This window comes from Streptomyces lacaronensis, assembly GCF_047337785.1.
In the GTDB taxonomy this organism is placed as follows: domain Bacteria; phylum Actinomycetota; class Actinomycetes; order Streptomycetales; family Streptomycetaceae; genus Streptomyces; species Streptomyces lycopersici.
On sequence record NZ_JBLHDK010000003.1, the window covers coordinates 3,584,177 to 3,641,847 of the forward strand.

Annotated in this window: 43 protein-coding genes and 7 pseudogenes (2 of these 50 running past the window's edge); 18 read left to right on the forward strand and 32 right to left on the reverse strand. The window is 71.8% G+C overall.

The window, feature by feature from the left end; all coding sequences use genetic code 11:
- From ACMTAK_RS15055 to ACMTAK_RS15105, 11 genes are all read left to right on the forward strand, one after another.
- Positions 1-719, forward strand: the 3' portion of a protein-coding gene (locus ACMTAK_RS15055; protein WP_413806718.1) for a carbohydrate ABC transporter permease. The gene continues 217 nt to the left of window position 1, outside the view; 719 of the gene's 936 nt are visible here — the last part of the coding sequence; the start codon falls outside the window, past its left edge; the stop codon is at positions 717-719.
- Positions 719-1,573 (forward strand): carbohydrate ABC transporter permease, encoded by an 855-nt coding sequence (locus ACMTAK_RS15060; protein ID WP_413806719.1) that lies wholly within the window; start codon positions 719-721, stop codon positions 1,571-1,573. Before ACMTAK_RS15055 ends, ACMTAK_RS15060 begins: the two co-directional genes overlap by 1 nt.
- A complete protein-coding gene (locus ACMTAK_RS15065; protein ID WP_413806720.1) occupies positions 1,570-3,660 on the forward strand; it encodes an alpha-galactosidase in 2,091 nt (696 codons plus the stop codon). Before ACMTAK_RS15060 ends, ACMTAK_RS15065 begins: the two co-directional genes overlap by 4 nt.
- Before the next feature lie 45 nt (positions 3,661-3,705).
- Positions 3,706-4,476, forward strand: coding sequence for an SDR family NAD(P)-dependent oxidoreductase (locus ACMTAK_RS15070; protein WP_413806721.1), 771 nt, complete (start codon positions 3,706-3,708; stop codon positions 4,474-4,476).
- A gap of 37 nt (positions 4,477-4,513) precedes the next feature.
- Entirely contained in the window at positions 4,514-5,308 is a 795-nt protein-coding gene (locus ACMTAK_RS15075; RefSeq protein ID WP_413806722.1) for a FadR/GntR family transcriptional regulator, read from the forward strand.
- Entirely contained in the window at positions 5,305-6,450 is a 1,146-nt protein-coding gene (gene dgoD, locus ACMTAK_RS15080) for a galactonate dehydratase (protein ID WP_413806723.1), read from the forward strand. Before ACMTAK_RS15075 ends, dgoD begins: the two co-directional genes overlap by 4 nt.
- Positions 6,451-6,454: 4 nt before the next feature.
- On the forward strand, positions 6,455-7,264 hold the full coding sequence (locus ACMTAK_RS15085; RefSeq protein WP_413806724.1) for a hypothetical protein: 810 nt from the start codon (positions 6,455-6,457) through the stop codon (positions 7,262-7,264).
- A 32-nt stretch (positions 7,265-7,296) separates the two neighbouring features.
- Positions 7,297-7,929 (forward strand): bifunctional 4-hydroxy-2-oxoglutarate aldolase/2-dehydro-3-deoxy-phosphogluconate aldolase, encoded by a 633-nt coding sequence (locus ACMTAK_RS15090; protein WP_413806725.1) that lies wholly within the window; start codon positions 7,297-7,299, stop codon positions 7,927-7,929.
- Positions 7,926-8,075: a hypothetical protein gene (locus tag ACMTAK_RS15095; RefSeq protein ID WP_413806726.1), complete on the forward strand. Its 150-nt coding sequence runs from the start codon at positions 7,926-7,928 to the stop codon at positions 8,073-8,075. The genes ACMTAK_RS15090 and ACMTAK_RS15095 overlap by 4 nt, the downstream gene beginning before the upstream one ends.
- A gap of 173 nt (positions 8,076-8,248) precedes the next feature.
- Positions 8,249-9,196, forward strand: a complete 948-nt coding sequence (locus ACMTAK_RS15100; protein ID WP_413812899.1) for a sugar kinase — start codon at positions 8,249-8,251, stop codon at positions 9,194-9,196.
- Between the two features lie 253 nt (positions 9,197-9,449).
- Entirely contained in the window at positions 9,450-9,884 is a 435-nt protein-coding gene (locus tag ACMTAK_RS15105) for an ATP-binding protein (RefSeq protein WP_413806727.1), read from the forward strand.
- A gap of 60 nt (positions 9,885-9,944) precedes the next feature.
- Here ACMTAK_RS15105 and argF read toward each other — a convergent pair whose 3' ends face one another.
- From argF to ACMTAK_RS15135, 6 genes are all read right to left on the reverse strand, one after another.
- Entirely contained in the window at positions 9,945-10,949 is a 1,005-nt protein-coding gene (argF, locus tag ACMTAK_RS15110; protein ID WP_413806728.1) for an ornithine carbamoyltransferase, read from the reverse strand.
- Positions 10,950-11,130: 181 nt separating this feature from the next.
- Positions 11,131-12,360, reverse strand: coding sequence for an arginine deiminase (locus tag ACMTAK_RS15115; RefSeq protein WP_413806729.1), 1,230 nt, complete (start codon positions 12,358-12,360; stop codon positions 11,131-11,133).
- Positions 12,361-12,717: 357 nt separating this feature from the next.
- The gene (locus tag ACMTAK_RS15120; protein WP_413806730.1) at positions 12,718-13,512 is read right to left on the reverse strand and encodes a hypothetical protein; all 795 of its coding nucleotides are present in this window, start codon (positions 13,510-13,512) and stop codon (positions 12,718-12,720) included.
- Positions 13,513-13,523: 11 nt separating this feature from the next.
- On the reverse strand, positions 13,524-15,608 hold the full coding sequence (locus ACMTAK_RS15125) for a hypothetical protein (protein ID WP_413806731.1): 2,085 nt from the start codon (positions 15,606-15,608) through the stop codon (positions 13,524-13,526).
- 325 nt (positions 15,609-15,933) lie between these two features.
- Positions 15,934-16,653, reverse strand: coding sequence for a Crp/Fnr family transcriptional regulator (locus ACMTAK_RS15130; protein WP_413806732.1), 720 nt, complete (start codon positions 16,651-16,653; stop codon positions 15,934-15,936).
- Positions 16,654-16,739: 86 nt separating this feature from the next.
- Positions 16,740-18,287, reverse strand: coding sequence for an MFS transporter (locus ACMTAK_RS15135; RefSeq protein ID WP_413806733.1), 1,548 nt, complete (start codon positions 18,285-18,287; stop codon positions 16,740-16,742).
- 54 nt (positions 18,288-18,341) lie between these two features.
- Here ACMTAK_RS15135 and ACMTAK_RS15140 point away from each other — a divergent pair, with 54 nt between their 5' ends.
- Complete coding sequence (locus ACMTAK_RS15140) at positions 18,342-19,346, forward strand: GlxA family transcriptional regulator (RefSeq protein WP_413806734.1); 1,005 nt, start codon at positions 18,342-18,344, stop codon at positions 19,344-19,346.
- A 142-nt stretch (positions 19,347-19,488) separates the two neighbouring features.
- Here the strand turns inward: ACMTAK_RS15140 and ACMTAK_RS15145 are convergent, their stop codons facing one another.
- The 7 genes from ACMTAK_RS15145 to ACMTAK_RS15175 all read right to left on the reverse strand — a co-directional run bounded on the left by ACMTAK_RS15145 (position 19,489) and on the right by ACMTAK_RS15175 (position 27,922).
- Positions 19,489-22,107: a polynucleotide kinase-phosphatase gene (locus ACMTAK_RS15145; protein ID WP_413806735.1), complete on the reverse strand. Its 2,619-nt coding sequence runs from the start codon at positions 22,105-22,107 to the stop codon at positions 19,489-19,491.
- Positions 22,104-23,648, reverse strand: a complete 1,545-nt coding sequence (locus ACMTAK_RS15150; RefSeq protein WP_413806736.1) for a 3' terminal RNA ribose 2'-O-methyltransferase Hen1 — start codon at positions 23,646-23,648, stop codon at positions 22,104-22,106. The genes ACMTAK_RS15145 and ACMTAK_RS15150 overlap by 4 nt, the downstream gene beginning before the upstream one ends.
- A 33-nt stretch (positions 23,649-23,681) precedes the next feature.
- On the reverse strand, positions 23,682-24,623 hold the full coding sequence (gene mmuM, locus ACMTAK_RS15155; protein ID WP_413806737.1) for a homocysteine S-methyltransferase: 942 nt from the start codon (positions 24,621-24,623) through the stop codon (positions 23,682-23,684).
- 23 nt (positions 24,624-24,646) lie between these two features.
- Positions 24,647-25,570: an LLM class F420-dependent oxidoreductase gene (locus tag ACMTAK_RS15160; protein WP_413806738.1), complete on the reverse strand. Its 924-nt coding sequence runs from the start codon at positions 25,568-25,570 to the stop codon at positions 24,647-24,649.
- An 18-nt stretch (positions 25,571-25,588) separates the two neighbouring features.
- Entirely contained in the window at positions 25,589-26,074 is a 486-nt protein-coding gene (locus ACMTAK_RS15165) for a DUF6099 family protein (RefSeq protein ID WP_044569264.1), read from the reverse strand.
- Positions 26,075-26,418: 344 nt separating this feature from the next.
- Entirely contained in the window at positions 26,419-26,781 is a 363-nt protein-coding gene (locus ACMTAK_RS15170) for a nucleotide pyrophosphohydrolase (protein WP_413806739.1), read from the reverse strand.
- Positions 26,774-27,922: an AAA family ATPase gene (locus ACMTAK_RS15175; protein WP_413806740.1), complete on the reverse strand. Its 1,149-nt coding sequence runs from the start codon at positions 27,920-27,922 to the stop codon at positions 26,774-26,776. Before ACMTAK_RS15175 ends, ACMTAK_RS15170 begins: the two co-directional genes overlap by 8 nt.
- Positions 27,923-28,068: 146 nt before the next feature.
- Here ACMTAK_RS15175 and ACMTAK_RS15180 point away from each other — a divergent pair, with 146 nt between their 5' ends.
- Positions 28,069-28,593 (forward strand): hypothetical protein, encoded by a 525-nt coding sequence (locus tag ACMTAK_RS15180; RefSeq protein ID WP_413806741.1) that lies wholly within the window; start codon positions 28,069-28,071, stop codon positions 28,591-28,593.
- Positions 28,594-28,944: 351 nt separating this feature from the next.
- On the forward strand, positions 28,945-31,110 hold the full coding sequence (locus ACMTAK_RS15185; RefSeq protein WP_413806742.1) for an MMPL family transporter: 2,166 nt from the start codon (positions 28,945-28,947) through the stop codon (positions 31,108-31,110).
- 1,117 nt (positions 31,111-32,227) lie between these two features.
- Here the strand turns inward: ACMTAK_RS15185 and ACMTAK_RS15190 are convergent.
- The 11 genes and pseudogenes from ACMTAK_RS15190 to ACMTAK_RS15240 all read right to left on the reverse strand — a co-directional run.
- Positions 32,228-32,529, reverse strand: a pseudogene (locus ACMTAK_RS15190) (XdhC family protein); the annotation flags it as partial.
- Between the two features lie 81 nt (positions 32,530-32,610).
- A pseudogene (locus ACMTAK_RS15195) lies at positions 32,611-33,689 on the reverse strand (xanthine dehydrogenase family protein molybdopterin-binding subunit); the annotation flags it as partial.
- Positions 33,690-33,691: 2 nt separating this feature from the next.
- Positions 33,692-34,535: pseudogene (locus tag ACMTAK_RS15200) on the reverse strand (FAD binding domain-containing protein); the annotation flags it as partial.
- A gap of 60 nt (positions 34,536-34,595) precedes the next feature.
- Positions 34,596-35,196, reverse strand: a pseudogene (locus ACMTAK_RS15205) ((2Fe-2S)-binding protein).
- 336 nt (positions 35,197-35,532) lie between these two features.
- Positions 35,533-35,622 (reverse strand): annotated as a pseudogene (locus tag ACMTAK_RS15210) (cupin domain-containing protein); the annotation flags it as partial.
- A gap of 65 nt (positions 35,623-35,687) precedes the next feature.
- Positions 35,688-36,440, reverse strand: coding sequence for an HAD family hydrolase (locus ACMTAK_RS15215; RefSeq protein WP_413806743.1), 753 nt, complete (start codon positions 36,438-36,440; stop codon positions 35,688-35,690).
- Entirely contained in the window at positions 36,437-37,246 is an 810-nt protein-coding gene (locus tag ACMTAK_RS15220; protein ID WP_413806744.1) for a DeoR/GlpR family DNA-binding transcription regulator, read from the reverse strand. The genes ACMTAK_RS15215 and ACMTAK_RS15220 overlap by 4 nt, the downstream gene beginning before the upstream one ends.
- Before the next feature lie 167 nt (positions 37,247-37,413).
- Positions 37,414-38,448, reverse strand: a complete 1,035-nt coding sequence (locus ACMTAK_RS15225) for a zinc-dependent alcohol dehydrogenase (protein WP_413806745.1) — start codon at positions 38,446-38,448, stop codon at positions 37,414-37,416.
- Positions 38,449-38,681: 233 nt separating this feature from the next.
- Complete coding sequence (locus ACMTAK_RS15230; protein WP_413806746.1) at positions 38,682-39,566, reverse strand: carbohydrate ABC transporter permease; 885 nt, start codon at positions 39,564-39,566, stop codon at positions 38,682-38,684.
- Positions 39,563-40,522: a carbohydrate ABC transporter permease gene (locus ACMTAK_RS15235; RefSeq protein WP_413806747.1), complete on the reverse strand. Its 960-nt coding sequence runs from the start codon at positions 40,520-40,522 to the stop codon at positions 39,563-39,565. Before ACMTAK_RS15235 ends, ACMTAK_RS15230 begins: the two co-directional genes overlap by 4 nt.
- A 76-nt stretch (positions 40,523-40,598) precedes the next feature.
- A complete protein-coding gene (locus ACMTAK_RS15240; protein WP_413806748.1) occupies positions 40,599-41,951 on the reverse strand; it encodes an ABC transporter substrate-binding protein in 1,353 nt (450 codons plus the stop codon).
- A gap of 454 nt (positions 41,952-42,405) precedes the next feature.
- Here ACMTAK_RS15240 and ACMTAK_RS15245 point away from each other — a divergent pair.
- Positions 42,406-42,711 (forward strand): annotated as a pseudogene (locus ACMTAK_RS15245) (hypothetical protein); the annotation flags it as partial.
- A gap of 139 nt (positions 42,712-42,850) precedes the next feature.
- Here ACMTAK_RS15245 and ACMTAK_RS15250 read toward each other — a convergent pair.
- The 3 genes from ACMTAK_RS15250 to ACMTAK_RS15260 form a co-directional block, all read right to left on the reverse strand.
- Entirely contained in the window at positions 42,851-43,441 is a 591-nt protein-coding gene (locus tag ACMTAK_RS15250; RefSeq protein ID WP_413806749.1) for a hypothetical protein, read from the reverse strand.
- Positions 43,442-43,754: 313 nt separating this feature from the next.
- A complete protein-coding gene (locus tag ACMTAK_RS15255; RefSeq protein ID WP_413806750.1) occupies positions 43,755-44,048 on the reverse strand; it encodes a hypothetical protein in 294 nt (97 codons plus the stop codon).
- Positions 44,048-44,404, reverse strand: a complete 357-nt coding sequence (locus ACMTAK_RS15260) for a hypothetical protein (protein ID WP_413806751.1) — start codon at positions 44,402-44,404, stop codon at positions 44,048-44,050. Before ACMTAK_RS15260 ends, ACMTAK_RS15255 begins: the two co-directional genes overlap by 1 nt.
- A 492-nt stretch (positions 44,405-44,896) precedes the next feature.
- On the opposite strand from ACMTAK_RS15260, the gene ACMTAK_RS15265 reads away from it, so the two are divergent.
- Together ACMTAK_RS15265 and ACMTAK_RS15270 are read left to right on the forward strand one after the other, a co-directional pair.
- Positions 44,897-46,654, forward strand: coding sequence for a sulfatase family protein (locus ACMTAK_RS15265; protein ID WP_413806752.1), 1,758 nt, complete (start codon positions 44,897-44,899; stop codon positions 46,652-46,654).
- A 730-nt stretch (positions 46,655-47,384) separates the two neighbouring features.
- Positions 47,385-47,549 (forward strand): annotated as a pseudogene (locus ACMTAK_RS15270) (IS110 family transposase); the annotation flags it as partial.
- 1,032 nt (positions 47,550-48,581) lie between these two features.
- Here the strand turns inward: ACMTAK_RS15270 and ACMTAK_RS15275 are convergent.
- Positions 48,582-49,745 (reverse strand): DUF418 domain-containing protein, encoded by a 1,164-nt coding sequence (locus tag ACMTAK_RS15275; RefSeq protein WP_413806753.1) that lies wholly within the window; start codon positions 49,743-49,745, stop codon positions 48,582-48,584.
- Between the two features lie 1,135 nt (positions 49,746-50,880).
- Between ACMTAK_RS15275 and ACMTAK_RS15280 the strand changes: the two genes are divergently transcribed.
- A complete protein-coding gene (locus ACMTAK_RS15280) occupies positions 50,881-51,588 on the forward strand; it encodes a hypothetical protein (RefSeq protein WP_413806754.1) in 708 nt (235 codons plus the stop codon).
- A gap of 50 nt (positions 51,589-51,638) precedes the next feature.
- Here ACMTAK_RS15280 and ACMTAK_RS15285 read toward each other — a convergent pair whose 3' ends face one another.
- The 4 genes from ACMTAK_RS15285 to ACMTAK_RS15300 form a co-directional block, all read right to left on the reverse strand.
- Complete coding sequence (locus ACMTAK_RS15285) at positions 51,639-52,850, reverse strand: hypothetical protein (protein WP_413806755.1); 1,212 nt, start codon at positions 52,848-52,850, stop codon at positions 51,639-51,641.
- A gap of 124 nt (positions 52,851-52,974) precedes the next feature.
- On the reverse strand, positions 52,975-54,318 hold the full coding sequence (locus tag ACMTAK_RS15290) for a class I SAM-dependent RNA methyltransferase (protein WP_413806756.1): 1,344 nt from the start codon (positions 54,316-54,318) through the stop codon (positions 52,975-52,977).
- A gap of 124 nt (positions 54,319-54,442) precedes the next feature.
- The gene (locus ACMTAK_RS15295; RefSeq protein WP_413806757.1) at positions 54,443-56,539 is read right to left on the reverse strand and encodes an APC family permease; all 2,097 of its coding nucleotides are present in this window, start codon (positions 56,537-56,539) and stop codon (positions 54,443-54,445) included.
- Positions 56,540-56,627: 88 nt separating this feature from the next.
- Positions 56,628-57,671, reverse strand: partial view of a cytochrome P450 family protein gene (locus tag ACMTAK_RS15300; RefSeq protein ID WP_413806758.1) — the 3' portion only. The gene runs 75 nt beyond the window's last position; only the last 1,044 of its 1,119 coding nucleotides appear in the window; its start codon lies off the right edge, out of view; it ends in the stop codon at positions 56,628-56,630.

Consider the following 57,671-nt stretch of genomic DNA (forward strand, 5'->3'; position numbering starts at 1 on the left):
TGGGCAACTTCGCCGAGATGGCCCACGACGAGGTCTTCCGCACCGCGGCCGTCGACACCGTGCTGTGGCTGGTGCTGTTCGGCGGCCTGTCCGCGCTCCTCGGCCTCGGCGCCGCGCTGCTCCTCCAGCAGGAGCGCCGGGGCGTGGGCTTCTACCGCGCCGCCCTGTTCCTGCCCGTCGTGTTCTCCCTGGTGGCCACCGCGCTCGTCTGGCAGGCCATCTACCAGCCCGACGGCGTCCTCAACCGGCTCCTGGAGTCGGTCGGCCTGGACAGCCTGCGCCACGCCTGGCTCGCCGACCAGGACACCGCCCTCTACGCGGTCATCGTGCCCGCGCTGTGGCGCCAGGTCGGCTATGTGATGGTGCTGTACCTGGCCGGGCTCAAGGGCATCGACCCGGCGCTGTACGAGGCGGCCAAGGTGGACGGCACCGGACGGTGGCAGCGCTTCCGGCATGTGACGCTGCCCCAGCTGCGCAGCGTCAACGCCGTCGTCCTGTCCGTGATCGTCATCGACTCGCTGCGCTCCTTCGACGTCGTGTGGTCCCTGACCCGGGGCGGCCCCTACCACTCGTCCGAACTGCTGAGCACCTATATGTACTCCACCGCCTTCCAGTCCCTGCGCCTGGGCTACGGCTCCGCCCTGGCCGTCGTGATCTTCGTGCTGGCCTTCGGCGTCATCGCCTCCTACCTCGTCCGCGCCTTCCGGGAGGCCGACTGATGACGGCACTTCGCAGCTCCGCGGCCCTGCGCCGGCGCCGCGCGGCCACCGCCGGCTTCCACCTCGGGGCCGGGGCGCTCGCCGCTCTGTGGCTGCTGCCCATCGCCCTGGTCGTGGTGACGAGCCTGCGCTCCTTCGACGACATCTCCGCCCACGGCCTGGGCAGCCGGCCCCACTCCTTCACCCTCGGCAACTTCCAGCAGGCGTGGAGCGACGGCGGCCAGCAGCGCGCTCTGATCAACAGCCTGATCGTGACCGTCCCGTGCGTGCTGGTGACCCTGGCCCTGGCCGCCATGGCCGCGTTCGCCCTCAGCCGCTACGAGGTGCCCTTCCGCCGCTCCCTGCTGCTGCTGATGCTCGGCGGCAATCTGCTTCCGCCGCAGATCCTGCTCATCCCGGTGTCCAAGCTGAGCGAGCTGATGGGCGTCCACGACACCCTGCCCGCCCTCATCGGCGTGCAGATCGGCTTCGGCGTCGGCTTCTACGTCTTCGTCCTGTACGGCTTCATGCGGGCCATTCCGGTCGAGATCCAGCAGGCCGCCGTCGTCGACGGTGCCGGTCCCTGGCAGATCTTCTGGCGGATCATCCTGCCGCTCAGCCGCCCGGCGCTCGCCGCGCTCAGCGCCCTGTCCTTCACCTGGATCTTCAACGACCTGCTGTGGGCCATCACCGTGCTGCGCAGCGACACCAAGATGCCCATCACCGCCGCCCTCATCGGGCTCCAGGGCCAGTTCGTGTCGATGTGGAACGTGATCGCGGCCGGGTCCGTCATCGCCGCGGCACCCACCGTGGCCGTCTTCCTCCGGTTCCAGCGCCACTTCGTGGCCGGTCTCAACCTCGGAGCGGTCAAGTGACGCCGAACCAGCGCTGGACGCTGCGCACCGACCGGACCAGCTATACGGTGCGGCTGTCCCCGGACGGCCCCTGGGCCGAGCTCGACGCCTGGGGCCCGCTCGGCGTCGAGACCGGCCCCTCCGCGCTGGACTGGTCGCACCGCACCCACTTCATCACCCCCGCCGACGCGGCGCCCGCCGAGTACCTGCCGTACGGGCTGCGGCCGTTCACCGGCGCCGACCTGGTGGCCGCACGCCCCGGTGCGGAGCGCGGCGTGTGGTGGGCGTTCGAGGGGGCCGCGGAGGAGGCGGGGAGTCTGCGGCTCACCTTCACCGACGATGTGCTCGGCCTGCGCACGGCCCTGTGCTACGCCACGGTGCCGGGCACCGACGTCATCCACCGCTGGACCGAGCTCAGCTGCACCGGCGACGAGGAGCTGTGTCTCGAGCGTTTCGACTCGGCCGCCGTGAACGTCCCCGTCACCGCCGGAGCCCGGCTGACGTATCTGGCCGGTCAGTGGTCGCAGGAGTTCCAGCGCACCCAACTCACCCTGTCCAGGGGCACGTTCACCATGGGCAGCCGTCAGGGCGTGCCCGGACACGCCTACGCGCCCTGGCTCGCGGTCCAGGACGCCGCGGACCCGGGCGACGCCCCCGCCTACGGCCTGGCCCTGGAGTGGCCCGGCAACTGGCACCTCACCGTGGAGGCCGAACCCGGCGGCGCGGTGCGGATACGCGCGGGCCGCGTACCCCACGAGGGCCGGGTGCGCCTGGCGCCCGGCGACACCCTCACCACACCACGGCTCGCCTGCGCGTTCAGCGCCGACGGACTGGACGGGCTGTCCCGCGTCTGGCACCGCTACGAACGCCGGCTGACCGGCGAGCGGCTGCGCCGCCCCCGCAAGGTCCTCTACAACTCCTGGGAGGCCACCGCCTTCGACGTCGACGCGGCGGGGCAGCTGGAGCTGGCGAGGGCGGCGGCGGACATCGGGGCCGAGCTGTTCGTGGTCGACGACGGATGGTTCACGGGCCGCGCCGACGACACCGGCGGACTGGGCGACTGGTACCCCGACCCGGTGGCGTTCCCGGAGGGCTTCGGCCGGTTCGTGGCGGACGTCCGCGCCCTGGGCCTCGACTTCGGCCTGTGGATCGAGCCGGAGGCCGTCAGCCCCGGCAGCGCGCTGTACGCCGAACACCCGGACTGGGTGTACCGGATCGACGGCCGTCCGGCCCGGCTGGTGCGCCACCAGCTCCTGCTCGACCTGGGCCGGACCGATGTCCAGGACTTCGTCATCGCGACCCTGGACCGGCTGCTGACCGGCCATGACATCAGCTACCTCAAGTGGGACATGAACCGGCCGCCGACCGAGCGCGGCCGCCCCGGCGCCGGTCCCGCCGACCGCCTCGACCTGGACGCCCAGCACGTCGCGGGCTATCTGCGCGTCCTGGACCGGCTGCGCACCGCCCACCCCCGGGTCACCGTGGAGGGGTGCGCGGGCGGCGGCGCACGCGTCGACCACGCGACGATCGCCCGCACCGACGTCGTCTGGCCCAGCGACAACACCGCGCCGCTGGACCGGCTGGCCGTCCAGTACGGCTTTCTGCACGCCCATGCCCCGCATGTGATGAGCTCCTGGGTCACCGACGCCCCCGGTGTCTTCGACCCCCGTCCGCGCAGCCTCGCCTTCCGCTTCGTCACCGCCATGTGCGGAGTCCTGGGCATCGGCGCCGACCTGCGCCACTGGGACGCCGGGCGGCGCGCCGAGGCCGCTCGCTGGATCGCCCGCTACAAGGAGGTGCGCGATGTCATCCACCTCGGCGAGGCCCGGCTCCTGGGCAGCCCGCTGGACGCCACCTGCGGGGTGCAGTACGACGGTCCCGACGGACGCACCGTCGTCGCCGCGCTCGGCACCGGCCGCCTGGACGGCGCCCCGCTCGTCCCGGGACGTCCGGCCCGGCTCCGGCTGCGCGGCCTCGACGCGGCCGCCCGCTACCGGGACGCCGCGTCGGCGACCACCTACAGCGGCGCCCATCTGCTGCACTACGGGCTGCCGTTCGCCTGGAGCGCCGAGCACGACGCGGAACTGGTGGTCCTGACCCGGCAGTAGAGCCCCCGCCCCCGCCCGAAGTCCAGCGAAGGAGCCCGACCCCCGATGGAACAGCCCCGCCGCCACGGTGACCGCTTCACCGACCGCACGGCCGTGGTCACCGGAGCCGCCTCCGGCATCGGCGCCGCCACCGCCGAACGCCTCGCCCAGGAGGGCGCCGCCGTCGTGCTCGCCGACATCGCCGAGGAGCGCGGCACGGCGGTCGCCGAGCGGATCGCCGAGGACGGCGGCCGCGCCCGCTTCGTGACCGCCGACGTCTCCACGGAGGAGGGCTGGCGGCGGATCGCGGCCACCGCCCGCGGCTTCGGGCCCGTCGACGTGCTCGTCAGCAATGCCTACACCGTCGACGTCACCCCCGCCCACGAAACGTCCCTCGCTTCCTGGCAGCGGCAGCTCGCCGTCAACCTCACCGGCGCCTTCCTCGGCTTCCGGGCCGTCCTGGACGATCTGCGCGCCCGCCGCGGAGCCGTCGTCCTGACCTCGTCCGTCCACGCCCACAAGGGCATCCCCGGCCACCCCGCCTACGCGGCATCCAAGGGGGCGCTGCTGTCCCTGTGCGGTCAGCTCGCCGTCGAGTACGGACCCGAGGTGCGGGTCAACGCGGTCCTGCCCGGCCCGATCCTGACGGCGGCCTGGGACCGGGTCTCCCCCGAGGACCGCGCGCGCAGCGTCGCCGAGACCGCGGCCGGGCGGTTCGGCACCCCCGAGGAGGTGGCCGCGGCCATCGCCTTCCTCGGCTCCCACGAGTCCTCGTACATCACCGGTGCGAGTCTTCTCGTGGACGGCGGCTGGAGCGTCGTCAAGTCCTCCGCATGACCACCGCGATCAGCTCGCACCAGAAAGGCAGTACGACATGACGCCCTACGCCCGCCGCGGCGTGCACGGCCAGACCGTGGAGGCCCTCGCCCGCCGCGTCCTGAGCGGCGACCTCCCCGAGGGGTCCACCCTGGACCTGGTCGCCCTGCAGAGCGAACTGGATGTCAGCCTCACCGCCCTGCGCGAGTCGCTGAAGGTCCTGGCCGCCAAGGGGATGGTCGACGCCCGGCAGAAGCGCGGCACCTTCGTACGGAGCCGTTCGGACTGGAACCTGCTCGACGCCGACGTCCTGCGCTGGCAGTTCGAGAGCGACCGCACCACCGACGCCGACAGCGCGCTGCTGCGCAACCTCGCCGAGGTGCGCGGCATCATCGAGCCCGCGGCCGTACGGCTGGCCGCCGAGCGGCGCACCGAGGCCGACCTCGCCGCCCTGGACGCCGCCGTGGACGCGATGGGGCAGGGCGGCTCCGACGCCGCCCACGCGGTGGAGGCCGACCTCGCCTTCCACCGCGCGCTGCTCGCCGCCACCCACAACGAACTCCTCGAACGCATGGAGATGGTGATCGAGTCGGGCCTCGCCTACCGCGATCGCATCGTGCACAGCTCCCCGCACAGCGAGGATCCGGTCCCCGCCCACCGCGCCGTCCTGGACGCCGTGCGCGAGCGGGACCCGCGGGCCGCCGAGGCCGCCATGCGGGCCCTGCTCGACCAGGCCGGTCGCGACCTGGACCGGATCGGCGGCTCGCCCGAGACCGGCGGCTCCGAGGAGACCGGCGGCTCCCAGGAGATCGGCGGCTCCCACGACGACACGGAAAGGCCCACCCGCCAGTGAAGATCACCCGTATCGAGACCTTCCTCGTGCCACCGCGCTGGCTGTTCTGCCGCGTAGAGACCGACGACGGCGTGATCGGCTGGGGCGAGCCCGTCGTCGAGGGGCGCGCCGAGGTGGTCCGCGCGGCCGTCGACGTCCTCGCCGGCTATCTGATCGGCCAGGATCCGCTGCGTATCCAGGACCACTGGCAGGTGCTCACCAAGGGCGGCTTCTACCGCGGCGGACCCGTGCTGTCCAGCGCCGTCGCCGGTCTCGACCAGGCCCTGTGGGACATCGCGGGCAAGACCTACGGCGCCCCGGTGCACGCCCTGCTGGGCGGCCCGGTGCGCGACCGCGTCCGGGTATACGCCTGGGTCGGCGGCGACGAGCCCGCCGAGCTGTCCGAGCAGATAGCCGCGCAGGTCGAGGCGGGTTTCACGGCGGTGAAGATGAACGGCGCCGGGGCCACCTCCCCGATGCCCACCGCGGCCGAGACCACCGCGGTCGTGGACCGGGTGGCCGCCGCCCGGGAGGCGCTCGGCCCGGACCGCGACGTGGCCGTCGACTTCCACGGCCGCTTCACCGCCGCCGGGGCCCGCCGCGTCCTGCCCGAACTGGCCGCCCTCCACCCGCTGTTCGTGGAGGAGCCCGTCGTACCCGAGCACGGCCATCTGCTCCCCGGCCTGGTCGCCGCGAGCCCGGTACCCCTCGCCACCGGTGAACGGCTGTACGGGCGTACGGAGTTCCTGCCGGTCCTCGCCGCGGGCATCGCCGTCGCACAGCCCGACCTGTCCCACGCGGGCGGCATCTCCGAGGTGCATCGCATCGCCTCGCTCGCCGAGACCTACGGCGCCCAGCTCGCCCCGCACTGCCCGCTCGGCCCCATCGCGCTGGCGGCCAGCCTCCAGGTCGCGTTCGCGACGCCGAACTTCCTGATCCAGGAGCAGAGCCGCGGCATCCACTACAACAAGGACGCCGATCTGCTGTCCTACCTCGTCGACCCCGAGCCGTTCCGCTTCGTGGCCGGCCATGCGCCGCGCGGCGACGCCCCCGGCCTCGGCATCAGCATCGACGAGGCGGCCGTACGCGCGGCCGACCGCACCGGCCACGCCTGGCGCAACCCGGTCTGGCGGCACCCCGACGGCTCCTTCGCGGAGTGGTGACGGCGTGCTGGAGATCGTCACCGATCCCGCGCGCGGCGGTCGCTGGACCTCGCTCCGCGCGGGCGGACACGAATGGCTGTGGCACCGCCCGGCGCCGGAGCGGGAGCGGGTGTCGCCCGGGGACGCCTTCGTGGACGCGGGCGGCGTGGAGGAGTGCGTCCCCACCGTCCGCGGCACCCCCGACCACGGGGACGCCTGGTCGCGCCCGTGGCGGCGCGAAGGGGACGCGGAAACCGTGCGCTGCGACCGGTTCGCGCTGACGCGCACGATCCGCGGCACGGCCGAGGAGGCCGAGGCCGACTACGTCCTCCGCGCCGATCCGGGCTTCCGCTTCATCTGGGCCGCCCACGCCCTGCTCGACCTGACCCCGCGGGCGGCCTTGCGGCTGCGCGAGGGGGCGCGCACGCGGCTCTTCCCGGAGGCCGCGCCGCTGCTGGACCGGCCCTGGCCCGCCGGGGCACCGTGGGCCGAGGGCGACTGGCCCGCACCCCTGGGCCTGGCCCTCGACCGGTTCGGACCGGACGACGGCACCGCGGTCGGCGCGGTCGTGGACACCCCGCGCGCATGCGTCCACGACGGCACGCGGTGCCTGGCCCTCGCGCTCGAGGCCGACGGGCAGCCGCTGTCCGTCGCCGTGTGGCGCAACCTCGGCGGTTTCCCCGCCGAGAACCCGTACCGCAGCACAGGGGTCGAGCCGATGCTCGGCCGCGCCTTCGACGTCGCCGACGCGGGTCCCGGCGACGCCGCGCGGGTCCCCGCCCGGGGCGAGGTCCGCTGGCGGCTCACGCTCTCCGCGACCTGCCACTGCCCCTGAACCCACCCCATTGCCTGCGAGGAGTTCCGCCCGTGGACCTGCGAGCCGCCCTGGCCGCCCATCGGCTGGTCGCCGTCGTGCGCGGCAGCGACCCCGAGGCCGCGCTGCGCACCGTACTGACCCTGGCCGACGAGGGCATCGAACTGATCGAGGTGTCTCTGACCACCGAGCGCGCCCTGACCGTCATCGAGCGGGCCCGCAAGGCCCTCGGCCCCGGCCGTCCGCTCGGCGCGGGCACCGTGCTCACCGCCGACGACGCCCGCGCCGCCCACCGGGCGGGCGCCGACTTCGCCGTCACCCCCGGCCTGGGCGAGGGGATGTCCACCGCACGCGAACTGGGCCTCCCGGTGCTGGCCGGGGTCATGACTCCGACCGAGATCATCGGCGTACGCGCGCTCGGCGCCGAGGGGCTGAAGATCTTCCCGGCCGCCCAGGCGGGCGGGCCCGGCTATCTCAAGGCGCTGCGGGGGCCGTTCCCGCACGAGGTGTTCGTACCGGTCGGCGGCGTCGACGAGACCGCGGCCCGCGCCTACCTGGCCGCCGGGGCGACCGCGGTCGGCATCGGCTCGCCCCTCGTCGGCGACGCCGCGGACGGCGGCAGCGCGGACGCCCTGCGCGCCCGCGCACGCGCCTTCCGCACCGCCGTCCAGGAGGCCACCCGGTGACCGAGGACCCGCGCCCCGCCCACCCCGACCGCCTCGGCCTGGGCGAGGGCATCCGCGGCGCCCTGTTCTCGGGCCGGGTGGGAGTGCCGGGGCCACCGGCGGCGGAGTACCGACCGGTGGCCGGTGCGATCGGGGGCCCGGTGTGAGCGGGTCGGGTTCCACGGGCGATACGGGAGCGGGTGCGGCCGCGCCGGGTGCGGTGGCCGGTGGCGGCGCGGCGACGCGCGCGGCCACGTCCCCGCCGGTGGGCGGCCGTGCCGCGGCCGGTGGTGGCGAGGCATCGCGGACCACCTCGTCCTGGCCTCCCGCCGGCGGCACCGTGGTCTGCGTCGGCGAGACGATGGCCGCGCTCGCCCCCGAACCGCCCGGGTCGCTGGACACCGGCGAGAGCCTGCGGCTCTCCGTCGCGGGCGCGGAGTCCAACGTGGCGATGTACCTCGCGGACCTGGGCGTATCCGCCGTGTGGCTCTCGGCCCTCGGCGACGACCCGTTCGCCCGGCGGGTGCGTGCCGCCGTCGCCGCGGCGAACGTCGATGTCTCGGGCGTACGGACCGACCCCGACCGGCCGACCGGCCTGCTGGTGAAGGACCCCGGCCCCACGGGCACCCGCGTCCACTACTACCGGCGCGGTTCGGCGGCCTCGGCGATGGGACCCGAGCTCCTGGACGATGCGCGACTCGGGTCGGCGGCCCTCGTGCACCTCACGGGGGTGACGCCCGCACTCTCCCCGTCCTGCGGCGCCCTGGTGGAACGGGCGCTCGCGACCCCTCCGGCCGACCGCGCCCACGCCATCAGTTTCGACGTCAACCACCGCCCGGCGCTGTGGCCGGACGGCACGGCCGCCACGGTCCTGCGCGATCTGGCCGACCGCGCCGACATCGTCTTCGTCGGCCTCGACGAGGCACAGCACCTGTGGGGCGCGGAGCTCGACGCGAGCGGCGTACGCGAGCTGCTGCCGCGTCCGCGTCTGCTCGTCGTCAAGGACGGCGGGCGGGAGGCGATCGCGTTTGACGGCGACGGGCCGGAGGTCACGGTGCCTGCCCCACGCACGGAGGTGGTGGAGCCGGTCGGCGCGGGGGACGCCTTCGCCGCCGGTTTCCTGGCGGGGCTGCTGCGCGGCGGGGGCCTGACCTCGGCACTGCGACTCGGCCACATCACGGCCGGGTCCGCGCTCAAGGTGACCGGGGATCACGGCCCGCTGCCGGACGCCGCCACGGTCGAGCGGCTGCTCGGGCTCACGGATCGGGCGTGGGCGGCGCGCGCCTGAAGCCCTCGCTGAGTCGTCGCCGAGGCTGTCGCCGCGGCCGCCACCGCGGCCGCCGCTGAAGCCGTCACGCGCCGCGCGCGGAGCCGCCCGCCGGACAACCGGCGCCGCCCATTTGCCTCGTATGGCGTGAATGCGCCTTTCAGTCCCTAGGTCCCGTCAAGAGTGGCCCACAGCCCCTTCCGGAACTATCGTCCGCTTCATACCGTCAAGGGCTGCGGTACTCCGCTTCACGCCGACCGACTGGACGCCTTCCGTGCCCGATCCCTCCCACGCCGCCACCTGGCGCTTCGCCCTGCCGCACACGACGGCCGCCGTACCGCTGGCGCGTGCGCTGATCCGGAACACCCTGGCCGACATCGGGGCGCCCGTGGACGGCGACACGGCGGAGCTGCTGACGGCCGAGCTGGTGGCCAACGCGGTGCGGCACACGACCGGCGACGAGCCGATAGAGCTGGTGGTGGAGCTGGTGCCGACCGGAGGCTGGCAGGTCGAGGTGCACGACCAGGACCCGAATCCGCCGGGCGGGCTGGACTCGCTGGGGCGCCCCGAGGGGCCCAAGAGACCCGACGGCCTCGCCGAAGGCGGACGCGGTCTGCTGCTGATCCGGACCCTCAGCGCCGACGCGGGCTACCGGCCGACCCCCTACGGCAAGGCCGTCTGGTTCGTCCTCCCGCCCACGGAGGACTGAGGGCCGCCCAACGGAGGGCTCAGGGCCGCCCACCGACGGCTGACGGCCGCCCGTCGGGCGCTACCGGGCGCCGAGCGTCGCGACCAGCACCGCCTTGATCGTGTGCATCCGGTTCTCCGCCTCGTCGAAGACGACGGAGTGCTCGGACTCGAAGACCTCGTCGGTGACCTCGAGCTCGGTCAGCCCGTGCCGCTCGTGGATCTCCCGGCCGACGTCGGTGCCCAGGTCGTGGAAGGCCGGCAGGCAGTGCAGGAACTTCACCGCGTCGTTGCCCGTGGCACGCAGCACATCCATCGTCACCGCGTACGGCCCGAGCAGCGCTATCCGCTCGTCCCAGACCTCCTTGGGCTCGCCCATGGACACCCACACATCGGTGGCGACGAAGTCCGCGCCGCGCACGCCCTCCGCGACGCTCTCGGTGAGCGAGATCCGGGCGCCGGATGTGGTGGCGAGCTGCCGCGCCAGCTCCACGATGGTGTTGTCGGGCCACAGCAGGCTGGGCGCGACGATGCGGACGTCCATGCCCAGCAGGGCGCCGGTGACGAGGTAGGAGTTGCCCATGTTGTACCGGGCGTCGCCGAGGTAGGCGTAGGCGACCCGATCCAGCGGCTTGTCGCTGTGCTCGGTCATGGTCAGCACATCGGCGAGCATCTGGGTGGGGTGCCACTCGTCGGTGAGGCCGTTGTAGACGGGCACCCCGGCGTGGGCGGCGAGCTCCTCGACGACGCCCTGGCCATGGCCCCGGTACTCGATCGCGTCGTACATCCGGCCGAGCACCCGCGCGGTGTCCCGCACCGACTCCTTGTGACCGATCTGGGAGCCGACCGGATCGAGATAGGTCGTCGAGGCACCCTGGTCGGCGGCCGCGACCTCGAAGGCGCAGCGGGTGCGGGTGGAGGTCTTCTCGAAGATGAGGGCGATGTTCCTGCCCCGCAGCCGTCGCTCCTCGGTCCCCGCGCGCTTGGCCGCCTTCAGCTCGGCGGCCAGGTCGATCAGGCGGCGGAACTCGTCGGCGGTGAAGTCCAGCTCCTTGAGGAAGTGGCGGCCGGTGAGGTCAATCGCCATAAGGGTGGCTCCTAGGTCACGGCGAACACGTGGCGGATCAGCGGCTACGGCGGGGTGCCGCGGCCCGGAATCATGGAAGCATATACGATGCCTTGCATATATGCGGAGACGGGTGGGTGAATCCTGGCCCTACGGTTCGAGGGCGAGTCGTGGCCCTACGACTCGAGGCGAAACTCCGGCCCTACGGCTCCACCGGGTCCCGCTCGACCGGACAGCTCATGCACCGCGGCCCGCCCCGGCCCCGGCCCAGCTCACTGCCCGGGATGTCGATGACTTCGATCCCGCACTTGCGCAGATGGGTGTTGGTCGTCGCGTTCCGCTCGTAGGCGACCACCACGCCCGGCTCGACCGCGAGCACGTTGCAGCCGTCGTCCCACTGCTCGCGCTCGGCCGCGTGGACATCCTGGGTCGCGGTGAGCACGCGGATGGAGTCCAGGCCGAGGGCCGCGGCTATCGCGCGGTGCATATGCTCCGGCGGATGGTCGGTGACCTTGAGTTCCTGGCTGCCCGCGCCCGGCTCGATGGTGTACGAGCGGAGCATCCCCAGCCCCGCGTACTGGGTGAAGGTGTCCCCGTCCACCATGGTCATCACGGTATCCAGGTGCATGAAGGCCCGCCCCTTGGGCATGTCGAGTGCCACGATCGTCCGGGCCGAACCGGCCTCGAAGAGCCGGTGGGCGATCATCTCCACCGCCTGCGGAGTGGTCCGCTCGCTCATCCCGATCAGCACCGCGCCTTGGCCGAGCACCAGCACATCGCCGCCCTCGATGGTGGAGGGGTACGCGGCCTGGCCCTCCGACCAGACGTGGAAGTCCTCCTTCGCGAAGAGCGGGTGATGGCGGTAGACGGCCTCGTAGTGCACCGTCTCGTGCCAGCGGGCGGGCCAGCGCATCGCGTTGATCGACACCCCGTCGTACACCCACGCGGAGGCGTCCCGGGTGAAGAGGTGGTTCGGCAGCGGATTGACCAGGAAGTCATCGGCTTCCATGGCGTGGAAGCGGACGGAGATCGGCTCCGGGTACCGCTCCAGATACTCCCGCTTGGTCATGCCGCCGATCAGCGCCTCGGTCAGCTCCGGAGCGGTCAGCTCGTCGAAGGCGGCGCGCAGGTGGTCGGTGGCCAGCGGCCCGTACTCCTTCTCGTCGAAGACCCGGTCCAGCACCAGCGCCCGCGCGTCCGGCAGGGTCAGGCTCTGGTTAAGCAGGTCCCCGAAGAGATGCACCTCGACCCCGCGGTCCCGCAGCACATCGGCGAAGCCGTCGTGCTCCTGGCGGGCACGGCGCACCCACAGGACGTCGTCGAAGAGCAGGGCGTCCTTGTTGGTGGGTGTGAGCCGCTTGAGCTCCAGGTCGGGGCGGTGCAGTATGACGCGGCGCAGCCGCCCGGCCTCGGAGTCGACATGGAATCCCATGACCCCATCTTCGCCGCTCGCGGCCCATTGTGAACGCTCCGCGCCACGGATCTCCCGATCTCTCGCGCGGTCCGCCGACCGCCTTCGGCGGAGTGGCGGTGGAAACGCGCGCGCCGCGTGGGAAGGCCACCGCGGTCCGCCGCGGACGGTGAGCGGGCGCCGGTCGGCCCCCCGTCGGTTCCGGCGCGGGGCGGAAGCCGGGCGGCTGAATGGCCTCGCTGAGGTCCGGTGTGGTCCGGTTGCGCCCCGAAGGGGCGCGGGGCTGTGCCGGTATGCGGCTCCGCCGCGCGGGCGGGACCAGCCACGGCGCAGCGTGCGGATGAACGACCGCACCTCGCGGCCCTTCCCGCGGAGCGGTCAGCCTGCCGCGATCACCACGATCAGCACGAGCGCCACCGCGATGAACCCCAGCAGGGCGGAGACCCACAGCTGGCCGGGCTTCAGATCGATACGGCTGCCGTCCTCGGCGCCCCCGCGCCGCCAACGCCGCCGTGCCGCGCGCCGGGCGGCGCGGGCCGCCGCCTCCCGGTGCTCCCGGGACTCCTCGGCCACGCCGCCGAACAGCGCCTTCCAGCCCTTCTCGCCGAACCCGGTGCTCTGCCGGGTGCCGACGATCCGGCGCACCACCTCCCGGCCCGCGCCGTCCCCGGCCGTCCACAGGCCGGGCAGGACGCAGGCCATCAGCTCCGGCACCGCGCCGCGCCGCGCGTACGGGCGGACCAGCCCCTCGTACAGCATCAGCGCGTTGCGCACCCGCAGCCTGCGGTCGGGGTCCGGGGCAGGTCCGCCCGCGCCGCCCGGGGCGCGGTGCGGCGGGTCGAGATAGAGCTGGGCGAGGAGCACCTTCTCGCAGACCGCGTCCGCCAGCTCCGGGCCGCGCTCGGGCGCGCGGCGCACCAGTTCGACCACGACGCGGGTGGCCCGCTCGGCGGGCAGCCCCTCGTCCAGCGCGCTCAGCAGCAGGCCGTCGTCGGCCTCCCGCAGCGCCGCGGACAGGGCGTCCCCGCCGTGGCGCAGCGCCTCGCGCAGCTTCCGCGCCCCGGTGACCGAGATCCGGCGCGCCCCCGCGCTCGCCGGCCTCTCGTGGGCGTGGTCGTGTTCGGTCTCGTGGGTGGTCTCGGTACCTGTCGGGTCCTCTGTCTCTTTCACCATCGGCGTTCTCCTCACAGTGCCTCCAGCACCTCCCGTATCCGCGTGGCCGCCCCGGCGTCGAGCGGCTCGTCGCCGTCCTGCGCCAGCCGGGGCAGGAAGTCGCACAACACGGCCAGCTGCCGCTCGTCCCCCGCCGCCCGCCGGATCCAGCCGACCAGCGCGTCCTCGGCCGCCCCGGCCGATCTGGCCCAGGTCAGCGCGGCCCGCAGCAGCTCGGCCAGCCGTGGCCCGCACTCCGGATGGGCCGCGAGCAGCGCCGTGGCCAGCGGCCAGGCGGCGTACGGCTCCAGCTCGGGCACCTCGCCCAGCCCCCACAGATGCGAGGTGCGGATGGTGACCGCGCGCAACGTCGCGAGCAGCGCCAGGTCCCGGCGGGCTCGCCGGGTGTCGCGCAGCCAGTGGGTGAGCGCGGCCAGTACGGTCTCCGGCTCGGTCCCGGCCAGCAGCCGCACCACGCTGTAGGAGGTGGTGTGGCCGTCGTCGGCGCGGGCGAGCCGGCCGAGTTCCTCCAGGGACGTCGCGACCGAGCCCGCCGCCAGACCGTAGCCGTGGGCGAGCGCGGCGGTCTCGCGCTCGCGTTCGTCGTCGCCGCGCGCCCATGCGTGCAGCAGCCCGTTCACGGCGGGGCGCACGTCCGGGGCGCGGGACGCCTCGGCGAGCGCGGTGCCCGCGGCCATCCGCTGCACCGGGCTGTCGGTACGGGCCAGCGGCAGCGCCAGCTCGACCAGGCCGTAGAGGTAGTCGCGGGCGCACAGCACGCCCGCCGCGACCGCCGCGCGCACCCACACCTGGGGGCGTGGGTCGTCGCACAGCGCGCGCAGCCAACGGGCCATCGGGCCGCGGAGGTTGTGGTGGACGTCCCAGGACTCGTGGAGCACGGCGGGCGCCAGCCGCCGCCCCTCGAACCACACCGCGCGCACGGGCACCGAGGCGTCCCCGAGGTCCTCCAGCCCCTCGCCGTGGACCGCGCGCGCCGTGGCGAGGAAGGCCCCGGGGCGGGCGGTGAACAGCGGACGGCCGGGCGCGTACTGCGGATCGAGCGTGACGGCCAGTTCCCAGGCCAGCAGCTCGGCGGCCTCGGCCATGACGCTGTGCGCGGAGCCGTCGAAGACGGCGAGCGCGATCCGCAGCGCGGCGGCGCGCAGCGCGGGCAGCGCGGCGGGCAGGGTGCCGGAGGCCCCGGCCTCCAGGAACCACTCCCGGGCCTGGTGCGGGGCGAACGACCGGCAGTGCTCCAGCAGCCGCTCGTCGGACAGCCTGCCCTCGGCGTGCGCGGCCAGATGCCCGGCCAGCCGGGCGGCCTCGCCGGGCCGTGGCTCGTCCAGGCCGAGCGCCTCGGCCAGCTCGGGGCGCCGGGCGGTGGCCCGCGCCGTCTCCAGCAGTCCGGTGGGGCGGTCGGCGAGCAGCTCGGTGAGATGGCGGTCGAGGACGTCGGCGGCGGCCGGGGGCCGGTACGCCACGGCGTGGCGACGGCCGCGCAGCAGCCGGTCGGCGGCCGGGCCGCCCGCGACCAGTACCACGCAGAACGCCTCGTGCTCGGCGAAGTGGGCGCGCAGCCGGTCCAGCAGGGGCTCGGCCGTGGATTCGGCCTGGTCGGCGGGGAGTTCGAGGAGATAGCCGTGGCCGCGCTCGGTCTTCTCCACGCCCTTCTCCACGCCGGGCGCCCCGTCCGGGCCGGTGTATCCGAGCCGGGAGACCCCGCCGCCGGTCAGCTCGGCCAGCTCGGCCAGGAGGGCGAGCCCGGTCCAGGCGCGGCCGGTGCCGGGTTCGCCGCACAGCGCCACCAGGTGGGTGCGGCGCAGATGGTCGCGCATCGCGGCATGCCCGGGGACGGCCCGGTGGAGCCGGCGCAACCGGGCCAGCTCCTCGCGCGGCACCGGTCCTTCGGGCAAGGGGTACGGCGCCGGATCGGCGCACAGCCGGGCGGGGCCGTGGGCGATGTGCAGATGGGCGCGGGCCTCGCGCGCCGTACGGGCACCGCCCGGCTGGCCCGCCCCGTCCAGCGGGCCGCCCTGGGGGATGTCCAGCCGGCGTCCCCGCGACTGTGCCGGGGCGCTCACCTCTTCCGGTGTGTTCACGTCTTCCGGTGCGCTCATCGCCCGCCGTCCTTCATGCCGTGGCCCCCGTCTCGCGATGCGGTGGTGGATGCGGTGGTGACGGGGTGCCGGTGAATGCCGGAAGCGGGCGGCGGGGCTCGTCCCCCTGCCCACCCCGCCGCCCTTCTCCGGTGCGGGGCGCTCGGGCCTCGTCCGGCAGACCGTCACCGGACAGCGGCCGGGCCGTGCGCACCCCCGTCGCTCACGGTCCCGCGCCCTGTGCCAACCCCAGGGTCGCCGGGGAACGGCGGGACGGCTGTAGCCGTTTACACAGTCGCGTCAAAACGCGGGGAAGTGCGCGCCCGCGCTCAGTCGCGGGACGCGCTCAGTCGCGAGGGCCCGCCGGGATCCGCTCCCCCGTCGCGCGGCCCTCGGCCAGCAGCCGCAGCAGTCCGATGTCCATCACCTCGAAGCGGCGCGAGGCGGTCCGGACCACGCCCTGGCCACGCAGCAGCCGCAGCGCCTTGGCGACCGCCTCCCGGGTCGAGCCCACGGCGGCCGCGATGTCGTGCTGGGGCATCTGGAGATCGATGGTGATGGTGCCGTCGGCGCCGGAGTGGCCGGTGCGCTCGGCGAGTTCGACGAGCCGGGCCGCCAGCCGCTGGAGCACCTTCTCGGAGGCGAGTGACCGCCGCTCCCCGTCGGAGCTGCGCAGCCGGGAACTGAACTGACGCATGATCAGTACGGTCGCGACGGGACGCGCGGCCAGATACGCCCGGAACCGGTCGCCGGAGACCACCACCGCCTCCATCCGGCCGAGCGCGGTGACGGTGGCGCTGCGCGAGCCATGGTCCACCGCGGCCTGGTCGCCCACGACCTCGCCCGCCCCGCGCAGCGCGAGGATCAGCCGCACCCCGCGCTCGGTCTCCACCGAGACGGTGGCCCAGCCGGAGGTGATCGCCACGACGAAGGTCGTACGGTCGTGTTCGCGCAGCACGACCTCGCCGGGGGCGTAGGCGCGGGGGGTGCCGAGGGCGAGCAGCGCGCGGCGGTCCTCTGCGGGGAGCGCGTGCAGGAAGGGCCGTCCGTCCTCGAAGAGGCTCATCCGCCCTCCCCGCTCAGCTCGTCGTCGTCATTGCCTGCGGAGAACCCAGCGACCGCTCAGCACGCTAGGCAGGTGGCACGGGCACGTCAATGGTGCCGTATCGGGTCCGTGCCGGATCCACGGCTCTCGCCGGGGGCGGTAGGCATCTCCCGGTTGTCGGCACGAACGCGTGTGCCCAAGGCGGCGCCCGCGACGGCCGCGAGCGCGGCGGTCACGGCCGTGAAGGCCCACCCGGCGCGCAGCGCGTCGAGACCCGGCCGTGCGACGCCACCGGTGATCACCACCAGCGCCGCGACGCCCAGGGCCGAGCCGCCCTGCCGGGACATCATCAGCACCCCCGAACCGAGGGAGAGCTGACGGGCCGGAAGCAGTCCGGCGGCCGCGAACATCACCGGCTGGTAGAGCCCCGCCCCGAGCCCGGTGAGCACCAGGCCGGGCATGAACTCCAGCACGTAGTGCCCACCGTCGCCGCCCGCGAGGAGCAGCCACCACATCGGCCCCGCGGCGAAGCACAGCCCGCCGACGATCGCCGCGGTGCGCTCCCCCAGCGCTCGTACGATCCGTCCCGACAGCATCGACACCACCAGGACGGTGAGCGGCCAGGGTGTGACGGCCAGGCCGGCGCCGACCGTGGACCAGCCCCACGCCCCGGTGAACAGCAGGGTCGCGGCGAGGAGCGCGGAGCCGTAGGCGAGGAAGTAGCTGAGCAGCCCGAGCGCGGCGGCGGTGAAGGCACGGGTCCGGAACAGCGCGGGGTCCACCACCGGATCCGGGTGGCGGCGCACGTGCGCCACGGCCAGCGCGCCCAGGACCAGGCCCACGGCGAGGAAGCCGAGGGTGGCCGGGGCGCCGTAGCCCCAGTCGGCGGCCTCGACGCAGGCGGTGGTGAGGGACCCGGTGCCGAGGAGGACGAGCAGCGTGCCCAGTGGATCGAGGCGGCGGCGCTCACCGCGTACCGGTCCGGTGCGCGGCAGCAGCCGCAGCCCGGCCACCCAGGCCACCAGCACCACGGGCGGGTTGATGAGGAAGATCCAGCGCCAGTCGGAGGCGGCCAGCAGACCGCCCGCCACCGGCCCCGAGCTCGCCGCGACCGCGCTCACCGCCGTCCAGACGCCGACCGCCGTGGCCCGTTCGCGCGACGGGAAGGCGGGCAGGGCGAGCGAGAGGGAGGTGGGCACCAGGACGGCCGCCGCCACGCCCTGCACCACGCGCGCCACGATCAGCGTGCCGAGCCCGGGGGCCGCCCCGCAGGCGAGGGAGGCGAGCCCGAACAGCGCGATGCCGGTGAGGAACGAGCGCCGCCCGCCGATCGCGTCGGCCAGCCGCCCGGCCGGGACCAGCAGCGCCGCCAGCACGATGGTGTAGGCGTTGAGCACCCAGGAGAGCTGGGCGGTGGAGGCCGAGCGGAAGTCCGTGCCGATCGCGGGGAAGGCGATATTGACCGCGATCATGTCGAGCACGGCCAGGAACTGGGCCGCCGACGCGACGGCGAGTATCAGCCAGCGGCGGCGGCCGGGGGCCGTGTCGGAGACGGGGGCCGTGTCGGAGCCGGGGGCCGTGTCGGAGCCGGGGGCCGTGTAGGAGGCGGGGGCGGGCACACCGCTCCCCTGGGCCTTCGCGGAAGGGGTCGTCATGCCCGTCCAGCATCGGCGCCGCGGCCCGGCGGAACGAGTGGCAGGAGTGACAGCATGCGCTACATTTCTGCCATGCGGTCCATCGCCCTCGCCGTCACCCCGGGCATGCCGATCTTCGATCTGGCGGTGCCCTGCCATGTCTTCGGCTCCGATCGCCCCGGACTCCCCGACCCCTGGTACGAGCTGCGGGTCTGTGCGATCGGGCCGGGCGGCGACGGGGCCGGTGCACCGGTCGCCGCCCGCTCGTGGTTCGCCGCCCACACCCCGTACGGCGCCGAGGAGCTGATCACGGCGGACACGGTGATCGTCCCGGCCTCGGCCGATGTGCGCGGCGATCCGCCCCAGGAGCTGATCGACGCGGTGCGCGAGGCCCATGGTCGCGGCGCCCGCATCGTGTCGCTGTGCTCGGGCGCGTTCACCCTCGCCGCGACCGGACTGCTCGACGGCCGCACGGCGGCCACCCACTGGATGTACGCGGCGCTGTTCGCCGGGCGCTATCCGGCCGTACGGCTCGATCCGTCCGTGCTCTACGTCGACCACGGGGATGTGCTGACGGGGGCGGGATCCACGGCGTGCATCGACGTCTGTCTGCATCTGGTGCGCGAGGACTACGGCACCGAGGCGGCGAACGCCCTGGCCCGGCAGCTCGTCGCGCCCGCCCACCGGCCGGGCGGCCAGGCCCAGTACATCGAGGCGCCGCTGCCGGAGCGCACCGACGACTCGCTCGCCCCGCTGCTGCACTGGGCCGCCGAGCGGCTGCACGAGCCGCTGACCGTGGCCGACCTGGCCCGCCGCGCCCACACCAGCCCGCGCACCCTGGTCCGCCGCTTCCACGCCGCCACGGGCACGACGCCGCTGCGCTGGCTCCAGGGCCAGCGGATCGCGCGCGCCCGGGAGCTGCTGGAGGGCGGCGATCTGCCGGTGGACCGGATCGCGGAACTGTGCGGCCTGGGCACGGCGGCCAACCTGCGCCGCCACTTCACCCGAGCGGTCGGGGTACCCCCACACGACTACCGCCGCGCCTTCCGCGCCCGGGAGGCGCGGGCCCCGGCCGTCTGAGCCCCGGCAGCCGGGGGCCAGGGGCGAAGCCCCGCACGCGGCGGAGCCGCATAGCGTCAGGTGTCGGGAAGGGGCGGGGAGGGGAAAGCATCGACATGCGGCTCCGCCGCGTGGTCCGCCGGACACCCCCGGACCGTCGCCCCTACAGCCGTGGGTCCACCGGCTCCGACTCCAGCGCGAGCACCGCGAAGACCGCCTCGTGGACGCGCCACAGGGGCTCACCCTCCGCCAGTCGGTCGAGCGCCTCCAGGCCGAGCGCGTACTCGCGCAGGGCGAGTGAGCGCTTGTGGCCCAGGTGGCGCTCCCGCAGCCGGGCCAGGTTCTCCGGGCGGGTGTACTCCGGGCCGTAGATGATGCGCAGATACTCGCGGCCCCGGCACTTCACGCCCGGCTGGACCAGCCGGCCGTCGCCCTTGCGGACGAAGCCCTGGAGCGGCTTGACCACCATGCCCTCGCCGCCCTCGGCCGTCAGGTCCAGCCACCACCGGACCCCCTCGGCGACCGACGCCTCGTCCTCGGTGTCGACGATCAGCCGACGGGTGGGGGCCAGCAGCCGGGCGCCGTCGGCAGCCGGCTTCTCCGCCTCGATCACCCGGTCGATCAGGGCGAGCTGCTGATCGTGCGGAAGCGCCGTGGCGAGGTTGCGGCCCTGGACGGCCAGAATCTGGAACGGTGCCATCCGGATGCCGTCCAGTCCGTCGACCGGCCAGCAGTAGCGCCGGTAGGCATCGGTGAACGCGGCCGCGTCCGAGGCCCGGTCACGCTGCTTGGCGAGCAGCGCGGACACCTCGACACCGCGCGCCTCCGCGCCCTCCAGCGCCGCGAGGACGCCGGGGAAGACGGCGCGCGAGGCGGCGCCCACCGCCGCGTACTGGTGGCGCAGCAGCCCCTCCGCCTTGAGCGACCACGGCATCAACTCGGCGTCCAGCAGCAGCCAGTCGGTGTCCAGCTCCTGCCACAGCCCGGCGCGGTCGAGGCAGCCGCTCAGCCCGCGCAGCACGGTCTCCGTGAGCTGGGCGTCGTCGAAGAACGGCCGTCCGGTACGGGTGTGGACAGCGCCGGAGACGCCGTCCGGCGTGCCGAAGCGCTCCCGCGCGATGTCCGCGTCACGGCACACCAGCGCCACCGCGCGCGAGCCCATGTGCTTCTCCTCGCAGATCACCTGGCGCACCCCGTCCGCGCGGTAGGCGGCGAACGCCTCCGCAGGGTGCTCGAGGAAGCCGCCGTCGGCGGCTCCGCCGCCGGCCCCCTCCTTGGAGGTGGCGGTCGGCGCCATGGTGGGCGGGAGATAGCCGAGCAGCCGGGGGTCGACCGCGAAACGGCTCATGACCTCCAGCGCCGCCGCCGCGTTCTCCTCCTTGACCGCGATCCGGCCCATGTGGCGGGTCTCGACGATCCGGCGGCCCCGCACATCCCCCAGGTCGAGCGGACGCCCGTCCGCGCCTCCGGGGGCCTCTGTGGTCAGCGGCTTGACCGGTTCGTACCAGACCCGCTCGGCCGGAACGTCCACCAGCTCGCGCTCCGGCCAGCGCAGCGCGGTCATCCGGCCGCCGAAGACACAGCCGGTGTCCAGGCAGATGGTGTTGTTGAGCCAGGAGGCGCGGGGGGTGGGGGTGTGGCCGTAGACCACCGCGGCGCGGCCGCGGTAGTCCTCGGCCCACGGATAGCGCACGGGCAGGCCGAACTCATCGGTCTCCCCGGTCGTCTCCCCGTACAGCGCGTGCGAGCGGACCCGGCCGGAGGTGCGGCCGTGGTACTTCTCGGGCAGCCCGGCGTGACACACCACCAGCGCCCCGCCGTCCAGTACGTAGTGGCTGACCAGCGACTCGATGAAGTCCCGCACCCGGTCGACGAAGGCCGGGTCCGCACGGTGCTCCCGGTCCAGCTGCTCCACGGTCTCGGCCAGGCCATGGGTGACCCGGACCTTGCGGCCCTTGAGATAGCGGCCGAGCTTGTTCTCGTGGTTGCCGGGCACGCACAGGGCCGCGCCGGAGGCGACCATGCCCATCACCAGGCGCAGCACCCCGGGGCTGTCGGGGCCGCGGTCGACGAGGTCGCCGACGAAGACCGCCGTACGGCCCTCGGGGTGGGCGGCGTCGACCGGGCGGCCGAGGTCGTCGCGGCGCAGGGCGTAACCCAGCTTGCCCAGCAGGGTCTCCAGCTCGGAGCGGCAGCCGTGGATGTCGCCGATGATGTCGAACGGGCCGGTGAGATGGCGCAGATCGTTGTAGCGGCGCTCGGTGGCGACCTCCGCGGCCTCGACCTCCTCGACGCCGCGCAGGACATGCACCTTGCGGAACCCCTCCCGCTCCAGGGACTTCAGCGAGCGGCGCAGCTCACGGCGCTGGCGGGGGATGACATGGTCGGGCATTCCGGCGCGGTCGGGGCGCTGGGCGTTGCGCCGGGCGCACTCGCCCTCGGGGACGTCGAGGACGATCGCCACGGGCAGGACGTCATGCTCGCGCGCGAGATTGATCAGGCCGCGGCGGGACTCGCTGCGGACGTTGGTGGCGTCGACGACGGTCAGCCGTCCGGCGGCCAGCCGCTTGCCCGCGATGTAGTGGAGCAGGTCGAAGGCGTCGGGGGTGGCGCTCTGGTCGTTCTCGTCGTCGGCGACCAGCCCGCGGCAGACATCGGAGGAGACGATCTGGGTGGGCCGGAAGTGGCGCCCGGCGAAGGTGGACTTACCGGAGCCGGTGGTGCCGACGAGCACCACGAGGGACAGGTCGGGCACGCCGATGGTGCGCTTCTCCTCGGTCATGCTGCTGCCTCCTTCGTCGTGGTCGCGGTGGCGGTGCTGTCACCGCTCCCGGCGCCGATGCGGAAGAGCGCCAGCTGGGTGGGCGGGCCGACCTCGGGGTCCTCGGGGCCGACTGGGCGGAACTCCACCGCGTAGCCATGCCGTTCGGCCACCGCCCCCGCCCAGGCCCGGAACTCCTCGCGCGTCCACTCGAAGCGGTGGTCGCCGTGGCGCATCCGCCCGGCGGGCAGCGTCTCCCAGCGCACGTTGTACTCCACGTTGGGGGTGGTCACCACGACGGTCTCGGGCCGTGCGGCGCCGAACACCACATGCTCCAGGGCGGGCAGCCGGGGCGGATCCACATGCTCGATCACCTCGCTGAGCACCGCCGCGTCATATCCGGCGAGCCTGGAGTCGGTGTAGGTGAGCGCGCCCTGGGTCAGCTTCAGCCGCGCGGACTGCCGCTCGGCCGCGCCCGTGTCGAAGCCGGGGCGGTCCAGCCGCAGCCTCCGCGCCGCCTCGTTGAGCGCGCGCATCGACACATCGACGCCCACGATCTCGGTGAACCGCGCCTCCTGCAGCAGCGCGCCCAGCAACTGCCCCTGGCCGCAGCCCAGATCGAGCACCCGGGCCGCCCCGACCCCGCGCAGGGCGTCGAGTATCGCCTCCCGCCGCCGGACCGCCAGTGGCACCGGCCGCTCCTCGGAACCCTCCTCGCTCTCGTCCTCCTCCATCAGCTCGGCCGCCGCCGGTTCGCCGACGGCGTTGTCGATCTCATCCGCCGCGGTGTCGTCGGCCTCGGCGAGCCGCGCCAGCTCCAGCCGCTCCAGCGCGCTGCGCGTCAGCGACCAGCGCCGGGCCAGATAGCGGTTGGTGATCAGCCGCTGCTCGGGGTGGCTCTCCAGCCAGCCCTCACCGGAGCGCAGCAGCTTGTCGACCTCGTCCGGGGCGACCCAGTAGTGCTTGGCGTCATCGAGCACGGGCAGCAGCACATACAGATGGCGCAGGGCGTCGGCCAGCCGCGGTTCGCCCTCCAGCACCAGCCGTACGTACCGCGAGTCGCCCCATGCCGGGAACTCCTCGTCCAGCGCCACCGGTTCGGCCGTCACCGCCCAGCCCAGCGGCGCGAAGAGCCGCTCGACCAGGGAGGCACCGCCGCGCGCGGGCAGCGCGGGCACCTCGATCCGCAGCGGCAGCGCCCGCTCCGGCAGCTCGGGCCGGGCCTTGCACTGGCCCCGCAGAGCGCTGGAGAAGACCGCGCTCAGCGCGACCGCCAGCAGCGAGGACGCCGCGTACGGGCGGTCGTTGACGTAACTCGCGAGCGCGGAGTCGGGGGCGCCGCCCCGGCCCTTGCCGCGGCCCCGCCGCACCAGCGCCACGGGGTCCACCTCCAACAGCAGCGCCACGGTGCAGCGTTCGGCGGTCGCCTCGGGATAGAGGACATGCGCGGTGCCGTAGGAGGTCGAGAACCGCTGCGCCTTGTCGGGATGCTTGTGCAGCAGAAACCCGAGGTCGGTCGCCGGGTGCTCGGCGGTGCCGGTGGTGGTTATCGTCAAGAACACCCGTCCGAGTATCGCCCGGCGATCCTCCCTCGCCTAATGGTTTCTCACCACGGCCGCCAGCTCAGCGATCCGCTCCGGGCCCACCCGGCAGCAGCCGCCGATGAGCCGTGCTCCCGCGTCCCGCCATGCCTTCACCCGCCCCGGGTCGAAGGTCGCCCGGCCGCGCCAGCTCCGTGCCGTGGCATCCCACTCCTCTCCGCTGTTCGGATACACCACCACCGGTTTGCCGGTGATGTCGGCCGCGATCTCCACGGCCCGGTCCGCGTCGCCCGGCTCACAGCAGTTGACGCCGACCGCGATCACCTGGTCGACCCCCGCGGCCAGGGCGAACGCGTCCCTCAGCGGCTGCCCGGCCCGGGTGGTCTCCCCCGCGATGCTGTAGGAGAGCCATACCGGCACCCCGCATCCCTCGACGGCGCTCAGCATCGCCGCGGCCTCATCCGCGTCCGGCACCGTCTCCAGCGCCAGCGCGTCGGGACCGGCCGCGGCCAGCGCCTCGATCCTCGGCCGGTGGAACCGCGCCAACTCGGCCACGCTCAGCCCGTACCGCCCGCGGTACTCGCTGCCGTCCGCCAGCATCGCCCCGTACGGGCCGACGGAGGCGGCGACCCACACCGGCTCCGCGCCCCGCTCACCCGCGGCCGCCCGCTCGGCGGCCGCCCGCCCGGCCCCCGTACGCGCCAGCTCGACACTGCGCCGCAGCAGCGCCGTGGCCTCCTCGCGGCCCACGCCCCGGTGGGCGAAGCCCTCGTAGGTGGCCTGATAGCTGCCCGTGATGAGCACCCGTGCGCCCGCCCGTGCGTAGGCGGTGTGGGCCGCCTCGAGCTGCCCCGGGTCGTCGGCCAGCAGCCGGGCCGACCACAGCTCGTCGGAGAGATCGCAGCCCTGTGCCTCCAGCTGGTTGGAAAGACCGCCGTCGAGGACGAGCGGTCCGCGCTCCAGCGCGGCGGCCAGGGAGATGGGGGTTACGGACATCACGGGTGCTCCTGGTGGTGCGCTCAGCCCAACTGGGCCTGGACCTGCGAGGAAATCAGCTCCAGGTGGTCGAGGTCGGTCAGGTCCAGCATCTGGAGGTAGAGCCGGGAGGCGCCCGCCTCCGCATAGCGGCCGATCTTCTCGACGACCTCGGCCGGGGAGCCCGCCAGACCGTTCTTCTTCAGCTCCTCGACCTCCCGTCCGATCGCCGCGGCCCGCCGGGCGACCTCGGCGTCGTCCTTGCCCACGCACACCACCAGCGCGTTGGAGTACACCAAGTCGTCACCCTTGCGGCCGGCGGCCTCGGCCGCCGCCCGCACCCGGCCGAACTGGCGCTCACTGTCCTCGGGCGAGGCGAACGGCATATTGAACTCGTCCGCGTACCGTGCGGCCAGCCGCGGGGTGCGGGTGGCCCCTTGGCCGCCGATCAGCACCGGCACCTTGCTCTGCGCGGGCTTGGGCAGCCCCGGGGAGTCCACCAGCTGGTAGTGGGCACCGTCATGGCCGAAGGTCTCACCGACCGGGGTCTGCCACAGCCCGGTGACGATGGCCAGCTGCTCCTCCAGCCGGTCGAACTTCTCCTTGGGGAAGGGGATCCCATAGGCCCGGTGCTCCTCCTCGAACCAGCCCGCGCCCAGGCCCAGCTCGACTCGTCCACCCGACATCTGGTCGACCTGCGCGACCTGGATCGCCAGCACACCGGGCAGCCGGAAGGTGGCGGCGGTCATCAGGGTGCCCAGCCGGATCCGCCGGGTCTCGCGGGCCAGCCCGGCCAGGGTGATCCAGGCGTCGGTGGGGCCGGGGAGGCCGTCCACATCTCCCATGTGGAGGTAGTGGTCGGACCGGAAGAAGGCGTCGAATCCGAGGTCCTCGGTGGCCTTGGCGACGGTGAGCAGCGTGTCGTAGGTCGCCCCCTGCTGGGGCTCGGTGAAGATGCGAAGATCCATGGCACCCATCCTGCCTCGTCACGCGGCACCACCCCACTCCCCACCCCACTCGCGGAAGGTGAGGTGCCTGAGCATGCCGTGCACCCGGTCCCGGGCCTCGTCCGCGGCGTCGATCGCCTCCACGCACTGCCAGTACAGCGCCTCCTCCTCGGTATTGGAGGCGACCCCGACCAGCGCGAAGCCCGCCTCCGCCAACAGCTCCCCCAGCGCCGGCAGCACCTCCCTCGGATCGCGCACCTCCGAGAGCTGGGCGGCCCGTAATCCGCCGCCGCGCAATGTGGGGTGGTGCAGCGCCGGGTGGAACAGGGCGCCGCGCGCCCGCCCGCCCGCCTCGCACAGACCGCGCGCCTCCGCTCGCGCGGCCGCCGGGCCGCTCACCACGAAATATCCGCCGACCGCTTCGGCCAGCGCTTGAACCTGCCAGGCTTCGGCCACGATGTCGTGCACGCTCCCGGCCTTCGCCAGGGCGTGCCGGGTGACACCGATCAGCCGCATCGCGTCCATTCCCGCACCCCTCTCAACGGACTTCCGAGCCCGTCACTCCTCCACTACCCAGAGTGATGACTAACAGGCCGAAAAGCTAGGGGAATTCAGGAATCTGTTGACAACAGTTGCGATGTGGATAACTTCTTCACTACGGAGAGTGACGGATCAAGGGGTCGGAGCCCCGCGAGTCACCGGAGATCGCGGTTCACCGTCACGCCCCCCGTTCACCGGCATAGCCCCCCGTTCACCGCGAGATCACCCATTCACCGCCAAAGCCCCCGTTCGCGCTCAGCCCCCACCGACACCGCGCTCAGCCCCGAGTACCTCGCCCCCACCCGTCCGCGTTCAGCCCCCGTACGCCGTCAGCGCCCCCCGTTCACCGGAAACCGCACTTCATTCCGGTCGATCTTCGCCGAGAGCGCCGCGAGCGCGTCGATCCCCAGCACCTCACAGAACTGGAGCAGATACGCCAGCACATCCGCGACCTCGTCCTCGACCCGGCCCGCCCTCCCCTCCTCCTCCATCACCCGCGCCGACTCCTCAGGCGTCAGCCACTGGAAGATCTCCACCAGCTCCGACGCCTCGACGCTCAGCGCCGCCGCGAGGTTCTTGGGGGTGTGGTACTGCTGCCAGTCGCGCGCCGCCGCGAAGGCGGCCAGTCTGCGCTGCAGCGCCGCCACATCCAGGCCGTCGGTTCGTCGCTCGCTCTCATGGGACTCACTCACGCCCCAGGTTTACCACCGTGACGGGGGCGTCCCCGACCGCCCCCGTCACGTCCCCCACCGTCCCCACGAGCCGGATGTGCCCCCGTGCGCACATCCGGGCCGCCACCCCCAGGAGCTCCCGCGCCTGCCGCCGGTCCAGACACCGGTCGAAACCGTCGGCCAGCACGGTCAGCACCTGCCGCGCGGGGAGCACATCGGCCGCCGGGTCCATGGCCAGCACACCGGGCCCGGTCAGCAGCACCAACGCGAGCGCGAGATACCGCAGCTCGCCGTCGCCGAGACGCTCCACGGGCATCGCGCCGAGCTCCCCCTGCTCGACCAGGGCCCGCACCACCCCGTCCGCGCGCCCCTCCGTGACCAGCCCCTCGACCGGCCCGGCGCACCCCGCCCGGACCGCCGCGACCAGCGCCGCGTGCCGCGTACCGCACTCCCGGCTGGTCCGCCGCAGCACCGCCGCCAGGTTCTCGCAGCCGCCGCGCAGCCGCCCGTCCCTCGGCGGCGCCGGCGCCCGCATCCGGTCCGGCCGCGGATCGCAGGGGAAGACCGAGCGCAGCGCGATGACCACCTGCTCGGCGGCGGCGAGCGCGAGCCGCTGCCCCTCCGTCGTGCCCGCGACCCGCAGCGGCAGCAGGGAGGTCGCCAGCCGGTCGTCGGGCAGCGGGGCGCGGGTCACCGCGACCGCGCCCGCCGTATGCCAGGCGGCCTGGACACAGCGCCGCCCCGGGTCGCGCAGCGCCGTCTCCAGCAGGGTCTCCCCCGCCCCCGTCATCCGCTCGCCCACGATGCGCAGTTCGGGCTCGGCCTGTACGGCGACATCGATCCGTACGGGCCCGACCGGGCCGTCCACGGTGCAGCCGATCCGGAAGCCGCGCCGCCCCTGCCGGTCCGGCCGCGCCCGGCGCGGGATGTACGCGGCCGGATCGCGGAACACCTCCGCGAGCCGGGCGCCGCCCGCGAGCCGGGCGAGCGCCGCGTACGCCTCCAGCACCCCGGACTTGCCGCTGCCGCTCGGACCGGCGATCAAGGTCAGCGGTCCCAGCCGAAAAGCGGCACGGCGGTGGCTCTTGAAGGCCGACAGCCTCAACTCGGAGACGATAGGCCGCAGCTCGGTCCTTGCGGGCAGCAGCCCGGATGCGCTCATGCTCCGGAACATATCTGTGGCACATACCGCCGAACCGTTACTCCTTCCGTATCTTCCTACCATCGGGGGATAGCCGCGGTGGCCGATGATGACCAAGGGACAGCGGATGTTCGGCGCTCGAGGAATTGAGGACGGTACGGGGGCCCATGGCTGACAGCACGTTCTGGATCGCGGCCCTCACCGGCGGCACCGCCGTCCTGGCCAGCTGGGTCACCAGCCGCGGCAACACCCGGGCCGCCCGGATCCAGGCGGACACCGCGGCGCTCGCCCAGCGCGCGGAACGGCTGCGCGACAGCAGGCGCACCGCGTATCTCGATCTGATCGAACAGACCCACAGCATGGGCGAGTTGTACTGGGAGGTCGCCGCCGTCGAGCGCACCGGCACGGCGGAACGCCGCCCCGGCCTCCTGGACGAGCTGGCCGAGCGCGAACGCGACGAGTACGGCAAGATGCGCCGCTGTGTGCGCGTGGTCGAGCTGGAGGGTCCGGCCGCCGCGGCCACCGCCGCGAACGCGCTGCAGAAGGCCACCGGCCCGTTCCACCGCGCCCTGGGCGCGATGCGCTCCGGCGAGCCGGAGGCGGGGCAGCGCTTTCACGACGCGTTCAGGCCGTTCTGGCAGGCCCTCACGGACTTCGTGGACACGGCGAAGACGGCCCTCCAGGAGGTCTAGCGCGGGGTCCTGACGAGGCGTATGGGGTGTGTTGTCAGGAAGCGGACGCGCCGGGCGGGAACACGTTCGCGAGCAACCACCGGACGCGCCAATTTTGTCAACTACGTGTCAGCCCGGCCCACTTCGCGGCCCGCCCGCACCGCGACCCCCGAAACTCGGACGGTGGCCGTCGGCCCGGAGCCCGAGGGGCGCCATCATCAGCACGGATGCTGAGAGGCGGATCGCTTCCCTAAACCCTTTGGTGGAGCCGCCCTCACCCCCCAGGCCGATTTCCACGAGGACACGTGGTGCCGCCCGAACGGCTGTCCTAGCGTGCCCTCTTACTGGAACCTTAAATCCCTAAGGAGCGTCATGTTCGGGCGAATAGGACGGTTCTCCGTCAACCGTCCATGGTTGATCGTCGCGATGTGGATCATCGCGGCGATCGGCCTGGCCATCCTTGCCCCACCGCTGAAGTCCAGCACCGACCAAGCCGACTTCCTGCCCTCGCACTATGAATCGGTGCGGGTGTCCAAGCTCCAGGAGCACGCGTTCCCGCAGCAGGAGAGCGCGGCCGCCATCCTGGTCTACCAGCGGCCGGACGGCGGAAAGCTCTCCGAGGCCGACAAGGCCGCCGTCATCAAGGCGACCAAGGGGTTCCAGGACAAGAAGTACAAGACCTTCAAGTCCGTGGTGACCACGCCCGAGGCCGTCTCCAAGGACGGCAAGATGGCGCTGGCCAACATCTACTCGACCAAGAAGGACGTCTACAACCAGGACACCCAGAAGTCGGTCAAGGATCTGCGCGCGGACCGCGACAAGCTGCTGAAGGGCACCTCGCTGAAGGTCTCCGTGGCCGGTCCCGCGGCCTCGGCGCTCGATTCCACCGAGTCCTCGGGTGACACCGACGCCATGATCATGATGGCCACCCTGGTCCTGATCATCGTACTGCTCGGCGCCATCTTCCGCAGTCCGCTCATCGCGCTGATGCCCGTGCTGATGATCCTGGTGATGTTCATCATGGCCCAGGGTCTGATCGCCACCGCCAGCGATCTGTTCGGACTCGAGGCCGACAGCAGCGTCTCCGCGATCCTGATCGTGGTGCTGTTCGGCGTCGGCACGGACTACATGCTGTTCCTGCTGTTCCGCTACCGCGAACACCTCCGCCAGGGCCAGGAGCCCAAGGAGGCACTGGTCAAGGCGGTTTCCCGGGTCGGCGAGACCATCGCGTCGGCGGCCGGCGCGGTCATCGTGGCGTTCCTCGCCCTGACGCTGTCGACGATGGGCAGCATGCGCGCCATGGGGCCCTCGCTGGCGATCTCCGTCGCGGTGACCCTGGTGGCCGCCCTCACCCTGGTGCCCGCGGTGTTCTCACTGCTGGGAACGAAGGCGTTCTGGCCGTCCAAGGCGTGGAAGCAGGCGCCCCGCAACCGGCTCGCCAACGGCACCGGCTCCCTGGTCTCGCGCCGTCCCGGGCTGATCGCCACGGTGTCCGCCTGTGTGCTGGCGGCCCTCGCGGTGGGCGCGTTCGGCTTCAAGGCCGAGTTCGACACCGACAGCTCGCTGCCCAAGGACCTGGAGTCCGTCCAGGCCATGGCGGAGCTGCAGAAGAGCTTCTCGGCCGGTGAGTCCGACCCGAGCCTGGTGTACGTCCAGTCCAAGGACGGCGCCAAGCTGGACGCCGCGGCGCTGACCGGGTTCCGCAAGAAGCTGGAGGGGGTCGAGGGCGTCGGCGAGGTCTCCCCCGCCGTGCCCAACCCCAAGGGTGACGTGGCCCAGTTCAGCGTCGTGCTGAAGTACCGGCCCGCCTCCGAGAAGGCCATCTCGCTGGTGGCCGGGGAGCTGCGGGACACCGCGCACGCCTCCGCGCCCCAGGGCAGCGAGGCCCTGGTGGGCGGGACGACCGCGGTGCTGAGCGACATCGAGGACGCGGTCAACCACGACTACCGGCTGGTGTTCCCGGTCGCGGGCGTGGCCATCATGCTGATCCTCGGCCTGCTGCTGCGCAGCGTGGTGGCGCCGCTGTACCTGATGCTCGCCGTGGGCCTCGGCTTCGCCGCGACCCTGGGCTCGACGGTCTGGCTGTTCCAGGACATCAAGGGCGAGAACGGCCTGCTCTTCATGCTGCCGATCGTGGTCTATCTGTTCGTGGTGGCGATCGGCACGGACTACAACATCCTGATGGTGGCCCGATTGCGGGAGGAGGTCGGGAAGGGCAAGTCCCCGGCCGAGGCGGCCCGGCTCGCGGTGGCCCAGTCGGCGCCGACGATCGGTTCGGCCGCCATCATCCTGGCGGGCACCTTCGGTGTGCTGATGCTGGCCAGCAACACCATGCTCCAGCAGATGGGCTTCGCCGTCGCCTTCGGCATCCTGCTCACCGCGTTCATCATGGCGCTGCTGCTGGTGCCGACGGTGACCGCGATGCTCGGCTCCAAGGCGTGGTGGCCCAACCACCGCTTCGACTCCCCCCACGCGTCCGGTACTTCCGGTCCGGGGCGGGCCGAGGAGCCCGACACCGCGGAGACCGTACGGGTGTGATCCGCGGCTCATACGGCCGCCGAAACGCCGCGGTGGCCCTTCGCGACATCGTCGCGGAGGGCCACCGCCGGCAGACCGCGTCGAGCTTCCGTCGCAACGCACGGAAGGAGAGCTCGATGGACCGGTGGGACCGGATCGGACGGCCGGCCGCGTACGGGGGCGCCGCCGCCATGGCCCCCTATGCCGTGATCAAAGTGTCGTGGGTGGTCGGCTCACTGCTCGGACTGGCGCCCGTCGGGGCCGGGTTCGGGCTCGCCGAATGGGTGGTGCTCAACACCGTCACGGTCGGCATGGCGGTCATCGGGATCACTCTCGTACTGGCGCTGGCCCGGCCGTGGGGGATGCGGCTGCCCGGGGTGCCGCTGGTCTTCTGCGCCTGGGTCGGCGCGGGGTTCCTGGTGTCGATGCTGCCGTACGCGGTGGCCGGCTCGCTGGTGTCGGAGCCGGACACCCCCGGGTCCGGGGGCGACAGCGACCCGCAGATGCCCGGCTGGGAGGCCGCCCTGATCCAGTTCGGCTTCATCGGCATGGGCGTGGGCCTCACCCTCGCGCTCCCCGCCTATCTGCGCAGGCGCTGGCCGGAAGCGTTCACCGGCCGGACCGGCGGTCCCTCACCGCTCGGCCGGGCGGCCGTGGCGCTCGGTTCCGCCGTCGGCCTGATGTGGCTGTACTGGGCGGCGGGCGGCACCGCGGGCCTCGCCCACCCCGACGAGGGCCGCACCGCCTGGCGCCTGCTGTGCGGGATCTGCGGCACCTGGGCGCTGGTCGCCGCGTGCGCCGTGGCCCGTCCGGGCCGCGAGGGCCCCGGACGGCTCCCCCGCTGGCTGCCGTCGGTCCTCGGCTGGCTCGGCTCGGGCTCGCTCTTCGCGTGGAGCGGCTGGAAGCTGCCCTTCACCCTGTACGTCGCGATCGCCTCGCCCCCCGACGCCGTCCTCCCGGAGCGGCTGGGGCTCGCGATCGCCCTCCACCTGTGCGCCGTCGTGGCGGGCGGCGCCATGATGTGGGCCCTCACCCGCGCCCCGGGTCCGCACCCGCCGGATGTCGGACTCAGCGGATCTCGAAAGGGGCCGGCCGGCCCGCGGCAGAGCCCTGGACCGGTCGGCCACCGCCCGGTGCGCCGGGCCGCGGGATCGATGCGCTGGACGAAGACATCGAGTTCGCCGCCGCGGGTCAGGTCGACGGCGATGGCGTCGCCGTCGGAGCAGCCGAACCGGGCCGGCCGCGGAGCGCCCCGGTCATGGAGCACCTGTCGGCACAGCTCGTAGACCGCTCCCTCGACGCGGCCGCCGGAGATGCTGCCCACCGCGTTGCCATCTCGTCCACCGCGACCGACGAGCCGGTCGGCAGAGGAGCGCTGCCGTGCACGCCGACCACCGTGGGCAGGGCGAAGGGGCGTGCCTCGCGGCACCAGCGGCGCAGTGTCCGGCAGCCGGATGGGCCGGCGCTGCCGGACGACGAGCGGTGCGCACTCCGCCGGACCGAAGTGCCGGTGGGTCAGAGCTACGCCTCCGCGGTGATGGGCATGTCGCGGACGCGGCGGCCGGTGGCGTTGAAGACCGCGTTGGCGATGGCGGGCGCCACCCCGATCATCACGAGCTCGCCGAGACCCTTGACGCCGAGCGGGTCGGCCTCGCGGTCCTCGCCGTCCAGTAGATCGCCTTGAGGTCGGGGACATCGGCGTTGACGGGCACGAGGTAGTCGGCGAGGTTGGTGTTGACGATGCGTCCGTCGCGGTGGTCGGTGACCGTGTGTTCCAGCAGGGGCGTGCCGATGCCGCCCACCATGCCGCCGATGGCTTGGCTGTCGGCGAGCTTGGGGCTGATGATGCGGCCCGCGTCGTACACGCCGAGCACACGCCGCACCCGCACGAGGCCCAACGTCGCGTCGACGGCCACCTCGGCGAAGGTCGCGTTGTAACCGTAGAAGGAGTGCCGCTGCGCGCCCGACGGCGGCACACAAAGAGCCGCCGCTTCCAGGTGGGTGCGGTCGTTGCGGGCCAGCAGCCGCCGGTACGTCTCCCCGCGCGTGGGGTTGTTCTTCACATGCAGTCGGCCGTTGCGTACCACGACATCGCCGGCCGCCACCCCGTACAGCGGCGACTCGGGGTCCTCGACGGCCAATTCGATCGCCTGACGGCGGACCTTGTCGCAGGCGTCGAGGGTGGCGGAACCGACGCTGGCCATAGTCATCGAGCCACCGTGCGGTGGGGTCGGCGGGTAGCGGGAGTCCCCCAGCCGGAAGGTGACCGTGCGCACGGTCAGTCCGAGGGCGTCGGCGGCGACCTGGGTCTGGGAGGTGTACGTACCCGGGCCCATGTCGGTGGCGGCGGCCTCGACCAGCGCGGTGCCGTCGGCGTCCAGGCGGGCCCGGGCCTGGGCGGGCATGCGCGCGGTGTCGTAGACGCCGGCGGCCATGCCTCTGCCGATCAGCCAGTCCCCCTCACGCGTCGAGCGCGGCCTGGGGTTACGGCGATGCCAGCCGAACTCGCGGGCACCGACGGTGTAGCACTCGCGCAGCCGACGGGTGGAGAAAGGCAGCCCGGACGACTCGTCCTCGTTCGGCTCGTTGCGCCGGCGCAGCGGCGTTCGCCGACGAGGTGTCGCTCGACGGCGGGCAGCTTCCAGGGCACGGTGCCCACGCCTCCGACGGCGACCTTGGCCTCGCGGATCACCCCGCCGCGTAGGTGCAGCGCGACGGCCGCCGACGTCAGGGCGAACTCGTACGACTGCCGGTCACGCACCTTCAGATAGCCGGACCTGAGCGGGCGCGGAAGAGCGGGAATCTCCACTTCGGTGATCAACTCACCCTTGTTCAGGGCGTGTTCGCGTTGCGGGGTGCTGCCGGGCCGCAAGAGGAAGTCGGCAAACGGGACTTGGCGTGCCCCGTCGGGGCCCAGCAAGTGCACCTGGGCCTCCAGGGCGGCGAAGGCCACGGCGGCGTCGGACGGGTGCGTGGCCACGCAGGCGCCGGAGGTCCCGAGGATGGCGTGGGTGCGGTTGACACCATGCAGCGCGGCGCAACCAGAGCCGGGCTCACGCTTGTTGCAGTCGGAGCTCACGTCCCGGAAGTACGTGCACCGGGTGCGCTGCATGATGTTGCCGCCGATGGTCGCCATGTTCCGCAGCTGGGCCGAGGCACTCAGCTCCAGGGCCTCGGAGACGACGGGATACAGGGTGCGCACCTTCGAGTGGGCGGCGGCCTCGGACATGGTCGCCAGGGCGCCGATCCGCAGGCCCCCGCGCTCGGTCACCGTGATCTCGCGCAAGGGCAGGCCGCTGATGTCGACCAGGCCTTCGGGGCGTTCGAACGGTCTCGCGCATGAGGTCGACCAGGGTGGTGCCCCCGGCGATGTAACGCCCGCCGCGACGGCCGGCGTCGAGAGCTTCACCGGTGTCGGAGACACGCGTGTAGGCGAAGGGATACATGGCGGCCGATCCTCACTTCCGTCGCGCGGTCTGCTCGACCGCGCGCACGATCTTCACGTATCAGCCGCAGCGGCAGATGTTGCCGCTCATCCACTCCCGGATCTCCTCCGGCGAACCGGTGTGACCCTCCTGGATGCAACCCAGCCCGGAGACGATCTGACCCGGGGTGCAGTAGCCGCACTGGAAGGCGTCCTCGTCGATGAACGCCTGCTGCAACGGGTGGAGTTCGCGGCCGTCGGCGAGGCCCTCGATGGTGGTGACCTCGGTACCCTCCAGCCGGACGGCGAGCGTCAGACAGGCGTTGACCCGGTGGCCGTCGACCAGCACGGTGCACGCCGCAGGCCCCGGCGTCGCAGCCCTTCTTCGAGCCGGTCAGCCCGAGATGCTCGCGCAGCAGGTCCAGCAGAGAGGTGCGGTTGTCGACCGTCACGGTCCGGCGGGTGCCGTTGACCGTCAGGGAGACGCGGCTGGACGGTGGCCGCTCGGCGGCCGTCGCCTCCTCCGGGCCGAGGAGGGAGGTCCCTCCGATCACGCCTCCCGCGACGACCGCGCCACCGACCGCGGTGCTGGTGGCGATGAAGGTGCGCCGGGTGGGGGCCGGGGAAGACTCGCGGGATCCGGTGGGGGGTGGAACGGCAGACTCAGGGAGTTCAGTGGACATACGTACGCCTTCGTATCGCGGACGGATCGGCTGGACACGACAGCGGGTCGCCGAGAGTGGATCGTCGTCACCGCGGGGAACCGGTCAGCCGCGCGCTTTGGCGGCGGCGACTGGTCACCTGGGCAGTCTTGCACCACCGGCAACGCTCATGGCAGGGAGAGTTTCCTCCCCCTTTACGCTCCGTCCGGAGCAACCAGCCGACATCATCGGGGGCACTTTCGCGCGGGGAGAAGCGGGACGGAACCCCGTCGCCCGCCGATTGCGGACGCGGCAGGACGCCCTGACTCCCCCACTGGCCCGGGTTGCGTGATCGATGGGCCGGAGCTACTGGTTGCGGGTCTCGCCGGTGCGGGCCTCGAAGACGGTGCCGTCCCGGGTGCCGATCAGGGCGATGCCGGAAACGATGTGCAGGGTCTGGCCCAGGGCCCACGAACGGCTCCGCATCCTGGCCTCATGGGCCGCCGACCAGGACCTGTCGGCCTCCTCCCCCGTCACCTGACCGCGACGGGGCCGCCGAACCGCAGCACGTCCGTCAGGCCGCGCTCTCCGGTGCGGTGTTCCGCCGGCAGGATGTAGGTGCGCAGGCCGCAGGCGGCCGCGCCGCCGTCGCGGACTGGGTTGTCGCCGACCATGAGGGTGGCGCGGGGGTCCGCGCCGAGGTCGGCGCAGGCTTTGAGGAACAGTTGCGGGTCAGGCTTTTCGCGGTTCTGCTCGTAGGAGATCACGCAGGTGTCGATCAAGGCGTCCAGCCCGTGCTGGGCGAGGTGGGTGCGCAGGTCCCAGGCGAAGTCGCTGACGATGGCGATGCGCAGACCGCGCTCGCGCAGGGCCCGCAGGACCGGTTCGCTGTCGGGATAGGGAACCCAGGCGTCCGGAGCGGTGAGTTCCCGGTAGGCCAACTCCTCCGCGCCGCGCAGGAAGTCCACCTGCTCCCACCATCCCCACATGGCGCGGCGGTGCCGCTCGGGAGAGAGATCACGGCCTTCCTGGAGGGCGACGACGGAGGGCAGCCGGAAGGCGGTGCGCAACTGGCCGGAGATTCCGGCCACCGCGCCGGGCTCGTCCAGCACGGCGTGGCGGCCGGAGGCGGAGCCGACCCGGCGCAGCCATGTCTCCAGGTCGATCATCTGGAAGAGGGTATTGCTGAAGTCGAACAGGACGGCCTGGACCGGTGGCACGGGCGCGGCCATCTCGGCATCGCTGGGACGGTAGGCGCCGGGCGTTTCGAACAGGGTGTGGATCACGGGGAGGGCTCTTCGGGTTCGACCGTCTCGACGGGGACGTCGAGGTCGCGTATGGCCGCGAGTTCCGCGTCGGGGGTGCGGCTGTCGGTGATGACGGAGTGGTAGTCGGCCACGGTGCCGTACGCGTACGTGGCGGTCTTGCCGAACTTCGAGTAGTCCACCAGGAGCAGCGCCTGTTCGGCGGAGGCGAGCATGGCCAGCTTCACCTCGACGTAGTCGCTCACGGGGTGGAAGAGCCGTCCTTCCAGGACGGCGGTGGCGGACATCAGGGCGAGGTCGGCCCGGATCCGGGACAGGGCGCGGGTGACGGTGGGGCCGGTGCAGGAGTTGAAGTCGCCGCGGTAGTGGCCGCCCAGCAGGGTGACGTCCACCCCGGGGGCGGCGGACCCGAGGCGCTGCGCGAGGCCGACCGAGTTGGTCACGACGTGCAGCTGATCCACCTCCGCCAGCGCCGGGACCAGAGGGAACAGGGTGGTCGAGTCCTCCATGAGCACCGTGCTGCCCGGCCCGATCCGGCCGGCGACGGCCGCGCACAGCGCGTTCTTGGCCGCGAGGGCGTTGGTCTCACGGAAGCGGGTGGCCATCTCCATGGTGAGGGCGGGGAACGCGACGGCCCGCCCCCGCTCCTTGCGCAGCAGATGCCGCCCGGCGAGGTCGTCCAGGTCCCGGTGCATCGTCATCAGACTGACGCCGAAGCGCCGGGCGAGGTCGTCGATGCGGGTCTCGCCATGGTCGGCGACGTACCGCAGCACAGCCTGGCGCCGCTCCTCAACGGCGGCCTGCGACAGTCGCGTACGGGCGGTCACGGTGCCCCTCCTTCCCGGTCGCTCCGGTCTCGCAGTTTCCCATACGGGCCGGTGCGGGTCGGGGCCCGTCCGGCTCGCGGGTCCCGGGCCACCCGTGCGGCGACGACTGCGGCGTACGACGTGCGTATCCGCGTCCATATCCGCGTCCATGCCCGTGTGGCCGTGGGCTACGGTCCGTCCACCGTGACCAGTACCTTGACCTGCTCGGGGTCGAGGGATGCGGCGAAAGCCCCGGCGGCGTCCTGAAGCGGGTAGGTGGCGGTGACGATCTCGGCGGTGTCGATGGCGCCGGAGGTGATCAGGGACATCGCGGTGCGGTAGTCATCGCCGGTGTACATCAGCGTGCCCTCGATCCGGATCTCCCGGTCCTGCACCAGGTCGAGGCGGACGGGGGTCATCCCCGCGGCGCCGACGCCGACGACGATGATCGTGCCGCCCTTGGTGACCAGGTCGGTGGCCTGGGCCATGGACTGCTCGCGGACCACGCAGTCGAAGACGACGTCGACCGGTCCATCGAGCGTCTGACGGGCCTGGTCGGCGAGGCCGGTGGCGTCGGCGGGCAGGGCCACGTCGGCTCCGAGGCGCAGGGCGCGGTCCCGCTTGCCCGGCAGCAGGTCGGTGACGGCGATCTTCGCGGCGCCCGCGTGCCGGGCGGCAGCGAGGACGAGCAGACCGATGGGCCCGGCGCCGAGCACGACGACCGTGCGTCCGGTCAGATCACCGGCCTTCGCCACGGCGTGGACGGGGGTGGCCAGGGGTTCGACGAGGGCGGCCTCGATGTCGGTCATGTCGTCGGGGACGCGGTGGACGCGGTGGGCCGGGATGGTGAACAGGTCGGTCATGGCGCCGGGCGTCTGGCAGCCGAAGACCTTCAGGTCCTGGCAGATGTTGTAGCGGCCGGAGCGGCACTGGGGGCACCGGCCGCAGTACAGGTTGGGCTCGATGATCACCCGGTCGCCGGGCGCGAAGCCCCCGGCTCCCTTCCCTGCCGCGGCCACGACGCCCACCGCCTCGTGGCCGGGGCGGTAGGGCAGGTCGATGAAGGGATGGTGGCCGGCCGCCGCATGGGTGTCGGAGCCGCATACGCCGACGACAGTGGTACGCACCAGGAGTTCGTCGTCCCCGGGCACAGGGGCGGGCACCTGCTCAAGGGTGATGTCGTCGAGGGAACGGACGAGAACGCGGCGGATCTGCTCGGTCATGGTGACGGATTCCGTTCGGTGGGGGGTGTTCACGAGGAGACCAGGCCGGGCGGCCGGATCCCGGCCGTACTTCGGCGGGGTGCGTTCGTCGGCTGATGCGGCGCTCGCGGTGCAGCCCAACCGCCGTGCCTGGCCAGGCGTTCTCCGTTGATGTCGGCGGCGTCGAGCGCCCGGGGGCCGGATCGTCGACCGTGGCGATTTCGACGCGCCTGACTGGATGATGACGGCCGCTCTCACTTCACCGCTCCCAGGGACAGGCCGCGGACGAGCTTGTCCTGGGCGGCGAAACCGGCGATGAGGACGGGCAGCGACACCAGCGTGGCCGCCGCGCACAGCCGGGCCAGGAACAGGCCCTCGTTGGTGATGAAACCGACCAGGAACACCGGCGCGGTGGACGCCTGCGTGGCGGTGAGGTTGACGGCGAACATGAACTCGTTCCAGCTGAAGATGAAGCAGATCAGCGAGGTGGCGGCGAGTCCGGGCATGGCGATCGGCGCGACGACCCGCCACAGCACGGTGAGCAGATTGGCCCCATCGACCTCGGCGGCCTCCAGGATTTCCTGGGGGATTTCGGCGAGGAACGAGCGCATCATCCACACCGCGATCGGGAGGTTCATGGCGGTGTAGAGGACGACCAGTGTCCACACGTTGTCCAGCATCCCGGCGTCCTTGACGATCAGGTACACCGGCAGCAGGGCCGCGATGGCCGGCAGGAACTTCGTGGACAGGAAGAAGAACATCACGTCGGTCCACTTCTCGACCGGCTTGATGGACAGCGCGTAGGCCGTCGGCACCGCCAGGGCGAGCACCAGCGCCGTCGAAACCACGCTGGCCATGGTCGAGTTGAGGAGGAACGGCGTGATGTCCCGGCTGAACAGCAGCTTGTACTGGTCGAAGGTCAGGGGGGCGAAGGGGGTCGGCGGATTGGTCGCGGCGTCGGACTCCTGATGGAAGGAGGTGAGCACCATCCACGCGACCGGCGCGAAGAACGCCAGCGTGGCGAGCCAGGCGACGAACGTCCACAGGGGCGACAGGCGCTGCGCACCGGCGTGGTTGTCGTGGCGGCGGAGGAGCTTCTTGAACCTCGCGCCGGGGGCGGCGACTGCTGCGTGGGTCATCGGGATGCCTCCTCGCGGAACAGCGACGCGATGGTGCGCAGCGCGAAGGTCGCGATCACGATCGAGCCGAGCACGACGACGACACCGGCCGCGGCCGCCTCGCCGTACTCGTACTTGCGGAACATGGTCAGGTAGATCTCGTAGGGCAGGTTCGTCGTCTGCGAGCCGGGGCCGCCCTGGGTGATGGTGTAGACAGCGTCGAAGGTCTGGACGACGTAGATCGTGCCGAGCAGGATGCCCAGCTCGAGGTACTGGCGCAGATGCGGCAGCGTGATGTGGCGGAAGGTCGCCATGGCCGACGCACCGTCCATGCGGGCGGCCTCCAGGACGTCACCGGGCTGTGACTGCAGGCCGGCCAGGAGGATCAGCATCATGAACGGGGTCCACTGCCAGACCAGCGAGATCACGACGGCGGGCATGGGGTAGGAGGACACCCAGTCGACCGTGGGGCCGTGGTGGGCGCCGAAGAACCTGTATACGGCGTTGAGGGTGCCGTTGAGCAGCCCGTAGTCGGGGTTGTAGATGGCGTGCTTCCACAGCAGCGACGCCGCGACCGGCATGACGAGGAACGGGGCGATGAGCAAGGTGCGCGCGAGCCCGCGGCCGAGGAACCGGCGGTCGAGAAGCATCGCCAGGCCGAGTCCGAGGAGCACGCTGATGAGCACCACCGACGCGGTGAGGACGACGGTGTTGAGCACCGCTGTGCGCAACCGCTCGTCGGTGAAGACGAACGTGAAGTTGGACAGGCCGACGAAGTGCCGGTCGCCCGGCTTGAGGATGTTCCACTGGAACGTGGAGATGACGAGCGTGGCCACGAAGGGCAGTTGCGTGACGGCGATGGTGAAGATCAGCGCCGGCAGCAGCGGGATGCGGCGCCGCCACGTGGCCGTGCCCGAGGGCTTCCGGGTACGGGCGGGAGGTGGCGCTGTCTTGGGGGGAGCGGTGAGCGTGGTCATGAAAGGTTCCTCCGCCAGTGACGGCCGGTCAGGGAAGCGACGCCCGGCCGGGGGAGCGCCGGCCGGGCAATGAAGGTCACTTCTGGTAGTTCTCGGCGACGTCCTCGGCCTGCTTCTGGCCGTCCTTCAGCGCCTTGTCCACGCTGGTCTTGCCTGCGATGGCGGCGGAGATCTCCTGGGTGACCTTGGTTCCCAGGTCCTGGAACTCGGGGATGGCCACGTACTGGATCCCCACGGTCGGCCGGGGCTGGACACCCGGGTTGGCCGGGTCGGCGTGCTCGATGGACCTCAGGGTGATGTCACCGAACGACCCGGCGGCCTTCTGGTACTGCGGGATCTCGTACGTGCTGGCCCGCTTGCCGGCCGGAACGCGCGACCAGCCGAGCTTATCGCCGACCAGCTTCTCGTACTTCTTGCTGGAGGCCCACAGCATGAACTTCGAGGCGGCGTCGGCCTTCTTGGTGGTCTTGGGCATGGCCCACGCCCAACTCCAAAGCCAGCCGCTGTTCTTGGTCCGGGCGGTCGGCGCGTAGGCGTAGCCGACATGGCCGGCGATCTTGCTGGAGCTGGGGTCTTCCAGTGACCCGGCCGCGCTGGTCGCGTCGTACCACATCGCGACCTTCTTCTGGCTCATGGCGTTGAGACACTCGGTGAACCCGGACTGCGCCGCTCCCGCCTCTCCGTGCCTCCTGACCAGGTTGACGTAGAAGTTGGTGGCCTTCTTGAAGGCGGGGCTGTTGACCTGCGCCTTCCAGTCCTTGGTGAACCAGGTGCCGCCGAAGGTGTTGACCACGGACGTCAGCGGCGCCCCGAGCTCGCCCCAGCCGGCCAGACCGCGCAGGCAGATGCCCCGCATCCCCGGCTCGGCGCCGTCGACCTTGGCCGCGATGTCGGCGATCTGCTGCCAGGTCGGGTGCTCGGGCACCGTGATGCCCTTCGCGCTCATGACATCCTTGTTGTACATGAGGAAGGACGACTCGCCGTAGAACGGCAGGGCGTAGAGCTTGCCGTCGGAGCCGGACAGCGACTGCACCATCGGCCTCAGCAGGTCGGCCCTGCCGAAGCTCGTGTCCTTGTCGGCGTAGGAGCCGAGTTCGTGCAGCCAGCCGTTCTTCGTCCAGATGGGCACCTCGTAGGCGCCGATGGTGGCGACGTCGTACTGGCCGGCCTGGGTGGCGATGTCCTGCGTGACCTTGTCGCGCAGCTCGTTCTCGGGAAGGACCGTGAAGTGCACCTTGATACCGGTGTCCTTGGTGAAGGTGCTCTTGGTCAGCTTCGCGATGTCCTCCATTTGCGGGTTGCCCACCATCAGCACGTTGAGGCTCTTGCCACCGCCCGAGGATCCGCCGGCTCCGGCTCCGGAACAGGCAGTGGCGAGCAGGGCGGTGGCGGCGGCGCCGGCGATGAGGGCGTATCCGGTGGATCGCATGAGGGACCTCTCCTGCGGGTGGGGCTGGAATCTGCGTAGGGGGCTCCCGCCGCGGCGCCGCTCGTCGGGACCTTGACCGAGCTCGGCTGGGGAGGGGTGTGGACGCGGCCCTGGGGTGTGGGGCGCGATATCGATGACGGAATTATTAGCAGGAGACCGCGCCTTTGTTAACACATCTTGCGAGAAAAGTTCTCCGAATCTATCGGATGACTGTCTCGCGAGGGGGTGCGGGACGCCTCCGCCCCTCCACCTCCAGTCGCCGCCGAGATGGCTGACGACCGGGTCACGGTCGGCGGACGGAACAGCCTGCCCCGACCGTGCCACCGCCGTCTCCGAGGAGTCCCGTACGAGTGCCAGACCGGAAAGAGCCTCCAGCGCCTCCCGGTACACCGCATACGGCTCGTCGAGTACGGCGACCCGGTCGGGGCGGGGTTCGTGGCGTCTGAGTACGGCGGCGAAGGAGGGCACCTCCCGCTCCTCCTCCTACCGGCTGGACCCGGTGCTGCCCGCCGACCGCATACGGGCTCTGCCCAAGGGCACCGCCCTGCTGCTGGCCACCGGTGTACGGCCCGCCCTGATCCGGCCGCGCCCCTGGTACAAGGAGCCGGGCGCGGGCGCCATCTCGGCGGCGGCCAAGGCCGAGACGGCCGCCATCACCGAACGGGCCGCCCGCGCCTGGGCGGGTACCCCCTCGGCCGCCGAAGCCCCGACCAGGTGGCAGCGGGGAGCGGTACGCCTGGAGAAGCCGCACGCCGGGTAGGCGTCAGGGCCCGCGCGGCGGCCACCGGACCGTTCCGCGCCGTACGCGGCGCGACAGCCGCCTTCCGGCGGTGAGTTGCGCCGCGTACGGACGGGGCCCTGCCGGTACGACCGCGGTGCCGTAACCGGGCCGGACGGCATCACTGCCACACCGTTTCCCTCGCGAAGACGTCGTGGCCCGTGGCCAGCCGTGGAGGAGAGGTGCCGTCAGGGGGTGCGGAGAAGTCGGACACGGCGAGGTCGACCAGCTCTTCGCAGCCCTCCCGCGCGCATTCGCAGGAGAAGGGCAGCACGACGTCCGAGGCGTCCCCGAGCGCCCGCGCCCACCGGCGGGTGAAGAAGGTCCGGTACTGATCGACGAAGGCGCGGTTGGCGTAGCGGAGCAGCTGCCGCCGCTCGGTCCGGCTCGTCGCCGCCGGCCCGCGAGCGAGCACCTCGTCGAAGTGGCCTTCGACCTCCGTGACGACCTGCTCCAGGCCATACGAGCCGTCGACCACCAGCATCCGCCCTCCGCGTTGCTTCACCCCAGCCGCGATCACGTCGCCCAAGTGCTGGTAGAAGTCCCGTACGCCGGGCAACAGGTGGCGCTCGTCCAGTCGGCCCCGTTGCAGCTCCGGAGTCGGGATGAGCCATAGGGCCGTGCCGCTGCCGACCACCTTCGGCGTGATCGGTGTGCCCTCGGCAATCGTCAGCGGTGCGGCCGGGAGCGCGCGGAGGTCGTCTTCGACCATGAGCCCCGCGTACGTGGTGCAAGGACATCGCGAGCCTGTCCTCCATCGGCGCTGACCAGCGGTCATGGGTCGACATCTCCTCGAACTGGATCGCCGCCGGGTGGCCCGCGGCGATCGCCCGGTCGCGGTGTTCCCACGTGTGAGCGTCGGCGTTGTACCACCGCAGCCCGTGGCGCCGGGCGAGCAACCGGGCAACGGTGGTCTTGCCCACCCCTGGCGGGCCGCCCAGCCACAGAACGGATTCGAGGCCATGCGTCAACTGTCGCTCCTTGATCTGTAAGTCGAGCGGGGTGTTGGGGTCCCCGTGGTGTTCTCATCGGATACAGAACGCCGTCGGCGACCAGCGCCAGCCGGAGGTGTGCAGCATTTCGGCACGGTCGACGGCGATCTCCTGGCGCAGTCTCTTCTCGTCCTCGTCGTGGTAGGCTGCGGTGACGGTGGTCTGTCCCGCGTGCTTGCGGTAGAGCTCGCCCGGCTCGGCCTGCATCCATCCCTGGCTGACCGCCTCGCAGTACAGGACGAGGGCGGCATCCTCGAACGCCGGGATCGCCGACCAGCCGCCCACGAGACGCACCAGCTCCGTACGGGCGGTGAGCGTGGTGCCCATCACCGGCAGTTCACCGCGCTTGGCACCGTCCAGGAGCGCCCGCTCCGGCAGCGGCCCGGGGCCGGGGTCGTACGGGGGTCGTCGGCGTCGACGCAGCGCAGCAGCGCTCCGGAGGCGCGCGCCAGCCCCAGCGTGCGGGCCTGGGCGGCTCCACCCCAGCGGCCGGCCCCCTTCCCGATCCACGGTGCGTCCGGGAGGGCATCCAACGGCTTACCCGTCCGCCCGTCCTCCTGCACCGCCCACTCAAGCCGCCAGCCGGCCGGGAGCCTCTGCCCGGCGAGGCACTCGTACAGTTCGGGCAGGTGGGCGTACCCGCCCTCGTGCACGGGCGTCAGAACAGTGATCGTCGTCATCACGAGCCGCAACGGAGAGAGGGCCTGAGCGGTTCGGCGGACCGCGAGACACCGGTGACCCCGCCGAGGAGGCATCAGGGACTGCGCGCCGGCGTCACCGCGCGCACCAGCCGCTCGCCGCGACCGGCCCCACGGGCTTCACCGGTCGCGGCTCAGACGGTCACCGCGGAAGCCCCGCCCGCCGTTCAGCCGATCCCGTCCGGCGCCATCGCGCCCACTCATGTTCCCGAAGAGTGTTGAACCGAGTCCGCGCTCGCCCCGTAGTAGTGACCGACGAAAACCGCACGCGGAGGAGACCTTCCCCGGGCCTCGCCTCCCTTCACCAGGCAGGACACAGGCCGGTGACGCGGGCCCCGGGACCGTTCGCGGGCCCGTGAACACCCACTACGGGACTCGCGTCTGCCTTCGTGAGCTTAACGGCGGTTTCCCGTGAAGGGCACACGACCTGCCCGATCGGGCCTATCTCCACGGACGGATGTTTTGGATACCGGACCCATGAAAGCCACGATCACCGAGAAGACCGAGAGGGGGACGACGGGAAGGCGCCGGCACTCGGTGGTCTCCGTACCAACCACCGTGCTCGGCCTGCTTCTTCTGCTGCTGCCGGCCGCCACGGGGTGCGTCAGTGTCCAGGACGAACCGAAGGCCGAGAAGAAGCGGCCCAACGTGCTGATGGTGATGACCGACGACCAGTGGCTCGAGTCGATGAGAGTCATGTCCGAAACCCGGAAACTACTGGGCGACGAAGGCGTCACCTTTGACCGCTACCACCCGTCGTCACCGCTGTGCTGTCCCTCACGGTCGACCTATCTGAGCGGGCAGTTCGCCCACAACAACGGCGTACGGCACAACTCCGCCCCGCAGGGCGGCTACGACAAGCTCAACGAGAAGAAGACGCTGCCGGTGTGGATGCAGAAGGCCGGCTATGTCACCTCGCACATTGGCAAGTACCCCAACGGTTACGGCGTAAAGGATCCGAAGCACGTGCCGCCCGGCTGGGACGAGTGGCGCGGCGCGATCGATCCGACCACGTACAGGATGTGGGGCTACCAGCTCAACGAGAACGGGAAGCTGCACACGTACGGGAAGCCCAGCGAGGAGGACCCGAAGCTCTACCAGACCGATGTGTACCGCGACAAAGGCGTCGACTTCATCAAACGCAAGGCCGAAGGGGACAAGCCCTTCTTCCTCAGTCTCGCCTTTCTCGCACCGCACAGCGAGATCCTCCCGAATGAGGAGAAGGTGAACTCGGGCGACACCCCGGAATCCGGGCCGCCCCCGCATCCGGGCGTCGGGGCAGCCCCCCGTCCGGCGCCTCGCCACAAGGGCACGTTCGCCAACGCGAGGCTGCCCGAGAACCCCGCGTACAACGAGAGCGACATGCGGGACAAGCCACTGTTCCTCCAGCAGCGCCCGAATCTGGACAGCGAGACCACAGAGCGCATCACCGAGAGCTACCGGGGACGGCTGGAATCGCTGCTGGCCGTCGACGAGGCCGTGGCGAAGCTGATGAGCACGCTGAAGTCCACTGGTCAACTGGACAACACCTATGTGCTGTTCGCCGCCGACAACGGATTCTTCTTCGGCGAGCACCGCGTGCCCACGGGAAAGTTCCTTCCGCACGGCGCGTCGGGACAGGTGCCGATGCTGCTGCGCGGCCCCGGCATCGACGCGGGGCAGCACTCGAAGGAACTCACCAGCAACGTCGATCTGGCCGCCACCATCTCGGACATCGGCGACGCGGACCCGGACCTCGCACTCGACGGACGGTCGCTCCTGCCGTACGGGCGTGATCCCCGCAAGAGTAGCGGCAGGCCGGTGCTTCAGGAGATCGCGGAAGGTGCCCGCCGCACACCGGTGGCTCCCCCGGGCCCCGGCAAGCCGCCGGCCGGGGGGCCGCCGAACGACGACGTCTCCGCGGGGCGGGCCGCGGCTGCCGGGGACCTCGACATGGATGGCCCCGCCTCGCCCACCCCTCAGTCGCCTGGGAAGAAGCGGAAGGTCGGCAAGGGGGAAGAACTTTCCGCGGCGTACGAGGCAATCCGCATCGGCGACTATCTCTACGTCCGCTACAACGCCGGCGGCCGGGAACTGTACGACCTGGCTACCGATCCGCACGAATTGACCTCACGCCACAACGATCCGCGCTACAAGAAGGTCCGCGCATTCCTCGACCAGCGGCTGGACAAGCTGCAAGGGTGTGTGGGCGAGGAGTGCCGGGAGGAAATACCCCAGCCTCCCGAGCCCGAGTGAGCCGCCGTTCTCCCGCAACGCCAGATCCTGGCACGCAGCCCGGTAGTGCACGGAGAAAGTGCCCTCGCCTGGCTCTGCGTCCGTCATGTCCGACGGATACCGGGAGCACCGATCGGGATGATCGGCCGCCTTGCCGTACACGTGCGTGAGGCAATCGCACGACTCGGCGGGCGAGTTGAAGTGAACGGGCTCGGACGCGTACAACAACGGCAACAGGGCCTCCGGGAACCGCTCGGAATGGGGTCGCACCCCCGAGCTACAAAGGGCCCTAATCCCTAATCCCTTGCTATGGGTGTTCCGAGGGATCGGTTGGTTCTCGGGATGTTCGAGTGTCGGACCGCGACACCTCGTGGCTGCCAGGCGGGCAACGCCTCGCTTTGGACAGCGTGCGCGGTCCTGGTGCTCATGGTGGTGGCGGTCACGTGGGCGCCGCACGGATGCCCCAAAAGGCCCTGGCGTGTGACGCCTCAAGGCAGAGCGGCGACATGCGGTGCAGCGGGGCCGCCACCACCGTCGACGGGTGCTCGTCGGCACTGGACGGACACCTGTCCAGGTCTGGTCTCGATATCTCCAGCCAGAGCGGCGACGTCCAGGGCCGTCGAGCGTCAATACCGACCTTCTTGATCACTCGTTGGTGTTGGTGGTGCGAGCCCGCCGCACGGTGACCTCTTGATATGCCCGAGCCGTCCGAGCTCCTGCGCAGACCTCGGAGCGAACCCACGACGTCGCCCTGGTCGACGACGCCGGGGCGTTGGTGGCCAAGCGGCACATCACCGACGATGCGGCCGGCTACAAACTGCTGCTGGAACTGCTCGCCGAATACGGAGACACCGAGGAGAACCCGATCCCCGTGGCGATCGAGACCTCGCGCGGCTTGCTGGCAGGCGGCAGGCGCGGGCGTCGTCGAGCAGCGTGGCCCGCGTCCTTGACCTGCATGATTCTCCCACGTCCAGCGGTCACCGACACCGACTCAAGCTCCGCCACGCGGCACCATAAGAGCCTGGACGCTCTCCCGGACCCGGTCGGACCACGGCGTTGGCATGAGCGTGGTGACATCGACCCAGCCGGCCGTGCGACTGCCATGTGCGTACGTGGTGTCTCCTTCGGCTGAGCACACCCTGTAGCCCGCGGTGGCCGAGGTGCTGCCCATACGCTGCATCCACAGGTGTACGGCGTACTCACCGAACTTCCCTATGGGGGCGGGAAGGTGATGGTGAACGCTTTGAGGAAATGGAAAACATCTCCTTCGAGGCCCGACTCGCTGACGAAGCCACGATCACGCCACAGGGTTGTCAACGCTCGCTCAACCAGCCACCTGATAGCGGCTGTTGTGCAGCATGCCCATCGAGTCCATATCGTCAAAGTGCACGGTGACCGGCACCAGGACACCAACGTCGGAACTCGGCATGGGCACAATATCGTCAGTACGCGTCGTCCTCTTTCCCCTTGGCGGCGCACGTAGAAAGGATCTTTCAGCTCCTACAACGGATTGCCTGCTCTATCGGGTTCACTCTGTGACGCACAGCATGGTTGAACAGCCATCCGGCCTTGACTCAAGGCCGGATAGTCAACGTTTTCGCAGATCACATAAGGGAGTTGATCGTTCTCGTTGTCGGCTGTGCAGGTGTCGGGGCCGCACGTGCGGAGGAGTCGGCCCGCAGCCCGGCGGTTCAGTTGTCTGTACATGGTGCCGACAGTGATATCGCCGAGCTGCCGTACTCGTTCGCGGGCGGGCCAATGGCAGTCAGGATCGGCCCGGAGCAGGGACATGACCCGCTCTCGGCGGCTTGAGGTGACGGGCCCGTGAGGTGCCGTTGGAGACGCTGATGAGCTTCAAAACAGTGATCGTCGTCATCACGAGCCGTAACGAAGAGAGCCTGAGCGGTTCAGCGGGCCGCGAGATACCGGTGACCTCGCCGAGGAGGTATCAGGGCGTGCGCGCCAGCGTCGCCGTGCGCAGCAGCCACTCGGCCGGTCCGTGCCGTACGCGGTCCAACAGCCACCTCCCGGCCGCGAGTTGCGCCGCGTACAGCACGAAGCACCCCGCCAGCACGGCCGCGGTGCCGTAGCGGCCGTACCAGCCCAGCCCGTAACCGGTGAAGACCAGCGCCATCACCAGGGACTGGGTGAGGTAGTGGGTCAGGGACAGGCGGCCGGCCCCGGCCAGGAGGCCTACGATGTGGCGGCCGGGCCGGGTCCGCGAAAGGCGGCGCGACAGAAGCAGCAGGCCGCACGCGTAGGCCGCGGTCAGAGCCGGGGCGGTGAGCACTCCGACGGCCGAGCCGACGTCGTACCAGCGCGCGTCCAGCGGCCCGTTGCGGCAGATCGCCATGAACACGCCTCCGGCCAAGCCGACCGGCAGACCACTGACGACGATCTGCGCCATCCACACACGGTACCGGCCGGTCTCGGCGAGCAGCCCGCGCCGACCCGCGGCAAGGCCCACCAGGAAGGCCGCCAGCATGTCGGCGCCGTACAGGATGTTCCAACCCAGTCCGTCGCGCAGCCACCGCACGTTGGCCCGCACGACCGATCCGGGACCGCCCCGGCGGTCCGCCACCATCTCACCCGCCGCGGCCGTGACGTCCTGCGGACGCAAAGGCTCCGCGAGGGCGACCGTGAGCAGGCCCCAGGCCAGCAGGCACGCCGCGACACCGGCGATGAGCCAGGCCGCTACCCGTATCGCGGTGCGCGGCGCGATGTCCCGGATCGCGAACAGGACGAGGCTCAGCACCCCGTAGACCATCAGGATGTCCCCGGGGAACAGCAGGACGCCGTGCGCGAGGCCCAGCAGGAACAGGCAGCCGAGCCGCCGCAGATGCCGGGGCCCGAAGGCCACCATCGCCCGCTCGGCCGACAGCCTCTGCAGGGTGAAGCTGTACCCGAACAGGAACGAGAAGAGCAGATAGAACTTGGCGCTGACCAGCGCCGTGACCAGCCACCCGGCCACCTCGTCCGCCCACCACACCACCATCCCGCCCCCCGGACCCACGTGCGGCCCGGCCATGCTCTGGACGTTGACCAGGAGGATGCCCAGCAGCGCGAACCCGCGCAGGACGTCGACCTCCCGTACCCGGTCGTGCCCGGACACCGCCTCAGTAATGGAACAAGCCCGTATACGAGGCGAGAAGTGCACGGCGGGCCTCCGTGGCCAATGCGTCAGCGGAACGGAACAGGAAAAACCGCGACCGGCCTCGGACGCCCCCAGGCTCCCCGCCGGTCGCGGCTCAGAAGGCCACCACGGAAGGCCCCCGTCAACGGTTCAATTCGCGGAGACCACCGCATGCGTGGACCCCTTCGAGGCCGCCCCCACGTGGTGCTCTGAAGAGCTTTTGGCCGAGCGCGACGCACGCTTGGGCGACGCCACCTGGCTGAATGTGCTCAACGACCACCCGACGACCCGAGTCGGGAAAGTGGCGGCCGTGTCCCGGCCACACTCAGCGCCATGTCCCACCCGGCGATCGCGCCGTGCGACCGCAGACCGGCGGCGCCAGGCGAACCAGCACCGACTCGTGACGAACGTCCACCTCACAGCAGATGGCTACTCATGGCCCCGAGAAGGATTGAACCGGTTCTGTGCTCGCTCCGTAGTGACGACGAATGCAAGGACGCGCTCGGAGGAGACCCTCTGCGGCTTTCCCTCACCGGGCAGGGTCCAGACCGTCCGTAAACCTGCCGGCCGCAAGGCGGACGGCCGGAACAAACAGCTCGAAGGAAGGGACCAAGACATGCCGGAATCCACACAAAACCCATAAAACAACGCCGCCGGTCATGTGAACAGCACCGTCCCTCCCGTAACTCAGAGTAATACGCGCACCCCTGCGCAGCAGCGGCAGGCGGGCTACGAAGGCCGACAGGCGTACTGGCAGGTGCAAAATCAGCCGAATGGTGGGCCGACGCACGGGCGATAAGGCCCCTTTCCGTCACCATCTCACTCAAGGGCAGGCGGTCGCGTAGCGCGACCGCCTGCCCGGCCATCAAGCGCCGATCCGTTGTGGTCGGGCGGCCCGACCAGCCCTGCTTTCGCCATGCCGGTAAACCCGGGCTTGTGGCGAACGTGCAGTTCACAACGGGCGGCGCGTGGCCTCCGCCGCCGCGACCATCCGCCGACAGGGCCACTTCCGCCCCCACGGCGGTCCGGGCGGCGGCACCGCAACTTCCCGACACGGGCGAGGGAACAGGCCCGGGACGTCCGCCTTGGGCAGACCCGACGCGGCTCGTACATCGTGCCCATCATCAGCCAGGCCCGCGCTCCTGAGGACGTCTGCTCCCCCGGCCAGAACCGGATCGACGTGGGAGTGGAAGAGACCCTCTTCGACCGACGCGTCACCGCCACCATGTCCCGCGCCCTTGGAGTCCTGGAGGAAATGGCGGGCGCCGACCGGGAGCCCACCCCCAGCGAGATCACCGACTCAGTAGGCGAAGGTGTCTCGTACGAACTTTGCCAGGCTCTCAGCAAGGTGGTGAGCGCCGACGCGGTCGGAACCCTCGCCGTCTCCTTCAACTGGTCCCGCGTGGCCGCCCCGCCCCCGGGAACACCACCGCTCGTCAAGTTCAACCAGGAGGCGATCGACGTCGTGGACCGTGTGTCGGCTCAACTCAAGACACGGATCTACACAAGTCGGCACCTGATCTACGGCATCGTCACTGACCTCAGCCGCCACCCCGACGACGAAACCGGCCGAGTAGGCGTCCAGACCCTGATCAACCGCCGCGGCAGAACCGCGTGGATGGACCTGAGCGACATCGACTACCACGCGGCAGTCCACTGCCACGACACCGGCGTCCCCGTCCGCGTCCAAGGCTCCCTCACCAGCCCGCCGGGCGGCCAAGCCACCATGGAGGTGGACGACTTCGGACCCGACCCCTCGCTGACGGCCGCTTCCCTCGGCAGAGCAACGGACACCGGAACGCCACAGCGACGAAACGCGTGACGGCACCAATCTGGTCGAGGGCCGAGCCGTCAGGATGCTCGTCTCGCATGTCATCGTCCAGCCTGCCGCTCGGGCCGGTGCGGACTCCAGCCCTTCAGATACGGCTGGAGCTCACCTGGCGTCGGATCACGCGGAGTCGGCATGCCCCAAGGATGCTTTAGGGGGTCGATGCCCCGCATGTACTCGCGTGCCCAGTCCAGCCAACGTCGGGCTGATTCCAGAGCCTGCTCGTTCAGGTCCCCCTCCAGCTCGGCGAGGCGACGTTCCAGGGCATCGCAGTACTCGCCGATGGCGACAACTTCCCGCCAACGCCCGGTCTCCTCGCGCAGCACCTGGGCGAGTTGCTCCCGGACAGCGAGTTCCTTCGCCTCCTCCATGGCCGCCCCCCAGCGAACCTCACGGTCTTTTCTTGCGCGTTCCTCGCTCTCCCTGCGGCGGGCATCCTCCACCGCTCGCGCCTCGATCTCCCCGAGGATCACGCCCAGTGCCTGCTCAAGGGTCCGGTCCTTACGGTCCCGCCAGCGACCCGGCCGACTGGTCAGACCACGGGCGACCTCGACGACTAGGCGCGCGAAGCGCTCCGGATTCGTGGACTGCGGGAACTCCTGCCGGACGGTGACGGCATACTCAAAGCCATCGACAACGACGTCCACTCCACCCTCGCGCCTGTAGAAGGAGGACTGGACTTTCCGCACTTCGTACCCTCGCCGCACCGACTCGGCAGCCAATCCCTGAAGCAGCAGGAGCGACCTACGGCCCAGCCTCGGCGGCATCACAAGCTGCCCCTCGTCGTCCCTGAGCGCAGCCACGACCGGATGAAGGGACGCCAGCCGCAAGGGCACGGGGACCTCCGATGCAGTCGCCCTCGACCGCTGGCTCCGCGCATTGGGATGCGGGCCCTCCGCGAGGAAGAACTCCAGCCCAAGCCCACCGTACGGAACCCTCTCGATGCGCCTGCCTTCCGGCTCCATGCCGTGCCGCTTCGCGTAATTGACAACGCGACGCCATTCCGCGACATCAACATCATCGGGATCGGAAACCCGGACGTGTCCCTCGGCGATGAGCCGCTCGACCAGTTCCTGTGCCTTCGCCCGCCGCGCACGGGCGACAGGCCGCTCGCCGTACGGCGTCGAGGGCTCGGACGGCACCAGCGACTCGTCATCGTCGGCAAACGCCGGGTCGTCGGGATGATGACCATGCTGAAGATAGAACCGGCCGGCCTCGGTGACCTCGACACGGACACCGTCGCCGCCCTTGTCCACCGCCAGGAGCTCACGGTCACGCAGGGCATACGCCGAGCGCCAGTCCCCCGGCGTCCAGGCTCAGCGTCAAGATATCGCCCGTAACGCGCACACCGCGCATAGTGCGCACCGAAAAAGCCGCAGGTCAGGAACCCTTAGCGGCCGGTTCCAGGATGGCCACGCACTCCACGTGGTGGGTGACCGGGAAGAGGTCGAAGGCGCGGGTGCGGCGCGGGGCGTAGCCCGCGTCGCGGAAGTACTTGAGGTCGCGGGCGAGGGCCGCCGGGTCGCAGGCGACGTAGGCGATGCGGCGGGCGCCCAGGGCCGCGACGTGGGTGACCGTCTCCTTGCCGGCGCCCGCGCGGGGCGGGTCCAGGACGATCAGGTCGGCCTCGGTGATCCCGGTGCGGGGCAGCACCTGCTCGACCTTGCCGTGCTCAATACGGACGCGCTCCAGGTCCTGGAGGTTGTGCCGGGCGTCCTCGACCGCGCGCTTGCTGGACTCGATGCCCAGCACCGCGCCGCGCTCCCCCACCCGCTCGGCGATCGCGCCCGCGAAGAGGCCGACGCCGCAGTACAGATCGAGGGCCATCTCGCCCTTACGGGGCATCAGGCCCTGCATCACGGCCTCGACGAGGACATCCGCCGCCTTCGAGTGGACCTGCCAGAAGCCGCCCTCGCCGACCCGCCAGGTGCGGCCCGCCGCGCGCTCGCGGACGAAGGGGCGGCCATGGACGCGGTGCACCAGACGGGTCCGCTCCCGGCCGCGGGACTCGCTGACCCGCAGCACCGAGACCGGCCGGTCCAGCTCCACGATCGGCAGCCGGCCGCCGGGGCGCGGGGTGAGGACCACCTGCCGGTCGGAGGAGCCGGTGGCGGCGATGGCCTCCACGGTGGCGATCTGGGGCCATTCGCGCTTCTCGACGCCGAGTTCGGTGACGCCGGGGGCGGCGATCAGACAGTGGTCGATCGGCTCGACCTCGTGCGAGCGGTGGCGGCGCAGCCCGGGACGGCCCTGCTCGTCCACCGCGTACTGCACCCGGGTGCGCCAGGCCGGGACCTCGCCGCGGGCCACCTTGTCGCCGGGCGCGGGCTCGACCGTGCCGTCCCAGCCCGCCCCTTCGGGGGTGAGCCCGGCCAGCCGGGCCAGCTGCTCGGTGATCACGTCGGCCTTGAGCCTGCGCTGGGCACCGGGGGCGGCGTGCTGCCAGTCGCAGCCGCCGCACTTGCCGGGGCCCGCGAACGGGCAGGGTGCCTCGACCCGGTCCTTGGAGGCGTCCAGTACCCGCACCGCGTCGGCGCGCAGGAAGCGCGCGCCCTCCTCGCCCTCGGTCACCCGGGCGACGACCCGCTCGCCGGGCAGCGCGTGCCGGACGAACAGCACCTGGCCCTCGGCGGTCCGGGCGATGCAGTGGCCGCCGTGCGCCACCGGGCCGACCTCGACCTCGTACTCCTCGCCGACCAGCGATGCCTTGGGTTCACTTTGCATGGCGGGCTCAGGCTCCAGAAGGGTGAGGGGGCGCGGTGGGACAACAGCCCACCAGTCTACGTCGCGCCGGACCTCACCCCGTCACCCCTGGGCCCCTGGGCCCCTGGGCCCCTGGGCCCCTGGCCTAGCGTCCCGGCACCTGCGAGGTGACGCCCGGCTTCTCGCCCTTCGCCCCCTTCTCGCCCTTCTCCCGCTTGGGCGGGATCACCGGGCCGCGCCGCACCGCACCCGGCGCGCTCCACTCGGCCCGCTTGCGGGCCCGCTTCCGGGCCAGCTCGGAGGAGTCCAGCTGCCACGGCACGGAGGTCACCATGACGCCCGGGGTGAACAGCAGCCGCCCCTTGAGCCGCAGCGCGCTCTGGTTGTGCAGCAGATGCTCGTACCAGCGGCCGACCACGTACTCGGGGATGAAGACGGAGACCACATCACGCGGGCTCTCCCGGCGCAGGCTCTTGACGTAGTCGATGACCGGCCGGGTGATCTCGCGGTAGGGCGAGTCGAGGATCTTGAGCGGCACGTCTATGCCGCGCTCGTGCCACACCGTCTGAAGCGCCTTGGTCTCGGCGGGGTCCACATTGATGCTCAGCGCCTCCAGCCGGTGCGAGCGCATCAGCTTGGCGTAGGCCAGGGCGCGCAGCGTCGGCTTGTGGACCTTGGAGACCAGGACGATGGAGTGCACCCGGGAGGGGCGCACCTCCTCCTCGTCGAGCTGTTCGGTGGCCGCCGCCAGCTCCTCGGAGACGCCGTCGTAGTGGCGCCTGATGGCCGTCATGGTGACGTAGAAGATGACCATGCCGAGCAGGGCGACCCAGGCGCCGTGGGTGAACTTCGTCAGCAGCACCACGACCAGCACCAGGCCGGTGAAGAAGGCCCCGAAGGTGTTGATCGCGCGGGCACGGATCATACGGCGGCGGGCGTTGGGGTTCCGCTCGGTGGCCAGATGGCGGTTCCAGTGCCGCACCATGCCGGTCTGGCTGAGGGTGAACGAGACGAAGACACCGACGATGTAGAGCTGGATCAGCCGGGTGGAGTCGGCCCCGTAGAGGTAGACCAGGACCGCGGCGGCCGAGGCCAGCAGCACGATGCCGTTGGAGAAGGCGAGCCGGTCGCCGCGGGTGTGCAGCTGGCGGGGCAGATAGCGGTCCTGGGCCAGGATCGAGCCGAGCAGCGGGAAGCCGTTGTACGCGGTGTTGGCGGCGAGGAACAGCACCAGCGCGGTGGCCGCCGCCAGCACCACGAAGAGGAACGAGCCGTCGCCGAAGACCGCGGCAGCCACCTGCGAGATCACCGGGTTCTGGGTGTAGTCGGCGCCGAGCGGTGCCCCGTTCTTCAGCAGGTCGTGCGCGGGGTTCTCGGCCATCTTGACGTTGGTGGCCAGGGCGAGGGTGATGATGCCGACGAACATCGCCACGGCGAGGCCGCCCATCAGCGCCAGCGTCGTCGCCGCGTTACGGCTCTTGGGCTTGCGGAAGGCGGGCACGCCGTTGCTGATCGCCTCGACACCGGTCAGGGCGGCACAGCCGTCGGAGAACGCCCGCAGCAGCAGGAAGATCAGCGCGAAGCCCGCCAGCCCGGTCTGCTCGGCGTGCACCTCGAAGCCCGCGGTGGGGGCCTTCATGTCGTCGCCCAGGACCAGCCCGCGGTAGGCGCCCCAGAGGATCATCGCGAAGACGCCGCCGACGAAGACATAGGTGGGGATCGCGAAGAGCTTGCCCGACTCCCGTACGCCCCGCAGGTTCATGAGGGTCAGCAGCAGGATGATCCCGACCGCGCAGAACGTCTTGTTCTCGACGAAGAAGGGGACGGCCGAGCCGAGGTTCTCCACACCGGAGGAGATCGACACCGCCACCGTGAGGACGTAGTCGACCAGCAGGGCGCTGGCGACGGTCAGCCCGGCCTTGGGGCCGAGGTTGGTGGTGGCGACCTCGTAGTCACCGCCTCCGCTGGGGTACGCGTGGACGTTCTGGCGGTACGAGGCGACCACCGTGAACATCAGCACGACGATGGCGATCGTGATCCACGGGCTGTAGTGGTAGGCCGACGCACCCGCCACGGACAGAACGATCATCACCTGCCCCGGCGCGTACGCGACGGAGGACAGGGGGTCGGAGGCGAAGACGGGGAGCGCGATGCGCTTCGGGAGGAGGGTCTCCCCGAGCTTGTCGCTGCGCAGCGCCCGCCCGATCAGGATCCGTTTCGGGAGGTCGGTCAGTTTGGACACGCAGAGGATCGTAAGGGGTATCCCGGGCCCCCGCCCACCCGCCCACCCCTGGGAATAGGGGCGGGCGGGGGCGCGGAGCCCCGGGCGGTCAGGCCAGCCGCGCGGGCAGGGTGCGGTGGCCGTTGGAAATGAAGGACTCCACCGGCTCCAGCGGGTCCTGCCCGGACGCGAGCGTGAGCCCGGGGAAGCGGTCGAAGAGCGCCGGGAGCGCGATCGCGGCCTCCAATCGCCCCAGCGGGGCGCCGACGCACAGGTGGACGCCGTGTCCGAACGCCAGATGGCTCTTGAGCTGGCGGGTCACGTCGAAGGCGTCCGCGTCCCCGCCGTGCACCTCCGGGTCGCGTCCGGCGGCCGCGTAGGCGGCCAGGATGGCGTCGCCCTTGCGCAGCACCACTCCGCCGTCCAGCTCGATGTCCTCCACCGCGTAGCGCAGCGGCAGGTTGGCGACCGGGGCGGAGTGTCGCAGTGTCTCCTCGATCACATCGTCCCAGGTGGCCCGGCCCGCCCGGACGTGCTCGAGCTGCTCGGGCCGGGTGAGCAGCGCGTGGATGGCGTTGTCCAGGAGATTGACCGTGGTCTCGTGACCGGCCGAGAGGAACAGGGCGAGGGTGTCGGTCAGCTCCTTCTCGCTGAGCCTGGAGTCGCTCTCCTCCTCCCGCACCGCGATCAGCCCGCTGGTCAGGTCGTCGCCGGGCTGCTCGCGCTTGGTGGCCACCAGTTCGCCGAGGACGGCGTACATCTCGCCGTAGGTGGCGGTGACCTCCTCCGCGGAGGCGGAGGTGTGGAAGACGCTGTCCACGACCCGGCGCATCCGCTCGCGCAGGTTCTCGTCCTCGAGCCCGAAGAGCTCGGAGATCACCTGGATGGGCAGCGGGTACGCGTACGCCTCGCGCAGGTCGACCACCTCGCCCGGCCCGGCGGCGGCCAGGTCGTCCAGAAGCCTGGCGCAGATCTCCTCGATGCGCGGCCGCAGGGCGGAGGTGCGCCGGGCGGTGAACGCCTTGGAGACCAGGGTGCGCAGCCGCCGGTGCTCACCGCCGTAGGCCGTGAACATGTTCTCCACGGCGACCCAGGTGATCAGCGGCCACTCGGGCGAGATCTCACCGTTGTTCCACGCGGGCCAGTGCTGCCG

Bases quoted from the DNA above. Each gene is read 5' to 3' on its own strand.
- ACMTAK_RS15060 (WP_413806719.1), top strand. From the start codon at position 719: ATGACGGCACTTCGCAGCTCCGCGGCCCTGCGCCGGCGCCGCGCGGCC.
- ACMTAK_RS15070 (WP_413806721.1), top strand. From the start codon at position 3,706: ATGGAACAGCCCCGCCGCCACGGTGACCGCTTCACCGACCGCACGGCC.
- ACMTAK_RS15075 (WP_413806722.1), top strand. From the start codon at position 4,514: ATGACGCCCTACGCCCGCCGCGGCGTGCACGGCCAGACCGTGGAGGCC.
- argF (WP_413806728.1), bottom strand. From the start codon at position 10,949: ATGGCGATTGACCTCACCGGCCGCCACTTCCTCAAGGAGCTGGACTTC.
- ACMTAK_RS15115 (WP_413806729.1), bottom strand. From the start codon at position 12,360: ATGGGATTCCATGTCGACTCCGAGGCCGGGCGGCTGCGCCGCGTCATA.
- ACMTAK_RS15120 (WP_413806730.1), bottom strand. From the start codon at position 13,512: ATGGTGAAAGAGACAGAGGACCCGACAGGTACCGAGACCACCCACGAG.
- ACMTAK_RS15125 (WP_413806731.1), bottom strand. From the start codon at position 15,608: ATGAGCGCACCGGAAGACGTGAACACACCGGAAGAGGTGAGCGCCCCG.
- ACMTAK_RS15130 (WP_413806732.1), bottom strand. From the start codon at position 16,653: ATGAGCCTCTTCGAGGACGGACGGCCCTTCCTGCACGCGCTCCCCGCA.
- ACMTAK_RS15135 (WP_413806733.1), bottom strand. From the start codon at position 18,287: ATGACGACCCCTTCCGCGAAGGCCCAGGGGAGCGGTGTGCCCGCCCCC.
- ACMTAK_RS15140 (WP_413806734.1), top strand. From the start codon at position 18,342: ATGCGCTACATTTCTGCCATGCGGTCCATCGCCCTCGCCGTCACCCCG.
- ACMTAK_RS15145 (WP_413806735.1), bottom strand. From the start codon at position 22,107: ATGACCGAGGAGAAGCGCACCATCGGCGTGCCCGACCTGTCCCTCGTG.
- mmuM (WP_413806737.1), bottom strand. From the start codon at position 24,623: ATGTCCGTAACCCCCATCTCCCTGGCCGCCGCGCTGGAGCGCGGACCG.
- ACMTAK_RS15160 (WP_413806738.1), bottom strand. From the start codon at position 25,570: ATGGATCTTCGCATCTTCACCGAGCCCCAGCAGGGGGCGACCTACGAC.
- ACMTAK_RS15165 (WP_044569264.1), bottom strand. From the start codon at position 26,074: ATGGACGCGATGCGGCTGATCGGTGTCACCCGGCACGCCCTGGCGAAG.
- ACMTAK_RS15175 (WP_413806740.1), bottom strand. From the start codon at position 27,922: ATGAGCGCATCCGGGCTGCTGCCCGCAAGGACCGAGCTGCGGCCTATC.
- ACMTAK_RS15180 (WP_413806741.1), top strand. From the start codon at position 28,069: ATGGCTGACAGCACGTTCTGGATCGCGGCCCTCACCGGCGGCACCGCC.
- ACMTAK_RS15185 (WP_413806742.1), top strand. From the start codon at position 28,945: ATGTTCGGGCGAATAGGACGGTTCTCCGTCAACCGTCCATGGTTGATC.
- ACMTAK_RS15225 (WP_413806745.1), bottom strand. From the start codon at position 38,448: ATGACCGAGCAGATCCGCCGCGTTCTCGTCCGTTCCCTCGACGACATC.
- ACMTAK_RS15230 (WP_413806746.1), bottom strand. From the start codon at position 39,566: ATGACCCACGCAGCAGTCGCCGCCCCCGGCGCGAGGTTCAAGAAGCTC.
- ACMTAK_RS15235 (WP_413806747.1), bottom strand. From the start codon at position 40,522: ATGACCACGCTCACCGCTCCCCCCAAGACAGCGCCACCTCCCGCCCGT.
- ACMTAK_RS15240 (WP_413806748.1), bottom strand. From the start codon at position 41,951: ATGCGATCCACCGGATACGCCCTCATCGCCGGCGCCGCCGCCACCGCC.
- ACMTAK_RS15250 (WP_413806749.1), bottom strand. From the start codon at position 43,441: ATGGTCGAAGACGACCTCCGCGCGCTCCCGGCCGCACCGCTGACGATT.
- ACMTAK_RS15255 (WP_413806750.1), bottom strand. From the start codon at position 44,048: ATGGGCACCACGCTCACCGCCCGTACGGAGCTGGTGCGTCTCGTGGGC.
- ACMTAK_RS15265 (WP_413806752.1), top strand. From the start codon at position 44,897: ATGAAAGCCACGATCACCGAGAAGACCGAGAGGGGGACGACGGGAAGG.
- ACMTAK_RS15290 (WP_413806756.1), bottom strand. From the start codon at position 54,318: ATGCAAAGTGAACCCAAGGCATCGCTGGTCGGCGAGGAGTACGAGGTC.